At 61.3% G+C, this 57,671-nt stretch carries 50 protein-coding genes and 1 riboswitch (2 of these 51 cut by a window edge); of the genes, 22 read left to right on the forward strand and 28 right to left on the reverse strand.

From position 1 onward, the window contains the following. From SPHS8_RS09575 to SPHS8_RS09585, 3 genes are all read right to left on the reverse strand, one after another. On the reverse strand, positions 1-237 hold the 5' portion of the coding sequence (locus tag SPHS8_RS09575; protein ID WP_236575060.1) for a DUF2924 domain-containing protein. 195 nt of this gene lie to the left of the window's left edge; 237 of the gene's 432 nt are visible here — the first part of the coding sequence; the start codon lies at positions 235-237; its stop codon lies beyond the left edge, outside the window. Continuing rightward, positions 237-473: a DUF3489 domain-containing protein gene (locus tag SPHS8_RS09580; RefSeq protein WP_236575061.1), complete on the reverse strand. Its 237-nt coding sequence runs from the start codon at positions 471-473 to the stop codon at positions 237-239. Before SPHS8_RS09580 ends, SPHS8_RS09575 begins: the two co-directional genes overlap by 1 nt. A 324-nt stretch (positions 474-797) precedes the next feature. After that, complete coding sequence (locus SPHS8_RS09585; RefSeq protein WP_236575093.1) at positions 798-2,294, reverse strand: dCTP deaminase domain-containing protein; 1,497 nt, start codon at positions 2,292-2,294, stop codon at positions 798-800. On the opposite strand from SPHS8_RS09585, the gene SPHS8_RS09590 reads away from it, so the two are divergent. The 4 genes from SPHS8_RS09590 to SPHS8_RS09605 all read left to right on the forward strand — a co-directional run bounded on the left by SPHS8_RS09590 (position 2,258) and on the right by SPHS8_RS09605 (position 6,415). Continuing rightward, positions 2,258-2,617: a DUF1937 family protein gene (locus tag SPHS8_RS09590; RefSeq protein WP_236575062.1), complete on the forward strand. Its 360-nt coding sequence runs from the start codon at positions 2,258-2,260 to the stop codon at positions 2,615-2,617. The genes SPHS8_RS09585 and SPHS8_RS09590 overlap by 37 nt on opposite strands. Before the next feature lie 95 nt (positions 2,618-2,712). Beyond that, positions 2,713-3,861, forward strand: a complete 1,149-nt coding sequence (locus SPHS8_RS09595) for a hypothetical protein (protein WP_201515285.1) — start codon at positions 2,713-2,715, stop codon at positions 3,859-3,861. A 128-nt stretch (positions 3,862-3,989) separates the two neighbouring features. Continuing rightward, positions 3,990-5,168, forward strand: a complete 1,179-nt coding sequence (locus SPHS8_RS09600) for an HD domain-containing protein (protein WP_268933203.1) — start codon at positions 3,990-3,992, stop codon at positions 5,166-5,168. Next, a complete protein-coding gene (locus tag SPHS8_RS09605) occupies positions 5,165-6,415 on the forward strand; it encodes a DNA methyltransferase (protein WP_201515287.1) in 1,251 nt (416 codons plus the stop codon). The genes SPHS8_RS09600 and SPHS8_RS09605 overlap by 4 nt, the downstream gene beginning before the upstream one ends. A gap of 170 nt (positions 6,416-6,585) precedes the next feature. Here SPHS8_RS09605 and SPHS8_RS09610 read toward each other — a convergent pair whose 3' ends face one another. Further along, on the reverse strand, positions 6,586-7,023 hold the full coding sequence (locus SPHS8_RS09610; protein ID WP_201515288.1) for a very short patch repair endonuclease: 438 nt from the start codon (positions 7,021-7,023) through the stop codon (positions 6,586-6,588). Positions 7,024-7,088: 65 nt separating this feature from the next. Here SPHS8_RS09610 and SPHS8_RS09615 point away from each other — a divergent pair, with 65 nt between their 5' ends. After that, positions 7,089-8,603 carry a DNA cytosine methyltransferase gene (locus SPHS8_RS09615; RefSeq protein ID WP_201515289.1) on the forward strand — a complete coding sequence of 505 codons (1,515 nt, stop codon included), beginning with the start codon at positions 7,089-7,091 and terminating at the stop codon, positions 8,601-8,603. 16 nt (positions 8,604-8,619) lie between these two features. Here SPHS8_RS09615 and SPHS8_RS09620 read toward each other — a convergent pair whose 3' ends face one another. The 4 genes from SPHS8_RS09620 to SPHS8_RS09635 are packed head-to-tail and all read right to left on the reverse strand — an operon-like array spanning position 8,620 to position 15,889. Next, on the reverse strand, positions 8,620-10,680 hold the full coding sequence (locus SPHS8_RS09620) for an AIPR family protein (protein WP_201515290.1): 2,061 nt from the start codon (positions 10,678-10,680) through the stop codon (positions 8,620-8,622). Positions 10,681-10,685: 5 nt separating this feature from the next. Next, positions 10,686-11,651: a PD-(D/E)XK motif protein gene (locus tag SPHS8_RS09625; RefSeq protein ID WP_201515291.1), complete on the reverse strand. Its 966-nt coding sequence runs from the start codon at positions 11,649-11,651 to the stop codon at positions 10,686-10,688. After that, positions 11,638-14,391 (reverse strand): Z1 domain-containing protein, encoded by a 2,754-nt coding sequence (locus SPHS8_RS09630; RefSeq protein WP_201515292.1) that lies wholly within the window; start codon positions 14,389-14,391, stop codon positions 11,638-11,640. Before SPHS8_RS09630 ends, SPHS8_RS09625 begins: the two co-directional genes overlap by 14 nt. After that, entirely contained in the window at positions 14,384-15,889 is a 1,506-nt protein-coding gene (locus SPHS8_RS09635) for an ATP-binding protein (protein WP_201515293.1), read from the reverse strand. Before SPHS8_RS09635 ends, SPHS8_RS09630 begins: the two co-directional genes overlap by 8 nt. Positions 15,890-16,438: 549 nt before the next feature. Here SPHS8_RS09635 and SPHS8_RS09640 point away from each other — a divergent pair. From SPHS8_RS09640 to SPHS8_RS09655, 4 genes are all read left to right on the forward strand, one after another. Next, positions 16,439-17,713, forward strand: coding sequence for a DUF6946 family protein (locus SPHS8_RS09640; protein WP_201515294.1), 1,275 nt, complete (start codon positions 16,439-16,441; stop codon positions 17,711-17,713). Positions 17,714-17,990: 277 nt separating this feature from the next. Next, complete coding sequence (locus SPHS8_RS09645; RefSeq protein ID WP_236575063.1) at positions 17,991-19,952, forward strand: hypothetical protein; 1,962 nt, start codon at positions 17,991-17,993, stop codon at positions 19,950-19,952. A 414-nt stretch (positions 19,953-20,366) separates the two neighbouring features. After that, positions 20,367-20,936: a hypothetical protein gene (locus tag SPHS8_RS09650; RefSeq protein ID WP_201515295.1), complete on the forward strand. Its 570-nt coding sequence runs from the start codon at positions 20,367-20,369 to the stop codon at positions 20,934-20,936. Between the two features lie 116 nt (positions 20,937-21,052). Continuing rightward, positions 21,053-21,466: a hypothetical protein gene (locus tag SPHS8_RS09655; protein ID WP_201531035.1), complete on the forward strand. Its 414-nt coding sequence runs from the start codon at positions 21,053-21,055 to the stop codon at positions 21,464-21,466. A gap of 44 nt (positions 21,467-21,510) precedes the next feature. Here the strand turns inward: SPHS8_RS09655 and SPHS8_RS09660 are convergent, their stop codons facing one another. The 3 genes from SPHS8_RS09660 to SPHS8_RS09670 all read right to left on the reverse strand — a co-directional run bounded on the left by SPHS8_RS09660 (position 21,511) and on the right by SPHS8_RS09670 (position 23,859). Beyond that, positions 21,511-22,074, reverse strand: coding sequence for a DUF5681 domain-containing protein (locus SPHS8_RS09660; RefSeq protein ID WP_201515297.1), 564 nt, complete (start codon positions 22,072-22,074; stop codon positions 21,511-21,513). Then, positions 22,058-23,407, reverse strand: a complete 1,350-nt coding sequence (locus SPHS8_RS09665; protein WP_201515298.1) for a DNA modification methylase — start codon at positions 23,405-23,407, stop codon at positions 22,058-22,060. Before SPHS8_RS09665 ends, SPHS8_RS09660 begins: the two co-directional genes overlap by 17 nt. A gap of 68 nt (positions 23,408-23,475) precedes the next feature. Next, positions 23,476-23,859, reverse strand: a complete 384-nt coding sequence (locus SPHS8_RS09670; RefSeq protein WP_201515299.1) for a hypothetical protein — start codon at positions 23,857-23,859, stop codon at positions 23,476-23,478. Positions 23,860-24,032: 173 nt separating this feature from the next. Between SPHS8_RS09670 and SPHS8_RS09675 the strand changes: the two genes are divergently transcribed. Next, a complete protein-coding gene (locus SPHS8_RS09675; protein WP_201515300.1) occupies positions 24,033-25,385 on the forward strand; it encodes an FAD/NAD(P)-binding protein in 1,353 nt (450 codons plus the stop codon). 244 nt (positions 25,386-25,629) lie between these two features. Continuing rightward, positions 25,630-27,957, forward strand: a complete 2,328-nt coding sequence (locus SPHS8_RS09680) for a TonB-dependent receptor (protein WP_236575064.1) — start codon at positions 25,630-25,632, stop codon at positions 27,955-27,957. A gap of 92 nt (positions 27,958-28,049) precedes the next feature. Here the strand turns inward: SPHS8_RS09680 and SPHS8_RS09685 are convergent, their stop codons facing one another. The 7 genes from SPHS8_RS09685 to SPHS8_RS09715 are packed head-to-tail and all read right to left on the reverse strand — an operon-like array spanning position 28,050 to position 34,264. Next, positions 28,050-29,207, reverse strand: coding sequence for an LLM class flavin-dependent oxidoreductase (locus SPHS8_RS09685; protein ID WP_201515302.1), 1,158 nt, complete (start codon positions 29,205-29,207; stop codon positions 28,050-28,052). 13 nt (positions 29,208-29,220) lie between these two features. Beyond that, positions 29,221-30,174, reverse strand: coding sequence for an LLM class flavin-dependent oxidoreductase (locus SPHS8_RS09690; protein WP_201515303.1), 954 nt, complete (start codon positions 30,172-30,174; stop codon positions 29,221-29,223). Continuing rightward, positions 30,171-30,779 carry a nitroreductase family protein gene (locus tag SPHS8_RS09695; protein ID WP_201515304.1) on the reverse strand — a complete coding sequence of 203 codons (609 nt, stop codon included), beginning with the start codon at positions 30,777-30,779 and terminating at the stop codon, positions 30,171-30,173. Before SPHS8_RS09695 ends, SPHS8_RS09690 begins: the two co-directional genes overlap by 4 nt. Then, positions 30,779-31,633, reverse strand: coding sequence for an ABC transporter ATP-binding protein (locus SPHS8_RS09700; protein WP_201515305.1), 855 nt, complete (start codon positions 31,631-31,633; stop codon positions 30,779-30,781). Before SPHS8_RS09700 ends, SPHS8_RS09695 begins: the two co-directional genes overlap by 1 nt. Positions 31,634-31,647: 14 nt before the next feature. Beyond that, positions 31,648-32,412: an ABC transporter permease gene (locus SPHS8_RS09705; RefSeq protein WP_236575065.1), complete on the reverse strand. Its 765-nt coding sequence runs from the start codon at positions 32,410-32,412 to the stop codon at positions 31,648-31,650. Beyond that, positions 32,409-33,203, reverse strand: coding sequence for an ABC transporter permease (locus SPHS8_RS09710; protein ID WP_201515306.1), 795 nt, complete (start codon positions 33,201-33,203; stop codon positions 32,409-32,411). The genes SPHS8_RS09705 and SPHS8_RS09710 overlap by 4 nt, the downstream gene beginning before the upstream one ends. Further along, positions 33,203-34,264 (reverse strand): ABC transporter substrate-binding protein, encoded by a 1,062-nt coding sequence (locus SPHS8_RS09715; protein WP_236575066.1) that lies wholly within the window; start codon positions 34,262-34,264, stop codon positions 33,203-33,205. Before SPHS8_RS09715 ends, SPHS8_RS09710 begins: the two co-directional genes overlap by 1 nt. A gap of 329 nt (positions 34,265-34,593) precedes the next feature. Between SPHS8_RS09715 and SPHS8_RS09720 the strand changes: the two genes are divergently transcribed. The 8 genes from SPHS8_RS09720 to SPHS8_RS09755 all read left to right on the forward strand — a co-directional run bounded on the left by SPHS8_RS09720 (position 34,594) and on the right by SPHS8_RS09755 (position 45,132). Next, complete coding sequence (locus tag SPHS8_RS09720) at positions 34,594-35,646, forward strand: ABC transporter substrate-binding protein (protein WP_201515307.1); 1,053 nt, start codon at positions 34,594-34,596, stop codon at positions 35,644-35,646. Between the two features lie 98 nt (positions 35,647-35,744). Beyond that, entirely contained in the window at positions 35,745-36,851 is a 1,107-nt protein-coding gene (locus SPHS8_RS09725; RefSeq protein ID WP_201515308.1) for a sigma-54 interaction domain-containing protein, read from the forward strand. A 247-nt stretch (positions 36,852-37,098) separates the two neighbouring features. After that, entirely contained in the window at positions 37,099-38,223 is a 1,125-nt protein-coding gene (locus SPHS8_RS09730; RefSeq protein ID WP_201515309.1) for an ABC transporter substrate-binding protein, read from the forward strand. Positions 38,224-38,234: 11 nt separating this feature from the next. Continuing rightward, entirely contained in the window at positions 38,235-38,978 is a 744-nt protein-coding gene (locus tag SPHS8_RS09735) for a class II aldolase/adducin family protein (RefSeq protein WP_201515310.1), read from the forward strand. A 55-nt stretch (positions 38,979-39,033) separates the two neighbouring features. Then, the gene (locus tag SPHS8_RS09740) at positions 39,034-40,395 is read left to right on the forward strand and encodes an LLM class flavin-dependent oxidoreductase (RefSeq protein ID WP_201515311.1); all 1,362 of its coding nucleotides are present in this window, start codon (positions 39,034-39,036) and stop codon (positions 40,393-40,395) included. Positions 40,396-40,407: 12 nt separating this feature from the next. After that, positions 40,408-41,466, forward strand: coding sequence for an ABC transporter substrate-binding protein (locus SPHS8_RS09745; RefSeq protein ID WP_201515312.1), 1,059 nt, complete (start codon positions 40,408-40,410; stop codon positions 41,464-41,466). A 26-nt stretch (positions 41,467-41,492) separates the two neighbouring features. Beyond that, positions 41,493-43,259: an ABC transporter ATP-binding protein gene (locus tag SPHS8_RS09750; protein WP_236575067.1), complete on the forward strand. Its 1,767-nt coding sequence runs from the start codon at positions 41,493-41,495 to the stop codon at positions 43,257-43,259. Positions 43,260-43,263: 4 nt separating this feature from the next. Continuing rightward, positions 43,264-45,132 carry an ABC transporter ATP-binding protein gene (locus SPHS8_RS09755; protein ID WP_201515314.1) on the forward strand — a complete coding sequence of 623 codons (1,869 nt, stop codon included), beginning with the start codon at positions 43,264-43,266 and terminating at the stop codon, positions 45,130-45,132. Positions 45,133-45,614: 482 nt separating this feature from the next. Here SPHS8_RS09755 and SPHS8_RS09760 read toward each other — a convergent pair whose 3' ends face one another. The 5 genes from SPHS8_RS09760 to SPHS8_RS09780 all read right to left on the reverse strand — a co-directional run bounded on the left by SPHS8_RS09760 (position 45,615) and on the right by SPHS8_RS09780 (position 50,542). Continuing rightward, complete coding sequence (locus SPHS8_RS09760; RefSeq protein WP_201515315.1) at positions 45,615-46,682, reverse strand: nucleotidyltransferase family protein; 1,068 nt, start codon at positions 46,680-46,682, stop codon at positions 45,615-45,617. Beyond that, entirely contained in the window at positions 46,669-47,742 is a 1,074-nt protein-coding gene (locus SPHS8_RS09765; protein ID WP_201531033.1) for a hypothetical protein, read from the reverse strand. The genes SPHS8_RS09760 and SPHS8_RS09765 overlap by 14 nt, the downstream gene beginning before the upstream one ends. An 86-nt stretch (positions 47,743-47,828) precedes the next feature. After that, a complete protein-coding gene (locus SPHS8_RS09770) occupies positions 47,829-48,131 on the reverse strand; it encodes a hypothetical protein (RefSeq protein WP_201515317.1) in 303 nt (100 codons plus the stop codon). Positions 48,132-48,275: 144 nt separating this feature from the next. Next, a complete protein-coding gene (thiC, locus tag SPHS8_RS09775; protein ID WP_201515318.1) occupies positions 48,276-50,123 on the reverse strand; it encodes a phosphomethylpyrimidine synthase ThiC in 1,848 nt (615 codons plus the stop codon). An 11-nt stretch (positions 50,124-50,134) separates the two neighbouring features. Continuing rightward, complete coding sequence (locus tag SPHS8_RS09780) at positions 50,135-50,542, reverse strand: DUF2065 family protein (protein ID WP_201515319.1); 408 nt, start codon at positions 50,540-50,542, stop codon at positions 50,135-50,137. A gap of 52 nt (positions 50,543-50,594) precedes the next feature. Continuing rightward, positions 50,595-50,705: riboswitch (TPP riboswitch) on the reverse strand. 79 nt (positions 50,706-50,784) lie between these two features. Between SPHS8_RS09780 and SPHS8_RS09785 the strand changes: the two genes are divergently transcribed. Beyond that, complete coding sequence (locus SPHS8_RS09785; protein ID WP_201515320.1) at positions 50,785-51,081, forward strand: hypothetical protein; 297 nt, start codon at positions 50,785-50,787, stop codon at positions 51,079-51,081. Positions 51,082-51,241: 160 nt separating this feature from the next. Here SPHS8_RS09785 and SPHS8_RS09790 read toward each other — a convergent pair whose 3' ends face one another. Both SPHS8_RS09790 and SPHS8_RS09795 read right to left on the reverse strand, forming a co-directional pair. After that, positions 51,242-52,612 (reverse strand): cytochrome P450, encoded by a 1,371-nt coding sequence (locus SPHS8_RS09790; protein ID WP_201515321.1) that lies wholly within the window; start codon positions 52,610-52,612, stop codon positions 51,242-51,244. Beyond that, a complete protein-coding gene (locus SPHS8_RS09795; RefSeq protein ID WP_201515322.1) occupies positions 52,609-53,736 on the reverse strand; it encodes a hypothetical protein in 1,128 nt (375 codons plus the stop codon). Before SPHS8_RS09795 ends, SPHS8_RS09790 begins: the two co-directional genes overlap by 4 nt. Before the next feature lie 21 nt (positions 53,737-53,757). Here SPHS8_RS09795 and SPHS8_RS09800 point away from each other — a divergent pair, with 21 nt between their 5' ends. After that, positions 53,758-54,051: a hypothetical protein gene (locus SPHS8_RS09800; protein WP_097090671.1), complete on the forward strand. Its 294-nt coding sequence runs from the start codon at positions 53,758-53,760 to the stop codon at positions 54,049-54,051. A 5-nt stretch (positions 54,052-54,056) separates the two neighbouring features. Further along, positions 54,057-54,884 carry a 3-deoxy-8-phosphooctulonate synthase gene (gene kdsA, locus SPHS8_RS09805; RefSeq protein WP_201515507.1) on the forward strand — a complete coding sequence of 276 codons (828 nt, stop codon included), beginning with the start codon at positions 54,057-54,059 and terminating at the stop codon, positions 54,882-54,884. A 98-nt stretch (positions 54,885-54,982) separates the two neighbouring features. Here kdsA and SPHS8_RS09810 read toward each other — a convergent pair whose 3' ends face one another. The 3 genes from SPHS8_RS09810 to SPHS8_RS09820 form a co-directional block, all read right to left on the reverse strand. Next, on the reverse strand, positions 54,983-56,248 hold the full coding sequence (locus SPHS8_RS09810; RefSeq protein ID WP_201515323.1) for a glutamate-5-semialdehyde dehydrogenase: 1,266 nt from the start codon (positions 56,246-56,248) through the stop codon (positions 54,983-54,985). A 208-nt stretch (positions 56,249-56,456) separates the two neighbouring features. Further along, positions 56,457-57,083 (reverse strand): class I SAM-dependent methyltransferase, encoded by a 627-nt coding sequence (locus SPHS8_RS09815; protein ID WP_201515324.1) that lies wholly within the window; start codon positions 57,081-57,083, stop codon positions 56,457-56,459. A gap of 148 nt (positions 57,084-57,231) precedes the next feature. After that, a protein-coding gene (locus SPHS8_RS09820) for a CDC48 family AAA ATPase (RefSeq protein ID WP_201515325.1) crosses the window boundary here: on the reverse strand, positions 57,232-57,671 show its 3' portion. Its footprint extends 1,855 nt past the window's final position; only the last 440 of its 2,295 coding nucleotides appear in the window; the start codon falls outside the window, past its right edge; the stop codon is at positions 57,232-57,234.

The following is a 57,671-nucleotide window of genomic DNA, read 5'->3' on the forward strand; positions in this document are numbered from 1 at the left end:
GGGCTTCGTTGTCCTATCCTCGTTGGGCGTTGCCGCAATCTGTCGTAGCAGCGACTTGGTCGATCGTTTGACCGCGCCCAGCCGTTGTGCCTGCAACTTGTAGCCGATACCCAAGCGTAGAAGGTCAGCTGACATGTTGGGAGCGGGCGCGCCGTAGTAACGCGCCCACTCCACTTTAAGACCCTCAAGTGGTAGCTCGGCAAGCCGTTCAAGAGTTATGCGGGGCCTACGGGCCATCAGACGGCTTCCACGCGGTACACGCGTCCCGCACCTTCCCTTTTCTCGCTGATAATGACATGCCCCTTCTTCCTGAGGCCAGTCAGAGCTGCGCGGGTCGTGTGAGCAAGCCACCCGGTTGCCTCCACGATCTGTTCAATCGTCGCGCCATCTGCCCGTGACAGCAGTTCGAGGACTAGGCTAATCTTGCTGACGTGCTGCTTGGGGGCGGGTTTGATTTCGATGGTATCGGGCATCGGGTTGTCTCCTGACGTGGAGCGGCCCTCCGCCGCTTCCACCACCCGAAGCCCTGCCAATTGCATCGGTCAGGGCTTTAGCCGCACAGCGGCTGCGATTTCAGTGACAACACCAATGCTTGGTGTGTCACAGAAGTCGAGGGGAATGTCGGGTTTGTTGGAAATTACGATCGGGCAGCTTTCAGTTGGAAAATGCCGAAACCTGCCGGTCAGATCGACGGATCGATCCAACGCCGTTGCCTGCACCTATCGGCCGCTCAGGTCATGGCCAGTCGCCGACAGCAAACAACTCTGAGATTGGAAAAGCGAGGCGCTCCTCTCAAATCATTTCGCGGCCGAGCCGGCCGGATGTTCCTGCTGGCCACGAATCCTCGGTTGCATCAGAGATTTGAAATCGGACCGCTCTTTGGCGGCGACTGCAAGCATACTGGAAGCCTTCTTTTGAGCCTCTTCCATCGCTAGGCGTTCTGCACGCAGCTTATCAATTTCTATCCATGCAATTGGAATAGTGAGCGCTGGGGCAGCAACTGCCAGCGTAAGAAAGGCAGCAGTTATTGCCCAAAAATTAAATTGGATATTTTTAACTTTCTGATCGACTTTACCAATTTTTCTGTCGATTAAACCAACTATTTCGCCACCACTGCCGGTGGCGGCGCTATCCGTCAAAAACTGATCCATCTTTTGTTTTAATTGATATTTTTGCTTGTAGCCTTCAGTCACGCTCGTAGCAGTTGTAAAATCGATCGTAGCAAAGTGCTTTCCAAGGGTCAGAAGCTTGGGCTGACCACTTCCATTATATAGCATACAAAAAAGAGCGCCTTTATAGCCAGGATCGACCTGAGGGCCATTTGATAATATTACGCCCTCAAAGAAAAAGCTAACTTTAAGATCAAATCTTCCAATAACGCATGGCGGCAGATTTGCATATTCGAGCGCGCTCACAATGGCGTAGGAATACGGCGGAATTTCAAACCGAGGGTTGCTGGAACTCAACTCGATTAAATTACCTTGGCAAAGAACTTCAGTTCCCACCCTAAGATCGTAACTCGCGCTTTGAATTTTGGAAGTGTCGGCTCCAGTCAGAAGGACACCAGCCCTCATCAGCGGCATTAGGTAATCCTTGGTAACAACTCCTCCGCGACCATTGATCAGTTTAACCAGGCTTTCCATCGCCGCCGCCACGACAAACTCGTTTCCAGATAAAACAACGTCGCATTCGGAGACAATTTTGAGAACTTCATCAAACTCATTTTGGTTCATCACGCGCTTCGGGTCATTGTTGACCCGTGCATGCTGTTCGTTCAAATCGGCAATGGTGTTCAGGCCGATGGTCATCGTTTCTGTGCCCAGAGAACCGCGGACGCTCTCGAAGACATTCAAATGGATCGGATCGAAAACGGTTACGCATGTTTGTGAAACGGCCTTGTTGACCTCCGTTTTTCGCATTCCATAAAACGGATTGTTTCCGATTTTCCATGCGTATCTGGAATCGATCCACCGTGTTACGAAATCGTATTCGTCTTCGCCGGGAAATCGCGGCGCCCGCGTCGTTGTCGGCTTGAGCGCTGTGATGCCGGCATTATCCAGCGTTTTGGCTAGCGTGGTCTTTCCGGCACCGCGAGCACCAACAAGAACGATAAGCATTGTGCCCCCCCTCATGGAACCGGGCTTCCCTATCATCGTCCACGCAATCGTGCGACAGAAGATATCTTCACCGCGCTCTGCCGCATGCCGGCGTTGCGCGCGATCGATGGAGCGCTCATCTTTTCGGCCCCCGGATTGTGATGCCAAATGTGATTTATCTGTCCGCGCCTTATTCAACGCCCGATCCCGTCGAGCGGAGGCGCAGGGTCTTCCAATGTCAGATGGTGTTGGCGGATTTCATCGCCGATGGACGACTTACTATATGCCCGATTGCCATGAATCACGAAGCAATCGAACTGCTAAACCAGCGCGACCTAGATGCGGGTGGAAGCTATTGGCGTTCGATAGAGGAAAAGTTGGCTGAGGCGTGCGATGAGTTGGTCGTACTCAGGTTACCGAACTGGGAGACCAGCAATGGGGTCCGCCGTGAGATTGCCCTGTTCGAGGCTATGGGCAAGCCGGTGTCATTTGTAGATCCGCGCCCAATTGACGGGGAGTGAATTTTCAAAAATGGACGCCGCAGCAGTGTAGGCTGGAAAGTGGGGGCAGTGGCGCGATGGCGGTTGAGTTCGATATAGTTGTTGTGGGGGGTGGGATGGCCGGCCTCATGGCCGCCGCACGAGCTGAGGCTGGGGGATTGTCGGCAGTACTCATAGACGGTGGCGTTCCCGGTACTCCTGGAGAGCTCGGTGGATTTGCACCATTTTCCGGTGCGAAATTTTCGCTCTTCCCAGCTGGCACTGGTCTGTCCGCGATTGTGGGGGGCAATGAATGCCTGATCGATCGCTACCGGCAACTTTGCGCGGAGTTTGTCGGCTTGGGCTTTCCGGAGTTCAGTCTGACTGATGTTGAAATTGCGGGTCACGAGGTAGCTTTCGAACGCGACCTAGCATATCGAAACTATCATTCCGTTTTGTTATCGCCCCGTCGAATGGACGATTTGCTTAAGGCTTTGGCCACGCGACTTTTGGAAACCCAAATCCTGAGGGAAACCGTTACTCGTTTGGCGATCGATGAGGGGGACGGCTTCAAGGTGTCCCTATCGGGCGGTCGGGAAATTTGGGGCCGCCGCCTGATCGTTGCGGCCGGCCGGCTTGGCGCTGAACTGCTGGAAAAAGCGGGAATTCCTCAGACCGCCGGCAAAGGTATCGACGTTGGAATTCGCTTGGGCTTTGATTCATGCAGGCCGTTGGCGGGCCTACGACAACTTGGACCTGACGCGAAGTTCATGGCGCACGGGGTGCGCACCTTTTGCTTAAATTCGCCGGGGCGGATTTTTCACTATCCTGGCCTAGGGTTCAGTCTGCCGGGAGGGATTGTCGCAGAGTCCGACGGCACGGAGTCCAACGTCGGGATACTCCTGCGTCTGGAGGACAGAGATCGGGAACTGCAGCGCCTGCGCAGTCTAGCCCAGTCATTTCAGCACCCGCCTTTCCGTTTGAAGGGCAATGGGCTCGATCTTGGTTGGACGGAGGATGCCCGCCAAATTTTGGGGCAGACGGTGATCGATCAAATTGAGGCATTCGTAAAAAGCCTGAGTGCATCGGGGTTGGTGGCTCTTCCAACCCGCTACGCAGTGCACTATCCCCTCTTCGATTGGCATTGGCCGGTGTTTTCACAGCCCGGTCGACTCGCAACGGGGATTCCCGGTGTTTTCGCCGCTGGCGACACATCAGGTCATGCCCGGGGATTGCTACAGGCGGCGTTGATGGGGGCGCTTGCCGTTGAGGAGGCGTTGAACTGACCAAGCAGAGATTCCTTGATCCACTTTATGGCCCAATTTCGATCGACGATCGGACGTGGGCGCTCATTTTCTCGCCCGAGTTTCAGCGACTGCGTTACGTCCGCCTTTGCAATATCAATTCACTTTTCCTGACAGGCGCCTCCGAGCCGAAGCGGTTCGAGCATTGCGTGGGCGTCTACCACCTCGCGAATCTTTGGGCCGCATCTCGGTCGCTTTCGACGCGTCAGGTTGAGGTCGTTCGGGCTGCAGCGCTTTTGCACGACATCCAAACCGGGCCGTTCGGGCACTCGTTTCAATATGTGATGGAGGACAATCCGTTTGAGCAAAGGTTCGAGCACACGAATCTCGCAAGTGGCGTGCGCACCCGATTTCTTCAGCGCTCTGCTTGGGCGGCCAGTTTCTCAGGCCGCCGCTTCATAACCAGCGATCTTCTAGGAGATTTGGCGTCGGATGTTTTCACGGCAATTGAAGGAAGGGGGGCGTTGGGGCCAATCATCTCAGGTACGCTCGATCTAGATAACCTAGACAATGTTGTGCGGCTCGCCTTCCACATGGGTTTGTGCGGTGACTCAGATCGGGATTTGCCACGCTCCCTTGCGCCTATGCTCGAGCCGACCGACGACGGGCTTGCCGCGCCTCGAGCCGCCCTCCCACTTTTTGAACGCTGGTTCGAAATTCGTCGAGAACTCTACGAATATCTGCTGCTTGATCGAGGAGAGTTTGCTGCAAAGGCGATGCTCACCCTCGCCGTCGAGCGTGCAGTTGCGGCACAACTTCTCGGCCCCGATGATTGGCGGCTCACGGACGAAGAGCTGCTCGAAAACCTTCATGATCGAAGCGTCGGCGAGCATCAAGTCATCGGGCAGTTGATCAAAAGATTAAAAGTCGGCGACCTGTTCGAATGCATTGCCGTTTGGCAGTCTCCGACCGTCAGCGATTACTCGCAACTTTCAGAAGCTCTGGCCAAGCGCGAACTTGAACATGTGATTGAAGAGCGCTTGACCGGAGCAGGATTGCATAAGCTACGTGTTTGTGTGCATTACATTCTTGACAAGAAAAAGACCTGCAGGTCAATTGCGTTTCGCGTCTTGAAAACTGAGGAAGATGTAATCGTCGGCCATGACAGCTCTAATTTATTGGTGGGGGTGTTCGTCGAAAACGCCCGCGCCACTGGGTTGACGCCATCGGAGCGCCTGCGGGCTTGTGAAGTGATAAAGGTGGTCTTGGAAGGGAAGGGGCTTGCTAACATTAGCTTGGCGCCCGACCCGCTCAGCGTCCCATCAGACGATACCAGGTTGCTGGTATGAAAGGCGCAGTTCTTCGCACTCTTCAAGCCATCGATTGGGACTTCGCTTCACCGAGGGTAGGGTATGTTGCGCCGCCTCACTGGTATCCCGGAACGTTCGTGCCCGCGTTGAGCGATTCACTTATCGAAGCGCTCACTCCCCCCGGAGGTATTGTGTTCGATCCATATGGCGGTATCGGCACGACTGGTTGGTCGGCGATGCGCATGGGACGCTCATGTCACATAGCAGATGTCAATCCGGTGGCATTGCTCGTGGCTTATGTGACGAATTCGCTGCTGGCATTGAGGCGAGCGGATAAAGATCGCGCTATTGCCACACTTGGAACGCTTGGTCGCGCGATCGGGCGCAATGATGACTTATTTAGCGATAGCGAAGAAGCCATCAATGGCCAGTATATTGAGACGTTGGTGGAAACTTTGTGCTCGCCAACTCCGAAAGCGTTGCTTGATAAATTGGTGGTTGGCCCTCCGCAATGGAATTTACTCAAGGATTGGATTGCTTCTGAAACACTTACAGATCTTTCACTTCTTATTGACAATATAAATAACTCCGACAGCGCGTATATTCGATTGCTGGGCCTCTGTATGATATCCGCGACGGCGCGAGGCGCCAGTTCGCAACATGCCAGCTGGGGACATATCGCGGACAATGTGCGACCTAAAGAAATGCTTCCGCAAAATATTCACTCTGCAACAACGCGATGGCTGAAGCGGACACGAGCGTTTCTACTGCTGCCAATGGCTGATGGATTTGGACACGAATTATCTATCACTAAACCGAATATTCATATTCGAGATTGGTCAAAATCTCATGAAATGGGTCCGGGAGATGCCGACCTTCTTTTGACTTCACCCCCGTATGCAGATGCGATAGACTACACGCTAGCTCAGCGCCTTTCGCTCTATATTCTAGGCTATGATGATGCCGCGATTCAAGGATTGGTTTCAAGCGAAATAGGAGCGCGTCGCAAGCGATTTAAAAATGTTAGCAGGACGGACTGGTCAAGGCAGTTATGCGAAGCTTTAACAAACCAAATCACTTGGTTAAAGCCGGATGGTACCATATGCTTGGTCCTTCCGCATAAGGATACAGGTCGACGAGTAGGTGAGGATGATTTGAAGTCAGCAATGGACAAACTAGGTTGGCACCTATTTTTCGAACAGGACAGATCCATCCATCAATCACATACAAGACAATCGTGGACTTCGATAAAACAGGAAACAATCCTAGCTTTCGCGGCTGCTTGAACGCTTTGGATCACAAGTATTTGCGAGGCACGATTTTCAGTGTGCGAACTAAATTGCCCCTTAGCCTTTCCTGCAATTCTTAGCCGTAATTTTTAATCTTGTTTACTTTATTGGATAACATTTATGGCACGATAAATATCACCAATGCTGTGGGCCATTTTTTAAATACGCTAAAGCTCCAGCCGGTCATGGCTTTGGCTTTGCAACCAGCGAGACAGTTGTCCCGCGACCTCATCGATCGATCGCCTCAGAGCACACTCCCATACAACTGCAATTCGCCAACCGGCGGCCAGAAGCCTTCCTTCATTGCTGCGATCCCGCGCCATGTTGGTCGCGAACTTTTCTGTCCAGAATTCCGGCCGGGTCGCGGGCGAAGTGGCATAGCGACATCCCTCATGCCGGTGCCAGAAACATCCGTGGACTAACACGACGGCCTTGTAGCGAGGAAAGACCAGATCAGGCCGCCCCGGCAACGACCGGACATGCAACCGATATCTGAAACCGCGAGCATGCATGGCACGCCTGAGGCTGACTTCCGGACCGGTATTCTTCCCCCGGATGCCTGCCATCATCCTGGAGCGTGTAGCCGCATCGACAATGTCAACCATTCCTTTTCCTCTGGCTAGTTCGGTCCGCCCTGGTATGAGGACGACGCATGGGGGATTTCGGATAGATGAGCCGCAGCTTCAAGACTGTAGACCTGTTCGCGGGGCCCGGCGGCCTAGCCGAAGGGTTTTCGTCCCTGCGCAACGCAGAAGGCAAACGGATCTTCGATATTGCGCTTTCGGTCGAGAAGGAGCCGTCTGCCTTCGCAACGTTGCGGCTGCGAGCCTTTACCCGCCAGTTCACGGCACTGCCGGATTGCTACTACCGGTATCTGGCTGGGGAGATCACCCGACAGGCGCTGGCCGATCGCTATCCGGAGGAATGGAAGACTGCGGAAAACGAAACTGCCATGCTCGAACTGGGGACCGAAGATGCCCAGCAGACACTGGATCCCCGCCTCGATCGCATCAGGAAAGAGGCCGATGGTGACACGATCGTCATAGGCGGGCCTCCCTGTCAGGCATATTCGCTGGTCGGGCGAGCCCGGAACCGGGGTATCAAGGATTACGATCCCGCGGCAGACCATCGCCATTTCCTGTATCGCGAATACATCCGCATCCTGGGTCGCCTTCAGCCGATCGCTTTCGTCATGGAAAACGTGAAAGGCATGCTGTCCTCCAAGGTGAAGGGTGAAAGCATTTTCGAGCGGGTTCTGAACGACCTGAGGGCAGCAGGCGGAACACCCGACAGCTATACTCTCCTTCCTCTCGTGGAGGGGGCCAAGGGCAGACATGCCGGTCGCGTGATCCGGAGCGAGGACTTCGGCATCCCCCAGTGCAGGCATCGCGTGATCCTCCTGGGCATCCGGAGCGACGTGCTTGCCAGTATCCCCGCTTTCACGTTCGGTCGCACACTGGAACCGGGAAGCCGAACCACGGTCGCAAGCGTCCTGACCGGCATGCCGGCATTGCGCAGCGGATTGAGCCGGAGTCCCGACACCCCCGACAACTGGCGCGCCGCGGCTGTATCCGCGTTCCGTACTGCCGCATCAGCATGCCGGAATGACGGCACTTGGCTCAACGACGTCGCCAAGACGCTTTCCGAACATGCCCGGCATCTCGAAGCTGCGGAAAACATGCTTCCGCGATCCAGCCAGCAGGTGACACCGATCAAGGACAACAGACTGGGCGCCTGGCTCGCGGATGAACGATTGCCAACTCTGCCCAATCACGAAAGCCGCGGACACATGGAGAGCGATCTGGCGCGTTATGCATTTGCAGCGACCTTCGCGGAAAAATTCGATCGCTCGCCCAAGGCGGAAGAATTTCCGGCTGCCTTGGCTCCCGACCACAGCAACTGGCAGAGCGGCCATTTCGCCGACCGTTTCCGCGTCCAGCACTGGAAAGCACCATCGACGACGGTGACCAGCCACATCTCCAAGGATGGTCATTACTTCATCCATCCCGATCCGGCGCAGTGCCGCAGCCTGACCGTCAGGGAAGCAGCCCGATTGCAGACATTTCCGGACAACTACTTCTTCGAGGGCAACCGAACACAGCAATATGTGCAGGTCGGCAATGCCGTCCCGCCGCTGCTCGCCCGACAGATCGCCCAGCTGGTGGCAGACATGTTGAGCAGCTGACGGAGCGAGGTACCCGTCAGTAAAATGCCTCCAGCCGGGTCACTATCTGGAGAGCGGCCCGGGACTGGCTTTCCGACGGAAGCTTGCCCGGGATCTGCGCACATACGCCCAGTATCGATTGCTCCTTGGGATTGAGCTTGCCGATCGATTTGCCGAACGCCAGAACGTTCGACCAGTATTCTCCGCCCTGCAGAACGACCTCGGCCTGGGCATTGATACTGTCACGTTCCACACGTTCGCGCCGCTGGTCCCTCTTGAAGTCGCGGGCCTCCGATGGGTCGATCAACGTGTCGTGAAATTCTCGTTCATATGTGAGCAAGCGTGCAGAAAGCTGGGACCAGCACGCCTGCTGCTTCGCCCATTCGCTCATGTTGCGGATACCCGTCGGGGGATTGGTAATCACCTCATTGGCCGCTTCGGCTGCGACCAGGCACGCCCTCTCCAGGGTCACCGGGACGCGCTGCATCCTCCAGACCTGATCAAGGTCGATGGTACGCTTTTTCGCCTCGGCATCGTGGACCACCTTGGCAAGGGCATAGGTCACGATGTTGGCGCGATAACCTCCCGCATACCAGGTCTGGGCCGGCACCACTCGTTCCAGGTTCCGGAAGATGATCGCCTTGGCAACAAGGCGCTTGTACCAGACCTCGTCAAACCGGTCTGCTCCTGCCTTGCCGTCGCTCCATTCTTCGCCGATCACCTTGGCCAGTTCGCCAAAATTCTTCTGCGCACCACGGCTCACGATATGCGGCTTGCAACGCCAGGAGTTCTCGAACTTCGCCAGATCCGTCTTCGTGAAGAACTGGGTGCGTGGAAACTCGGCATCAAAGCGCTTGCGCTCCGCAGGCGAACGCTTGGCCCGCTCATCTGCGAACTGGCCGCGCGCCCGCTCGTAGAACCATTTGGACTCGCGATAATGAACATCTCCAGCCGGAGCGAGAACGCGCCGGGAGAACTCCTGCATGTGCACATGAAACGGATGGTTCGCAAAGAAATCCGCAGCGTTCACCTTGTTCTGGCTGTTTGCAAATTCCGATATCCGGGGAACGATCTCCTCGGTCCGTTCAGGTGGGACTATGGTCAGCTTCATCTGGACAAACACGTCCTTGAGCTGATCGAGCTTTCTCGCGGCATGGATCGATGCCGTGGTCTGCCCTCCGTTCACAATCTGCAGATTTTCAGCCGACATCAGGAAAAGGCCTTCACCCATATCCGAAATCTCGACCGCGTCGGCCGTGGCCGTGAGGCCATTGTTGTAGGAGAAGAACATTTCCGGCTGGTCCCGGATCGTGTCACGAATCCCCCGGTTCACCTTGTTGCGGGCTTGGAGGAAGCTTCGCACGTTGGCCTCAAGCAAACGGGCCCCCCACTTGTCGTAGATTGCGGCGAGCTGGGTGCCGGGGATGACCGCGATGTAGCTTTCGAAAGGAGCGCCATCGAAGGAGGTCTTGAGAACGGGGATCGCGCCGTCGTAATCCGCGGCGAAATCGATAACCAGGTCTTCGCGGGTCTGCCCCGAAGAAACGAACCGCTGGATTCGCGACAGATCCCAGACATTCGAGGTGACAGGAATGCCCCCGATCTCCCCGATCGGTTGGGCGTCCGTTCTTGCCTTGTTGACCCGATTGGTCACGAGAAGCAGCTTGATCTTGCTGATCTTCTTCCAGGAACGGGCGATCAGATCGGCGAGAACGAACCCCTTGCTGGTTTCCTCGAGCCCTTCGCGAAAGGATTGCCTCACGGCGGCGACGATGAAGTTGGCGAGGCGCTTCAGGAGATTGTTGATCTCGTCCTTGCCTATCGACTTCGGCTCGTCGGAAAGCACGAAATCGCATACGACCATTGTCAGCACACCTTCCTCGTCGTCCTGATCCCAGCCATAGGCATCAACATGAAGCGGTTTCGTTCCGTCCTTCCCGTCAAAATAGCAGAGACCAAGTGACGAAACCTCGCCCGCCTCATCGAGAATATCGCCGATCTTCTCGAGAAACGCCTCGGCGGTGATCAGCCCCATGGCATCCGCATCACCCTGGACGTCGGCGATGAGCTCCCGGTGAAAGTCCCCAAGTTCCTCCATGCGATTCAATCCCCCCTGATCACGGCCTCGATCAGGCCAGTCTCGACCGCAAAGGGCTGGCATGCATCGAGCGCAATTGTGTAGCGGACGGAACCCACACCTGAAGGCAGGGGAACAGGAACCCGAGGAAAATTGTCCTCCACCTCGAAATCCTGCGTCCTTCCCACAATCCAGCCACGATCCGAATAGTCGTCGTCAGCATCGAAGCCTGCCGCCTCGATCGCGGCTTCCCACATCTCGAGAGCTACAAGATCTCCCTCCAGAAAGCGCGCGCCCACCCGAAGCACGTGGTCGGTCAGGGTCGTGCCTGACGGTCCGGATGCGACGTCTACATCGCAGACACGCAGGAACAGGCGCGCACCATCGACATCCGCCAGTTGGTCCTCCGAGGATATCTGCACGTGCGGACGCGCAGCACCTCTTCTCGCCTTGACCTCCACCAGGCACCTGCCAATCTCGAAATCCTTCGCGGATCCTTCCGGTCCCTTCCACGCCTCGATCGCAGCCCGGGGGCCGACGAGATCGCAGAGATGTGACAGAAAATGCAGCTCTCCGACTAGGCCGCGCTGTTCCTCGATCGAAAGACGTGACGAACGCCCGCTGCGCAGAAGATGATGCCACCGCAACGTCCTGCGGATCGATCGGGCCAGTGCGTCCCTCGCCGTGGAAGCCGCCTCCCCTGCCTTCACCACATCATGACAAAGCGTCGCGAACAGCTCGCACTGCTCTGGTTCCCGGAGGACAATGACAAGCGCCCGTGTACCCGGAATGTCCCGATACCGGAGATCCAGGCTGCGCATCTTCGGCAGCGGCATGATTTCCTCGGTACCGGCGGCCAGTCGAAGGATCAGGGCTGGCTCGCCGCGTTCGGATACCCACCAGAAGAAATCCCATCGCCCAGCGGAATCGACACGGCGTGCATCAACGCCCCCGGATACGAGTCCTTCCCACGGATGCTCAATCCTCGTCATCGCGGTCATCCTCGTCCGTATCATCCTCGCCGAAGAGCTCGCGCAGCTTGGTCGTGTTGAAGATATACTCCACCTTCTGGTCTGGTCGGGAAGATTTGGGGAAGCTGATGCTCCAGGCAACAACAGCTTCATCAGGCAGAGTTGCCTGCCCCTCTAGATCTATATTCTCCCTTTTTATTTCGAGATGAAAGAGCACAAGGAGCGGCCGTTCGCGCACTGCGCGATAAATCCAGTCGGGATAGTTGACTGATTCACCTTCGGCCTTCTTTTCGTCCCTGCGGTACTGACTCTCAGCCAGCCCGGCACTTTCCGGCTCAACACCGGTCTTCTCGACGCCGCGCGAGGCAACCCTGGACCTCTTGCCGCTGATGGCCAGAATGCCGCTCTTCAGTTCCGCCGGTCCGATCGATCGTTCGAGAGGCACGATATCCCGGTCACCCACCCTTCTGGAAAGCCGCTCTCCATTCTCGCGCCGGCTCGCCAGAAGAATGTCCCATTCGGTCAGTTCGTCTTCTGACCGGGAAGCGATATACTTCCTGATCGGCCCCGTATCGGAAAGCACGGAATCCCGGCAGTTGTCATATTCTCTCAGGAAATCGTCCACCAGCCGGACTGGCACCCGCCTGAGCAGCTTGCCGCCCGAAACGCTCTCTTCCGAGCTTGGGCCATGACCTGCTGCGGTCATGGCCTCGATGAACCGGAGCGCCGCCCTCCTGTTACGGTCAATCGAGCTAGGGTCTGCAGACAGCTTCGTCGTCTCGACAAAATTGTTCGAGAGTCCGATCATGACATGCTTTTCGCCCGACCCCATCTTGTTGCGTGCTGTCACCAGAAGGGCGCTGGGATGGCTGCGGACAGCAAGGCCGAACATTTCCGGAGTGGCCTTGGCGCGTTCCATCCGCTTGAGTTCAGCCTGCAATTCCTCCGTGGCCTCGGCTATGTGCGCGTACCAGCCAGCCGCCTCCTCCAGCATCCAGACGCGGCAGACATCCTCATAGTTCGAGCGGTAGCCGAACCAGCGGCCCATCTGCATGAGCGTGTCGTACATCATGGAGTTGCGCAGGAAGTAGGACACGGTGAGGCCTTCGAGGGTGAGGCCACGGGACAGGGAAAATCCTCCCACCGCAATCACAGTGAGACCGGTTTCACCCGCGTTGTCATAGTCGAGTGCTCCTGGCGACGCGCTGTTGACGGCAACCACGGACGCAGAAGCAAGAACGGGCAGGAGATTGGCTTGGATTTCCGGCCAAGTGGGGAAGGCGTCCGAATATTCCGTCTCCCAGCAATCCTTCAGCGCGGCAATTTCGGGATTGGACAGTGCACCTTCGCCCTTGGCGGCATCGACCCTGACAGCACTCTCGATGCGTTCGAGTATCTCGTGCAACCGGTTGCGCAACAGGTTCTGGACGCCCGTGAACCGCGAAGCGTTCACCAGCATCGAAGCATGCTGGCCCGCCTGCCCACGTAGATTGCGTATCGTGCGGGCAACGATGAAAGCGCGTAGCGCAGTCACCATGCTGTCCGGAAGTTCATCGACAGGATGGTTGATCCTGTGCTTCAGCGGCAGGACATCCTCGTTGTCGGTAATATAGCGCAGATATTCCGGTGATCCATCGTCAGGCATCCCGTCAATGAACACCTTGCGGGGGCCGAAATAGTTTGTCGGCGCATCAAGTCCGATGATGAAATGCCTCGGGAAGAGATCCTGCTTGCCAACCTCGTCCTCCGAATCCGGATCGATGAAGATGTTGGCAAAGGGCGTCGCCGTATATCCGACATAGCAGCTGCGGTTGAACAGGCCGAGCAGCTCGCGGATCTGGCCATTGATCCTGGAAACCTCGTCCTTGCCATACTTGATGTTGATGGAAGCGTTGTCCGCTTCGTCATCGATCAGCAGCATCGGCTGATCGACCATCTCCGATCCCCGGCTGACGCTGTGCTCCTTCAGCCAGTCGACCAGATTCCCCAGAGTGCGCGAATTCTTCTTGATGACGAGAACGACCGGCACGGCATAGGAGGAAATCTGGCTGGTATTGGTGGTAGCCGTCGCCTTGTTGAAATCCTTGATCGTGTTGGTGAGGCTGACCGGAACCCTGCGATCATCGAAATTGCCGACACCGATCGTCCGTGGTCTCGATTTGCCTTTCCCCTGCTCGAGGCGTCCCGTATCGCGTCCGATGAAGCCTTCGTCGATCCGCGCCTGGGTCTGATTGCGCAGATTGTTGTGGATGCCGGCGATGACGACAATCAGGCGATAGCCCGCATCGGCTGCCTTGCAAATCAGCCCGGTATAGTTCGCCGTCTTGCCGCTCTGGACATGGCCCACCACCATGCCCTTGCGCTCCCACGCCGAATTTTCTCCAGGGTTGCCCATCCTGTCGAGGACCCGGTCGGTAACCTCGTCCATGGCGATGATGACATCGCGTGGCATGCGCTTCGAGCGGAGAAGCTGCTCGTAGCGCTTCCAGTAATAGGGGTCGATCAGGCCTTTCGCTCTCGCATCATGGAGCCAGGGCTTGAATTCCTGATCCTCGACGATCGCGCCAAGACCCATGCTGATGCCGACCCGTTCCTCGAGCTCACGCGCCAGCATCTCGGCATCTTCGTCGGACACTCCGGAGAATGTCGGCAGGATACGCATGGTAGTGACCGCATCGCGGATGCTCTCGGGCGTGGGAGGCGTCTGCTTGGCAACCAGCTGGGACACCATGGTGTCCAGCAGCACGAGAGTCTCAGTCATCGTCCGTGGGGTCCTTCATCATTTCATCAAGCAGTTCTTCGGTCACGTTCCACGCGCTGCGGAAGGGCTCCAGCTGCCGTAGAACCGTATCCACCTGTTCGCGATCACAGCCTTGGGCGACCAGTCTCGGGACCATCGCTTCCAGCGTCTGGCGGATCGTGGCGGCGTCCACTTCATCTGCCCGGATTTCTTCCGCACTTCCGGCAAAGTCGGCATGAAGAGCCTCGATCGGCAGCGAGGCGCCGACCAGCGATATGCAGTTCGCAAAGCCCTGACGGAGCTCCGGCGGCAGACTTTCGGCAAAGCCGGCAAGGGCCGGGTGTTCGGGATCGGGGCGGAATACGATGACACCATCCTTCTGCATGCGCTGCCAGACAGGCATGCGATGCTCATCGACAAGGCGTTGTCCCCGACGCTGATAGGTGCGTTTCGAGGTCTGGGAAAATCGTTCGACGATATGACGCATCCGGTCCCTGACGGCAGGCGGGAGTTGCGCGGATGCCTTCTTGACGTCGATCTTCCACGAAGCATCCATGGTGTTGGGGATATCGACCCGTATGCGGCACAGCTTTGTCAGCTCGGTCTGGCGAGCCAGTCCCAGCCAGCTGCCGGTTATGATCAACCTGCGGCCCCTGTAGATGTAGAAGCCCTGGGACCGAAGGTGCCCCTCCGGTCCTCCCAGCTCGTCCCATTCCTGTTTCGCCATTGCCTTGTGGTGAGGCAGGGTGAAGCACTGGAATGTTACCATTCCACCCGCGAGCTGAAGCCGGTCTTCGGGGTCTTCCTGATGCCCCGGATGCTTTCGCGCGAAGGGATCGATCGGTTGCAGACGTCTGCCATTGAGCCATATCGAGACCGGCTTCGCTCCCTCTTCCATGAAACGATGGAAGACCAGACGAAGGTGCCGTTCGGCCTGGGCGATTGCCCTGTTCATGTGATCGGCCCGTCGTGCGGAGTCGCGGGTGATCCCGCCCGACAGTCGGTCGAGCTCCTGCCAGACAACCAGAGTGCCGCTTTCGCCCAGGCGATCCGACCATGGAACCACGGAAAGGTCACGATGGACGCTGATTGTCCATTCGTTTGTCCGCGCGACCTCATCCAGATCCCAGACAGCACACCAGGACTGACCATCACGCCGGGTGAGCACCGTCAATCGACGGCATTGGGAGAAACTGGCGCTCTTGAGCCCCAGCCCGAAGCGGCCGAGATCATTCTCGTCACGATCATCAAGGGGATTTCTGCTGCCCGGCCGCATCGCCTCCACAAGCTGCGCCTCGGTCATGCCGGAACCATTGTCGAGTATTCCGATCGCAGGCATCTCGCTTGTCGTGTCGGAAAGGATGTCGATGCGCCCCGCCCGTGCAGTGATCGAATTGTCGATGATGTCCGCAAGGGCAGTATCCAGCGAATAGCCGATATCCCTCATGCTCTCGATCAGGGCGGAGGCATGAGGTGTGGCATCGGCCTTCCTCGCTGCCGCAGCATCGGAGAGCTTCATGCCGTACTTTCCATCAATGAGAACCCCCTCAAACCAGCCACTTATCCATGGCGATGATCCGTTACCGAATCACTGATGCCATGCATGCCCGGCAGACCCTATCGCTGCAGGCTCACTGACGCTGGCCGCAAGTATCAGTCCGCCCCGCATGACACCCTTGGGACCTCCGCTCGTCCACTGCTCATTTCCAGAGCCACTTTGTCAGGAATCAGTCCCTTGGCCGGTTGGGCCAGAAGATGTGCAAGCCGCGCAATGCGGTCCAGCTTCGCCATGCGCGCAGCCAAAAGTGCCCCCTGAAGATGACTACCCCATGCGCCCCGTTTTCCCCTTTCATGACAGGCGGGAAACGAGTTGAAAAGGGCTCCCCAACCTACAACTGAGATCAAGTGCCCAATCGCCCATGGTTTCCACCCGTCCGGCTCGAAAGTTTCATGATCGGATATCTGTTGATGGAGGAGCGTAGCTCGACGTCCACGCTCGTAGCAGGTGCCGCGATTTCGTTTCGACCGAGCATTGACTTCCACGGAACAGCAGGGAACACTTTCCGCCATGCTGAACGGTCCCATCCTCCCCAGGGTTCACGTGCCGATCAAGCGGCCGGAAGATGTCATTCCACATCTTGGATCTCCGACACACTGGCAGCCAGGGCGGTCGGCCAAGTCGGTCGCGGATTCGTGGTTCGGCGCGAACGGCATACCTTCTTCGATTGCCTCGGTAATTTCGGGCGACCCGGTGCTTTCGGGGGCAACTCTCGTTGATGCCTTCCTTGAGCGATCGACCGATCTGGGGGATGGTGAACGCGCGACCCAGACCGATCTTATGGCGATTGTCCGGCTCCGCGACCGCCTTGCTGTTCTCGCCATCGAGGCAAAAGTCGACGAGACCTTCGGACCTACAGTGAAGGAATGGCTGGAAAAAGGCGAAACCGACCCGGCCACTCGTTGGCGCAGACTGGCCAACCTGTGCGGGATGCTGGGCCTCGACCCCGGCAAGGTCGATCACATCCGCTATCAGCTGATCCACAGGACAGCGGCTGCCCTTCTCGAGGCGCAGCGATATTGCGCGACCGAAGCTGCCATGATCGTCCAGAGCTTCTGTCCCAAACGCTCATGGTTCGAGGACTATCAGGCATTTGCCCATGCGATGGAGCTTGGTGAGGCAGCGTCAAACACTCTTACCCGTTCGCGCAATTGCGACGGAATCACACTGAGGTTGGGCTGGGTTTCAGAAGAGGTCGGGGGACCGTTCAAAAGGCTGGGGACACCAAGAACCGTGCCCGCGCTTACCGAACTGGGACGTGTTCAGCTGTCGAAATCCTTCTTCATGCGGGAGATGCTTCATTCCGAGGTCGCGATGATCCACGGGTTGAACAATGCTCCCGACGATCCTGAACTTGCCATCAGGGCGGGCAGCCGTCTCTGCGAGGAATTGCTCGAACCGCTGCAGGATCATTGGGGTCGTTTGGCTATCAGATCCGCCTATCGCTCCAGCGAGGTGAACGGCTTCTGTAACGCCATGCAGCGCCAGAAGAAGCAAGGCTACACCTGTGCTTCCAACGAGGCGAATTTCGCCAGCCATATCTGGGACCGGCTCGACGCCAATGGCCATATGGGCGCCACCGCCTGCGTGGTCGTTCCCGCCTTCTGGGCAAAGCATCAGAGTTCAGGTGACTGGCAGATCATCGCCCGGTGGATACACGAGAATCTGCCCTATTCGACGCTGCAGTTCTTTCCGACCTACTGGGCGTTCAACATTGGCTGGCACGAAAATCCCGAACGCAGGATTGCCAGCTTTGCCGACCCGAAGGGCATATTCATTCCCTGAGTAACGTTCACGGCCATCCGCTTTGGCACCGGACAATCACGGTTGTAGGGTGACGCCCGCCGTTTCCACCTCGCGGAGCCGGACCGACTCCTGCATAGCGACACCTTCGAGAAAGCGGTATTGGTCGTCGGGGTGCCGCCAGCTGCTGGAGCACCTCGCAGCCGAGCCGCTCCAAGCCGCCCGGGATGAGACCGGCCCATGTTGTCATCCGCTTACGCCTGTATGAGGCGCGCCCAGCTTGAGCTGGATCATGACAATAATCTGGAACTCTTCTAAAATGCCGACGACAATGCGCCGGACCAACGGCGACAAGCAACAGTGCACTTCATCAAAGCGCGGGCGCAAGGCGCTGCCGATAATTGAATATCCCACCCCGGCTTTCACAGAATGGGTTGATCCACCCACCTTTCGTGAAGCATTCGTTCTGCATCTGCGGCGCTTCTCAGAAAGCTATTATCAGCTTCACCGATGCATTATTCGCCCTGGGGACAAGCTGGATCGTGCAACGCTGCAATCCTGGACGGAGGGCCGCCGCACTCCCCAAAGCGCCACCAGCTTCGAAATTCTCGCGCGGATCGAGCAGCGCTACGGATTGCCTCCGGGCTATTTCAAGGCGAAGCTGCCCAATCCGGCGCGGGCGGCTTCTGGACTGATGGTGACGGGCATGTCCCGGGCCGAGCAGCGTCGGCTGGCCTGGCATCTGCCTGACGATTTCAATTCAAGGCCGCTGAAGGAACAGGCGAAGATCCTGGATTGGGTTCAGAACGTGGTGATTTCCGGTGCCACAGAATATCGCCGCTTCCAAGCGCAGGCCATGAAGCTGCGCTACGCCGTCCGCTTCCCCTCTCTGACGGGCAGGAAGATCAGGACGTCGCCGGAGCCTGAAGATTTGTCTGATCTCGATGATCAGGTCGACCATGTTGGGGTGGTGGATGCACCGCCCCGTCTTGTGGCGGAACTGAACGAGCTTGTTCGCTTCAAGACCGCCACGCTGACGGACATCGGTTTTCAGCGCATCGGCGTGTGGAACGAAGAAACCACTGCACAGAAGATCGAACATTTCGGCCTCATGTTTGGCGCCCTGGCGGCTTCACCCAGCGGGGAGGTGCAGGGTCATGGCGTTCCGCTCGGAAACATATCCTTCGCCATGCTCATATTTCCCCGGGTCTGGGACTGGTATGTCCAGTGGCGCGAGCGTCGGCGTGGCTTTTTCACCCGTTGGGAATGCGACATGCTGCGCAATGCCATGGCGCTCGTCCGCCAGGAAACAGGATGGCTGCGTCAGCATCCGGAGCTTGCTTCGCGCCTCGTGCCGATAGACGGTCTTGTATCGGTGGAGGATATCGAAGCTGCCCGTGCCGATTGGCCGGGGACATGCGATATTCTCCATGCACATGCAGGTGCCCGCGTGAAGGAAATCGACCGCGTGGCGCGGATCCACCGCGATCCCTTCGAGCCGATCCTGCCCATCCTCGAAGCTCCAAGTCCGGTCGCCGAGTATCTGAAGATCGCCGACGAGATACTGAAGTTGCGCCCGGATGGGCGGCGCTATCCGCGTGCGGCGGCGGAGACGGCCCGTTCCTACCTGCTCATTCGCCTGGGCCTTCACCTGGGCCTGCGGCAGAAAAACCTTCGGCAACTGCTGGTCTGTCCGCGCGGGAGTTTGCCGCGTACGGAACGCCAGCTTGAATCGCTGAAGCGGGGAGAGCTCCGCTGGAGCGAGCGCGATCAGGGATGGGAGGTTCTTGTTCCAGCGGTTGCGTTCAAGAACGCGCATTCATCATTCTTTGCCGGGAAGCCCTTCCGGCTTGTGCTGCCTGATCTGGGCGGTCTCTACGATCATATCGCCGCCTATATCGAGCGCCATCGTCTGGTCCTGCTGAACGGCGCGGATGACCCCGGCACCTTCTTCATCAAAACGGTCAAGAGGTCCAGCCGCGACGCATCATACAACCAGAACACTTTCTATGAGGCGTGGAGGCTCACGATCCAGCGCTACGGCGTCTTCAATCCCTACACGGAGCGACGGGCGATAAAGGGTCTGCTTCCGCATGGACCGCACAATGTGCGGGACGTTCTCGCCACCCACATCCTCAAGCATACCGGCTCCTATGAACAGGCAAGCTATGCCATTCAGGACACCCCGGAGATGGTAGCGAAACATTATGGGCGGTTCCTGCCGCAGGACAAAGCGGCGATGGCCGCCCGGATCCTCAACCAGGTCTGGGAAGCCGCTTGAGATCTCAAGAGGGGTGCGGCTTATTACCGCACCCTAATCCGTTCATGTGAAATATCCTGGAGGGAAGGGCGCCAATGGACGCGTGGTGCCGACTTTTGGGCGGCCTGCGCAGGCCCTTCTTCCTTCATTTTCCTGACATTCCACTTGCCTGACGTTCCAAGTCGAGCAATGTGGGCCTGCTTCCCGTGAAAGGCGGGAAGCGGGGCTTAGTAACCTCCTCTAGTCAGCTCGGTCACAGTTTTACTGGGGCCGGGTGGCATGCGCGCATGTCCAGCCGGCAACGGTAAAGGCGCATGCGCCTGTGACTAGCAGGTTACTAACATCCGGCTCTGGCCGTCGCCCCGAGAGGACATAGGTGCGACGACGAGGTGTAGAGCCAGGCCGTCGCCCACGGGGATGGAGGTGCGACGGGGGATGGACGCATTCGAAGAACTGGTAGCTGAGGTCCTGCGCGCTGACGGCTACTGGGTGCATCAGGGCTACAAGATCGATCTCGCCCCGGAGGACAAGCGCGCTCTGGGCAACCATTCCATGCCGCGCCCCGAAATCGACCTTGTCGCCTACAAGGCAGGAACAGGGGAACTACTGTCGCTGGAATGCAAGAGCTATTTCGACAGCGGGGGCGTCCATGCGCGCGACCTGCTTCCGGGCGGGCGGAATGCCCAACGCTACAAGATGTTCGTCAACGCGGACCTGCGCGAGATGGTGCTCCGGCGCCTTGCCGAACAGCTTGTGAAGAGCGGCACGGTCGCCGGCAATCCGACACCGAAGCTGGGCCTGATCTACGGCCATGCAACCGCTGCCAACACTAAGATCCTCGAAAGCCATTTCGAAGCGAATGGCTGGGGCCTTTATGGGCCTGAGTGGCTCCGCATCCAGCTCCAGCGGATGGCCCTCCGGTCCTACGACAACCAGATAGCCAGCGTGGTGGCAAAATTGCTGCTGCCGCGCAAGGAAACCATCATCCGGGAGGAAGCCGCATGAGAGCGCTCGTTGCCGCCACAGCGATCATCCTTGCCACCCCGGCAGCCGCCCAGACCGACGCACATGAACGCTGGAATGTAACAAGCGAGAGGACCCCTCTCACCGGATCGCGTTTCATGTCCGCAGGTATCGAATCGTCAAACCGACTCCTGAACATGCTGGGTTATCAGGCGCGGGCATCTTTGACTCTCCGCTGCAGCGAAGGCGCCCTTGCGGTCTATGTGAACTGGCCGCAGGTGGTCAGTCACGATGGCGAGAACTTTTTCGGGCAAACCAAGACGATGGTCATCTGGCGCATCGATGACCAGAAGCTCAAATCCAATCTCTGGGACATCGACACCACCGGTACTGCGGCCGGTGAATTCAAGAGCCGCAGCGCGCAGAAGCTGCTGGCCTCCTTCGCGGGAGCGAAAAAGCTGGTGGTCCGGATGGCTGGGCAGCAGGTACAGGACGCCGAGTTCGATCTTGGAGGCTTCGATGTCGTGGCACCCGAAATCGCCAGTGCGTGTGGGATGAAGCTGCAGGGTTGACGGAAGGGCGGTGCGGAAAATGGGATCGCACCGCCCTTCGAAATCTAATCTTCCTTCTTTGCTGAATGCGCGGCTTCCACCTGCTTGTGGAGTCCGGTCTTGCCGTACCTTGCAGAAAGGACCTTTCGATCCTTCTCGCCCCAGCGAGCCTTCAACTCAGGACCACAATGAGGGCATGACATGATCAGCGCCACTTCTTCTCGCCCATGGTGCTCAAGCTGTTTTCTATCGGCGGGGTCGATATCGTATGTCCTCTCGAAGACCGAGAATATCTTCTGCAAGGCAGCGTCTGCGCCGGCCTCTGTTTCGGCTCGCCTGTCGATCTCGGGCATGCCGCCATGCTTGTCTAGCAGTTCGAACAGCAGCTTAAGGTCACGAGGCTTCCCTGATCGGATGGTCTGATTGACGGTCTGCTGGATCGCCAGTTCGAACTTCGTCACATGCCTGCCATTCACCAGTACCAATTCGTCGCGCACCCTCGCCACGATCTCGGCTGAATTCTCCGTCTTGCGTCGACGCCCCTTGTTGCCCGAGACACCGGGAGGGAACTGGCTGTGCCTGGGCGGTTTGCCGTAGCCGACCTCATAATCATCAGTCTTCCGTGCCATGGCGAACCTCCTTGGCGAGATCGTTGAAGCTCCGACCGGACGCCGCTTCGGTCGCCTCCCTTCCTGTCCATTCCTGCCATCGGCGAACAGCCAGATCCACATAGAGGGGATCGAGATCCATGCCCCTGAAACGGCGGCCAGTGCGCTCCGCGGCAATCAATGTCGTCCCAGACCCCAGAAAGCAGTCGAACACGACCTCAGTGCTCAGGCTGCTGTCGATGATCGCTTCCGCAATCATCTCGACCGGCTTGGGGGTGGGGTGGTTGCCCAGCATGTCGCCCTCTCGCCCTTTCCGGCTCGAGGCGGCACAGGGCCACGACCACAGGTTCGATCGATCGCGACCGTGACGGCCAAGCTCGACATTGTTGCGATGGCGCGCACCGGGCATGGCGAACAGCAGAACCAGTTCGTGCTGCGAGCGGTAGAAGCTGCCCATGCCCGCTCGGTCCTTGGCCCAGACGCATAGGTTGATCAACTTTCCGAACACGGCCTCCGCCGCCTGCTGCAGCAGTCGCAGACTTCGCCAGTCTATGAAAAGATAGACAAGTGCCCCGGGGGCAAGGACCGTGGCCATCGCCCGGCAGAAGTTACCGAAGAAGTCCAGCAGCGCGTCATCGTCCATCTCTCCCGATGCCTGGACGAACTCCCGATGCCGGCCTTTCTTCGAGACAAAACCGTCTATCTTGCAGCCGAAAGGAGGGTCGCACAGGGCGACCGACACCGTGTCGCTACCCAGCAGCGCCTGGATTGCCTCGGAATCGGTTGCGTCGCCACAAAGCACCATATGGTCGCCGCACTTCCAGACCGTCCCCGGCCGAGATACCGGCAGCGGTTGAATGGCGGGGATCGTGTCTGCCTCTACCCCACCGGAAGCGGCGCCGATGATCCGGTCCAGTTCTGCCGGCGCAAAGCCGATCAGACCGGCGGAAAAATCCTCGACGAACTCCTCGAACTTGCGAAGCGCCGCCTCCATTGCCGCACCGTCCCAGCCGCCCAGCGTCTGAAGTTTGGTGATTGCGGTGCCCAGCATCAGTGATTCGGCACTGGAAAGGCCGGACTGCCTGATCACCCTGATCGTCTTGCGTCCCTGAAGGCGAGCCGCCTCGACGAATATCTCGCCAGACATCACGTGGTTTTCGTCATCGACCAGGACCGGGAGCACCCTGTCGCCATATCGCGCGACTATCGGCTTGGCGCGGTCCATATCCGCTTTACTGATTTTCCATGGATGGCCGGGGAATGCCCGGAGGTCATTCACCCGGATTTCAACCGCGGCGGAGAGATTGTCTCCCAGCCCCGGAATCTCGTTCAACTCTCCACAACGTAAACTCATATTGCCCTCCGTGATTCGATGGAGGACGCTTCATTGGAACGAGAAAAATGTACGGATAAAGCGAAAAGTCAGGGTGCGCGATTTTTCTTGGGCCGGCCTCGCTTCAGCGGGGTTTCCAAGCGAAATGCCAAGGGCGTCGGCAGGATATGCGGATGTGCCACTGGCGGCCCAACACCCAGATACTTAGGTGCCAGCAGTTCGTTGCGAATCTGGTGAAGTGCTACCCTGCGACGCTTCTTCGTCTGCGGCATGAGTGCGTTCACATCATCGTCCGGGACATATTCGCCCGAGGCCCGATCATATCTGTAGAAGGTCACCCCTGCTTCTGCCGCTGCCTGAAAAGTCCAGCCCTGATTGATCAGGTGGGTGGCGATAGCCAGCCGTTCAATCTTGAACGGGGCGGGCGGCCGCCCTTTTCCTCGTCTCTTGGTCCGTTTGTCATTGTCCTCCATCGCTCGCCTCCTTGCCCGTCGCGAGAGTTAAACCATGCCTTTCCGTGATTGGAAGCCCCCTCCCCTGCGGCTCCCATCGGATACGATTGCTGACAAACGGGCACAGCGCAGGGCAACCTCTAAGCGGAAAACACAGTTTGACTCGGCGGTTCAGCCTGCGCGAGTGATTTGCCATGCTGAAGGTTGATCACGCCGTCGTCATTGGTGGAGGGTTCAGCGGAACCCTGCTGGCGATCAACCTGCTGCGCCACGGGTCGCTCAGGGTCACGATCATCGAGAAGCGAGCGGATCGACTAGGGCGCGGCCTCGCCTATGGAGCGGCGCAGGAGGGACACATCCTCAACGTCCGGGCTGCGAACATGAGCGCGCTTCCCGACCAGCCAGGTCATTTCGTCGAGTGGCTGAAGAAGCAGGGGATGGGAGGCGAAGGCAGCTTCGCGATCAGGCGCGACTATGGCGCCTATCTGTGCGCCCTGCTGCAGGAGGTGAGCAGTCACGCGCAGGGAAGGCTCACCGCACTGACCGATGATGCCGTCGACCTGCTTCGGACCGAAGCCGGCGTTCGCGTGATGCTGCGGTCCGGCAGCCATGTGGATGCCGACGTCGCAGCGCTCGCCCCGGGCAATTTGCCGCCCCACGACATGGCTGCCTTCAGCGGGATAAACAGCAGCGCCTATGTCAACGACCCATGGGCGCAGGACGTGGCGGAGGGTTTGCAACCGGCCGACGAGATACTCCTGCTCGGGAGCGGACTTACTGCCGTAGACTGCGCGCTCAGTCTGGAGAATGCGGGTTTCCGAGGTCGCATAACGGCGCATTCCCGGCGGGGGCTGGCGCCTCATGATCATCGCGCGCCCTCGCCCTATCCCCCGCGCAACGAACGGCCAACGGGCAGCCTCTCCAGCTTCGTGCGACAGGTAAGGACTCGCAGCACAGAAATAGGCTGGCGCGGCGCGGTCGACGAACTGCGCCCCTTCATTCAAGACATGTGGCGGGCCGCAACCACGGACGAGCGGAGCCGATTCCTGCGCCACCTGCGCCCCTATTGGGACGTGCATCGCCATCGCATCGCGCCGCAGGTCGCAGAGCGACTTGGCCGCATGCGAGCGGATGGCCGGCTGCAGGTACGAGCCGGAACGATAGTGAAGGTGGTGCCCGAAGGAGCGTCGCTCGTCGTCTCACTGCGCGCTCGCGGGCAGACAAAGGTCGAAGCGCTACATGTCGCGCGGGCCATCAACTGCACGGGTCCGCTGGGAGATTTGCACCGGACGCGTGAACCGCTGCTGCAGCGCTTGGCGGAACGAGGCGATATCCGGCCCGATCCGCTTTCCATCGGCATCGATGTGGACCGCCAGTGCCGCGCCATCGCCAGCGACGGCACCGCGCAACCACGCCTGTTCGTTGTTGGTCCCATGACGCGCGGCGCGCATTGGGAGATCGTCGCGGTTCCCGACATCCGCGGGCAGGTCTGGGCGCTCGCGCGCGAGATCACCGGCGCGCACTGGGTCGAAGCGGAAGGGCTGTAGCCAGCATCCAAAAGCGAACAGTCGAACCTGTTGCTGACATAGCAGCAGCGTCTTCGCCGGGTGTGCAATTTCAACCAACGCATCGGCCGGACGTTGATAAAAGCACGTAAAAACAGTCATTTAAGAAAATGGCACAGCATTTGCGACGGATTCCCCCGTCCGATCCGCGCAACGCGGACTTGTTTCAACAAATGGGGGAACCTCCTTGTCCAGACCTGTCCACTCGTCCCGAACCCGTCGTATAGTGGGCGCCAGCGCCTTCGCCCTGTTGGCAGCAGGGCAGATACCGGCCGCTATCGCCAGCGAAACCACCGCGCCTGCGGACAGCGCCATACCGGCTGATGCTGCCGATGCCGATTCCGGCGCGGGTATCGTCGTGACCGCCCAGCGTCGGGAAGAGCGTCTGCAGGATGTGCCAGTTGCTGTCACCGCCTTTGACAAGGACCTCTTTTCGGTGGGCGGCCTCGGCCGATCTGCGAACGAAGTGCTGAACTATGTCCCCAATGCGTCTGCCGGCACGCAGCAGCATGGCCGCCCACGCTGGTGGATCCGTGGTGTCGGTGCGGGGCAGCAACAACTCGACCTCGCCAATCCGGTCGGCTTCTACCTCGACGATGTCTATATCAGCAACTCCAGCGCCACTGGCCTGCCGCTGTTCGACCTGGAGCGCGTGGAAGTGTTGCGCGGGCCTCAGGGCACGCTCTGGGGCAAGAACACGACCGGTGGCGCGATCAACGTCATTTCCAAGCGTCCGTCGCTCAATGGTCAGGACGACAGCTATGTGAAGCTGGAATATGGCAGTTACGACAACAAGATCGGCGAGGGCGGCCTAGGTACGACTTTGGTCGATGACAAGCTGGCGGCGCGCGTGTCGTTCCGCTTTGACGACCGCGGTGGACGCTTCGATAATCTCTACACCGGCGACAAGTCGAACGAGATCAAGGACAATGTGCTCCGGGGTCAGCTGCTCGCCAAGCCGACCGATAATCTGCAGGCGCTGCTGAGCGTTCATTATCGGGACTATGACACCAACGGCACCTATTGGACGACCGCCAGCTACCTGCCCAGCGGCGTGGTCCGCAACGGCTATGCGCCGTCAACCGACATCAACGACATCAGCACCAATGCGCCTGAATATAGCCGCAACAAGCAGTTCGGCGGGTCGCTGCATGTGGACTGGGACCTAGGTCCGGCGGCGCTGACGTGGATCGCTGGCTATGAACGGTTCAAGACGCGCGGCGCGGGCGACACCGACTATACGCCGCTGGAGATTTCGCGCAGCTTCACAGAGGCGCGGACAAGCCAATGGACGCAGGAATTGCGGTTGGCCTCCACCGGGGAGAGCCGGCTAAGCTGGATCGTGGGCGCCTTCTATTTCAACGAGAAGATCCGTTCCAACGCCTTCTCTGCGACGCTGCCGCAGAGTACCGTTCCAGCGCAGGCGGTCGTCCCGGCTCCCGCCGCCGCCTTCAGCAACACGGGGTACAACCACAAGGCTGAAAGCGGCGCGGTTTTCGGAAACACGACTTTCCGCTTCACCGACGCGCTCAAGCTGACATTGGGCGGCCGCTGGACGCGCGAGACGAAAACGCTGGACCTGGTTCGTCGTGCGTCGCAGGCGTCCACTGTACCAGGCGCAGTGACCAGCTGGAGTAACCACGCACAATGGTGGAACAGCTACACCGGCACCTATGGAGCGATCGCGCCCGTCGGCAGCAATTTCGTCGGCAATCTGAAGCGCACCTGGGATGCATTCACCTATGATGTGACCCCGTCCTGGAACATCGATCGCAACAATCTGGTCTATGCGAAATTCTCGCACGGCGTGAAGTCGGGCGGTTTCAATACTGCCGCGACATTGGCGGTGGCGCTGACAGCTGTCGAACCGGAAAAGCTCGACGCCTATGAGATCGGCTACAAGTCGAGCTGGTTCGACGGGCTACTCACCTTCAACGCTACCGCCTTCCATTATGACTACAAGAATGTGCAGGTGAATGTCGTTGGCCCGAACCCGGGCGCGGTGGGCGGCGCGACGGTCTCCTACCTGCAAAATGCGGCGAAGGCGAAGGTCGACGGCGCGGAATTCGAGCTTGGCCTGACGCCTGCGGAAGGGTTGAAGTTCAACGCCGCGCTGGGTCTGCTGGATACGGAATATACGAAGTTCATTGTCCAGAACAGCACAACGAGCCTTGCCGGCAACCGCTTCGTGCGGTCTCCCAAGGTCACCCTTAATGTCGGTGCTTCCTACAAGTTCGGCCTGGCCGATCTCGGGTCGCTCGAACTGGCGGCGGATGCGCGTTATCAGTCGCGCCAATTCTACTATGTGACGCCGCAGGACCCGGTGAATCGCTCCTATCTTCAGCAGAAGCCGTTCACTGTTACCAATCTGCGCGCCACATACACGACGCCGAACGAGAAGCTGAGCGTCACGGGCTTCATCAACAATCTGTTCGACGTTCGCTACCTCAACCACTCGCTGCCGGCGGCCAACGCGGCGCAGAACATCACCGGAGACACGGTGGCCTGGGCCGACCCGCGCACAGCGGGGATGGCTGCGCTGTTCCGTTTCTGAAGACGGAGGCCGGGCGATCCCCGGCCTCCTAACGTGAAAGGGGCCCGGGGAGGATTTCCCGACGCCCCTTTTTTTACCTGACGAAGGGTGGATTACTCTGCCGCCGCCAGCAATGCGGGTGCCTGACGGCCGAGCAGCGGCAGCACCTCTTCTCCAACACGATAGGCTTCTTCCAGATGCGGCGTGCCTGCGAGGATGAAGGCGTCGGTGCCGCGCGCGATCAGGTCGTCGAGCCGCGCCGCGCACTGCTCATAGCTGCCGACGATGCCGAGCGCCGGTCCGCCACGCAACAGGTTGAAGCCACCCCACAAGTTAGGCGCAGCGATCAACTCATCATAGCGTCGGGCTTCGGTGGGCCTGAGAGCCGCCTGTCGGGCCGCGCCCACCGAGTCCGTCGCCTGCCCGCGCCAGCGCTGGCGGGTCTCGTCACTCACGTTTTTGAAGCCCTTTTCGATATCGGCCCAAGCCTCCTCTTCGGTAGCGCGGGCCACCAGATCGACGCGCACCGCGCATTTCTGCTCGCCGCCAAGCGCTGCTGTGCGCTCCTTCACTCGCGCAAATTTGTCGCCCAGTTGGTCGAACGGTTCGAGCCAGGAGAGATAGTAATCGGCATGCTTTGCCGCCGTCTGGAGTGCGGCATCGGAGGAGCCGGAGAACCAGATTTCGGGGAACTCCTCGCCTTGAAGGACCGGCGCCAACCCGCCGTCGCGCAGCTGGTAGAAGTTCCCGTCATAGGAGAAGTCGGATGATTCCCAGACGCCCTTGAAGATGTCGAGAAATTCGCTGGTACGACCGTAGCGGTCATCATGAGCGAAGCTGTCGCCCCACCAGAGCTGGGCCGGGCCGCCACCTCCGGTAATGATGTTGAACAGCAGCCGCCCGCCCGTCGCCCGCTGCAGGCTCGCAGCCATGCGCGCTGTATGAAACGGATTGCCGAACCCCGGTTGGAAGGCGATCATGAAGCGGAAGCTCTTCGTCTCGCGCGCAAGGAGGGAGGAAATGACCCACGGATCATCGGTGTTCGGAAAAGACGGGATCAGCCCGCCTTGAAAGCCGACGCTCTCCGCCGCCTGCGCGATCGCCGCGAGATGATCGATATAGGTGAAGCCGTCGGGCTCACCCGCACGATCGAGGCCGGGCGCGATATTACCGGACTTGAGCGGCGACCAGTCACCCCGTTCATAGCCGCTAGTCTGGATGCTGTTGTGGCAGCCATGGGTTGGCAGGCGCCAGTAGAAGTCGATGGACATGGGGTGGTCTCCTTCAGGCGGCCGCGCGCGCTGCGCCTGTCAGCGCGCGCAGGCGGGGCAGAAGATGCTGGCCGATGCGATAGGCTTCCTCCAGCGAAGGCCCGGCTTCCAGCACCAGTTCGCTGATACCGGTATGAACGATCGCGGCGAGTTGTTCGGCCGCCTCGTCATAGCTGGCGACGAGCGTACCAGGCGTGAGATCGCGGCCTTCTGCATCGCGCTCGGCACTCACCTTGTCCTCACGGACCAGCAGCGGCTGGATAATGCCTGCGCCGATCCGGCCACCCGCCAGCGCCTGAAGCCGCGCGACGCCATGGGCAAGCGCGTCAGCGGGAGCGGGTTGGAAGAGATGGACGTCTGCATGACGCGCCGAAAGCGCCAGCGCCTGCTCGCCCTCTCCTTGCAGGAATATGCGCGGGAAAGGCACGCGGTTGAGCGGAGCGTCGAAGCCGCCATTCGCCACCTCGAAATATGTGCCCTTGTAACTGAAGGGGCGCTGTTCATGCACGCCGCGGGCGACGGTCAGAAATTCATCGAGCCGCTGCTCCAGATCAGCTTCGCCCACAAAGTCGGCCTCCGCCTCGCGGGCTGCCGATTTGGCGTCGGGCGCGATCGCCCAGCCGAGCCGACCGGGGGTGGAACGCTGGAAGGTCGTCGCCTGCTTGGCCGCATAGACCGCCGATCCCACCGAAGCGGGAAATTCCGGTACGACGGTCAGACGCGGAACCGCGCGAGCCACGATGGCGGCGATGATGCGGCTTTCGTCGGCCTCAATGCGGTGGCGCACGAACAAACCATCAAAGCTGGTCTGCGCAGCAGCCTGAGCGACCTGGAGATAATAGTCGAAGCGGTTCTGGTGGCTCACGCGACGGTCGCGGGCGAGCGCAGGCAAAGGCTGCCAGTTGCGCGGTTCCGAGCGCTGCGGGTCGGCGGCAGGATCGAGCCGCCAATAGATGTTCAGTGTCACGCGGCGTCCCTTTCCTCTGCGAACGCCGGGCTGTCGAGCGTTCCGGCGAAGACGGTTTCGTCGAGCGGGCGGCGGCCATTGGGCGCTTCGCTCCCATGAAATTCGGGGTCCAGCCCTTCAAGTTCCCCCTTGCGGCCAAGTGCGATGATGGCCTCGATCGAAAAATCCTGGGGGATGCTTAGGCGCTCACGCGCGGCCTCGCGATCGAAGCCCCCGATACCGTGCGTGTGCCAGCCCAGGAGCAGCGCCTGATGCGCGAAGTTCGCCCAGGCGGCGCCTGCGTCGAAACTGTGTGAACTGTTCGGAACCCGCTCGCCGCGCCGTTCCAGTTCGCGCGCGGACAGGATCAGGACCAGCGCGGATGCCTTCGACGCCCAGAGGCGGTTGCGCGGCATCAGCAGGCCAAGATAGGTTTCCCACCATGCGTCGCCCTGTCGCGTAAACAGGAAACGCCACGGCTGCGCGTTTATGCCCGAAGGCGCCCATCGCGCCGCTTCAAAGGCGGTGCGCAGCACGGTGTCCGGCACAGCTTCGCCGGTGAAGCTGCGCGGCGACCAGCGGTTGGTGAAAAGGGGGTCGATCGGGTGATCTGCAATACGGCTCATCAGCGGGCCTCTCTGCTGGGCAGGTGGACAAGATTATCGGCGGTTTGGGCCGCATCCGCGCCGGATGTGAGTTCAGCTAAGATCTCATCCTTCAGCCGGTGCAGCAGCGGCGCGCGGCGATCACGCGGATGGGGCAGGTCAACCTCTACAATACGGCGGATGCGGCCGGGATTGGGCGACATCACGATGACCCGGTCGCCCAGATACAGCGCCTCCTCCACATCATGCGTCACCATCACCATGGTCGAGCGCTGCGCCATCCAGATGCGTTGCAGTTCGTTCTGCACATGAACGCGGGTCAGCGCGTCGAGCGCGCCCAGCGGCTCGTCCAGCAGCAGCAACTTGGGCTCGGTCACCAGTGCGCGAGCGATGGCGGCGCGCTGCGCCATGCCGCCCGAGAGTTGATGCGGATAGGCTTTCTCGAAGCCCTTGAGGTTCACCAGGGCGATATGATCGGCGACGATCTGCGCCCGGCGCGACTTGGGCGTTTCGGTGTTGAGCAGCGCCAGTTCGACATTCTGCTCCAGCGTCATCCACGGGAAAAGCCGGTGGTCCTGGAACACAATGCCGCGATCGAGACTGGTGGTGGCGATGCGGTCGCCGTCGAGCCGCAACTCGCCGCTATAGTCGGTGTCGAGTCCGGCGATCAGGCGCAGCAGCGTGGACTTCCCGCAACCCGATGCGCCAACGATGCTGACGAATTCGCCGGGACGGACGTCGAGATTGATGTTGTCGAGGATCTTGCGCGCTTGGCCGCCGATGTCGAAGCTCTTATCGAGGCCGCTGACAGTCAGCGCGCCTCGGCTGGAGGCGGCGGGGGCACGCTCTTCGCGGGCATGGGGATGGGGGCTCATGCCGTTTCTCCGGATCATGACTGGGATGGTTGCCAACGCAGCAGAGACTGGCGCAGGCGGCGGAATAATTGGTTGATAAGGAAGCCCAGAACGGCGGTGACGCTGATCACCACGAGCATGATGTCGAGCCGCTGTTGCACCTGCGCAGTCTGCATTGCCACGCCGAGGCCGGAGCCTGCGCCGGTGAGCAGTTCTGATCCGATGGTGGAAATCCAGGCAAAGGCGAGCGCCTGCGTGATGCCGGTCAGCACCAGCGGCATGGCGGCGGGCAGCAGGATGAAGCGGATGCGCTGTAGCGTGGTAAAGCGGTAGATGCCGCCCACTTCCAGATAGCGTCGCTCGACCTGTGCCACGCCCGCATGGCTGTTCAGCATCGACGGGAAGAAGGCGGACATGGCCACGACGATCAGCTCCGTCCCCTCGCCCACTCCAAACCACAGGCCGATGAGCGGCAGCCAGCCGATCATCGGCACCTGCCGCAGCGCGTGGAGCAGCGGTCCCAGCAGCCGATCGACCGGCTTCCAGATGCCCATGGCGATACCAGCGGCTACGCCCGGAGGAGCGCCAATGGCTAGGCCGGTGAACGCGCGTTGAAGCGTCGCCAGCGTGTCGCGCGCGAGATCGCCGTTGCGCATCAGTTCGGCGAGGGCGGCTGCAATGGCGGCTGGCGGCGTGGAAGTCGCGTTGCCGGCGCTCGCTTGCCACAGCAGAATGAGGAACAGCGGAGCTACAAGACCGATGGTGAGCCGGACCGGCCAACGGGAAAGTTGGGCGCTCATGCGGTCCTCCAGCGGCTGGCCCGACTTTCGACCCAGCGCGCGCCGCGATCGAGCAGAAAGCCGATAAGGCCGCTGACCACGACGCCGGCCAGCACTACATCAATCTGGAATAGCTGCCGCCCCATCTCCATCATCTGGCCAATCCCGCTGTCGGCGGCGAGCAGTTCGGCCGCGACGAGCACGACCCAGGCGCGGGTGAGCGAAATACGCAGCCCTGTCAGAACGGCCGGCACGGTCGCGGGAAGCAGGATGCACCCGATCAGCTGATGCAGCTTCAAGCGATAGACTTTGGCAACGTCGAACCAGTTGCGCGGCACGCCCTTGATGCCGTCGAATGTTGCGAGCGCCATCGGAAAGAAGGCGGCGATCGCCACGACCGCGATCTTGAAAGGCTCGTCAATGCCGAGGAACATGACCATCAGCGGCACGAAGGCGATGACGGGCACCTGCCATATGGTGTGGAAGAGGGGCGAGAGCACAGCCTCGATCAGTCGCGACAAGGCAAGCGCCGCGCCGAATGCCATGCCCGCGCTCGCCCCGATCGCGAAGCCGACGAGCAGCCGGTAGAGGCTGTCGCCCACATGCCGCTGCAACTCACCCGACGCAGCCATGTCGATCAGCGCCTTGGCAACGCCGCTGGGCGGCACCAGCACCTGCGGCGGAAAGAGGACGCTGGCGCAGGCAAGCTGCCATAGGGCGAGCAGCAGCGCCGGGGCAATAAAGGCCGCCAGAGACACATGCTTCAGGCGAAATCCAGTGGGCGGGGTCGTGGCGAGAGGAAGGCTGGCCATCAGCTTCGCGCCTCATGCGCCCAGAACTGTTCCAGCTTCAGGTCCTTCAGCGCCTTGTCGACGAAGCGTTCGTCGATCAGCGCGTCGGCATCGACCTTGTTGCGGATCAGGCCGCGCTGCAACGCATAGTCGGCAACGGAGCGATAATGGGTGCGCACTGCAGGATTGAACACGGGCGAGAAGCGCTCACGCCATGGGATGCCGCTATTGGCGTAATCCTTGGCTACGATCCGCTCGGGCAGGGCGCCGCGCGCGGCGTTGTGGATGACTTCGGCCTTGTTCGCCTCATCCGACGACCAGGCGGCGGCGCGGACGAAGGCGTCCACCACCAGCTGCGTCAGTTCAGGATGCGCATCGACGAAATCCGCGCGGCCGAACAGTTCGGCACGCATCTTCCAGTCGGCCGGCGCATCCCTCGTCGACCAGATCACCCGGCCGATGCCCTTCTGTTCGACCAGCAACCCGTCGGACAGCAGGACGGCGGCATCCACGCTGCCGGACTCCAGCGCGGCTGGGGTGGCCGAGGGATTGATGTTGACGATCTTGAAGTCGCTGAGCTTCAGGCCGCTGCTGTCGACCAGCTTGGAGAAGGGCAGCTCCCACGGGCGCCCGCGATGCAGCGCGATCCGCTTGCCCCTGAGGTCCGAGATGCTTTTGGCCACCAGCCCCTTACGCACGACGATGTAGACGTCCTGCCCTTGGCCGACCGGCGCGACAACCTTCAACGGCACGCCGCCCGCGACCGCTATGGCAGCGGGAAAGTCGCCATAGGAGGCGAAGTCGATCCGCTTGCCCGAAAAACCTTCGTTGATGAGCGGTCCGCCAACGGCCGTCGAGACGGGGGTGAAGACAAGGTTCACCCCCTTCTTCGCCAGCTGATCCTTGAGCCAGCCTTGCTCGATTACCACGCCATTGAGGCCGTTGAACACCTGCTTGCCCTGATAGGGGTAAGCGATCGACGCAATGGTCAGGGTCTTGACCGCCTCGCCGCCTGTTGCTCCGCCCGATCCTCCACACCCGGTCAGCAGGGCGCCGCCCAGCGTGGCCAGGAGCAGCGCCAAGGCATGACGGCATCTGGAAAGGAAAGACGCGCTATATTGATAGGCCACTCTGCAAGGCTCCATGCTGCGAACCGGGTTTGACGAAAGGCCATGCATGTCGTGTGCCAAGCGGTCATTCGCGCGGTTCTGCGTGACTTCGGCGAAGCCATGGGCATCCTGCTGCTGATTTCGCCGCAGGAGCGGCCAGCCCACTGCGCGAAATGAAGCGGTCGTGGCCGTTCACGACTCGGTTCCGCCTGCCTGTGAACGGCTCTTCCATCTGGCACGCCCCTTGCGATGCCATTTGCCCTATGGTCAAATCGGGGCAATCCCCGCGTGGAGAAACGAGGATGTCGAACAGCGTCGCGCATAAGGACGGACCAGCCGGTCTGGACAGCATATGGGTGACCCGCTGCCCCGTACCCGCTGCGTCCGGCGTGGCCTGTGCCAAGGGCTGGATGACAGAGGCCTTTGGCCGGGACGGCATTACCGTCAAGCGCGTGCTGGAATTGGGCTTGAACCTGGTCGCCAGCGATCCCGAAAACCAGGCTCGCCACCTGTTCCGCGAGGGCGGCAATATCCAGGCGCTGGCAGCGCGCGCGCTGGGAACCCCGACGCGCGTCATCGGCCTCACATGGATCGATGAGAGGCAGGCCATCATGGTTCGACCCGACGTCGGCGTGCTTGATCCGGCCGATCTCAAAGGGCTGCGCTTCGCCCTGCCGGGCTATGGCCGCACGCGTGGCGAGAGCATCGCGCGCGGCATGGCGTTGCACGGGATCAAGAGCGCGCTGGCGCTGGGGGGGCTGACCTTGGATGACATCCAGATGACCGAAATTCCCGCTCCTCCCGTAGAACAGGCGAGCGTGGAGGGTATGAGGCGCCTGTGGCTTGGTCTTGAATGGCTCGCATCAGGACGTGTCGACGCGGTTTATGTGAAGGGTGCCGCCGGCGCCGAGGCGGCCCAGCGGCTGGGGCTGGAGATCGGCATTGACCTTGACGCCTATCCCAGCCGCCTCGCGCGCGTGAACAACGGCACACCACGACCCATCGTCGTCCACCAGCACATGATCGATCACCATCCCCAGCTGGTCGAGCGGTTCCTGGAACAGAGCCTGCGCGCGGCCGATTGGGCAGCCGCACATCCCGTTGAACTCAATGCGATCATCGCGCAGGAAACATTGTCCGGCATCGATGGCGTGGAAGCCGCTTATCGCAACAATTTCCATCGCGCACTCCATCCGGACCTGTCCGATGAGAGGGTAGAAATGTTGAAGATACAGGCGCGATTCCTGTGGCTGCATGGCTTTCTGGAACAACCGGTCGATGTTGAAGAATGGATCTGTTCAGAGCCGCTCACGGCCGTGCTGGAGCGCCGCGCGGAACGAGCTTGCTCGCTCTGAACATCCCGCTGATAGCTCAGCTAGTCGGCTGACTTTATTTTCTACTAAATTGGAAGACAATTGGCTGCTATCCATGCCACGCCGCAGATGGAGGAAGCATGAGGAACAGTTCGCACAGTCGGGTCGATGATCGCGCCGAGGTCGGCTTGGTTTCCGCCACTAATGGCGACGGTCGGCCCTTGCTCGCCTATGATTGCGACAAGCATCATGCCGTGGGGCCTCGTGCCCGCGCGCTGATCTTCAACGACCCGCGTTCGCGCGCGCTGCTGCCGCTGATCGAACGGATTGCGCCGAGCGACGCCAACGTACTGATCATGGGTGAAACGGGGACGGGCAAGGAACTGGTCGCGCGGTATGTCCACAGCCTCAGCAACCGGGCGCATACGCCTTTCGTCGCGGTCAATTGCGGAGCTTTTTCCGAATCGCTGATCGAAGGCGAGCTGTTCGGCTATGAAAAGGGCGCCTTCACGGGCGCCAATGTTGCACGCCCCGGCTGGTTCGAAGCGGCCAACGGCGGGACGCTGTTCCTGGACGAACTGGGTGACCTCTCGCTGCCGCTGCAAGTGAAGCTGCTGCGGGTGCTACAGGAGCGGGAAGTCGTTCGGCTCGGTTCGCGTAAGGCGGTGCCCCTGAACGTTCGCGTCATCGCGGCCACCAATGTCGAACTGCAACAGGCGGTCAATGAAGGGCGCTTTCGGTCCGATCTGTTCTATCGGCTTCAGGTCGTGTCGATACCGCTGCTGCCCTTGCGCGAACGGCGTGCCGACATCCTGCCGCTCGCCCGCCACTTCCTTGAGATATACGGCACGCGCGCTGGCGCCAACCGCCTGGAGTTGAGCGCCGCAGCGGAGGAAGCCCTGTTTCAGCATAGTTGGCCAGGCAATATCCGTGAACTGGAAAACGCCATTCACCGTGGCACGCTGATCTGCGAGGAAGGTCGCATCCAGCCTGCCGATCTCGGGCTCGGGGAAGTGGCGGGAACTGCGGAGTCGAGCGGTGATGGTAGTTCGCTGGAGGAAGCGGTGCGTCCGTTCATTGGACGGCTGCTGAAGGGCGAGCATGACCAGTTGCTCGACAGGCTGGTGGCCTTCACGGTGACCGAAGCATTCCGTCAGTGCGGTGAGAACCAGATCAAGACGGCCGAGGTGCTGGGCATCACGCGCAATGTGGTCCGGACCCATCTGAAGAATCTCGATCTGATCTGAAGGCGGACCTTCTCGTCATTCCGGTCAGGGCCGGGACGATACCACTCACGCTGCCGCTTTCTCGCTTTCTCGCTTTCTCGCTCTCTCGCTCTCTCGCTTTCGCATTGGCCCCCGCTGAAAATGCAACAGCGCCGCTGCTCAATAAGCCGCAGCCGCGCCACTCACTGACGACCCGGTTGTCCAGATTTCCGCCGTTTTCTGGGTTGGCACAGCTCTTGCTAACTCCTCTGAACAATCAATCGGAGACATGCGAGCCGTGCCAACCCAGCCCAACAGTACCGCCATAAAGGCCAGCCAGCCCGACGAAATCTGGTTCACCCGCTGCCCCGTACCAACCGCTACGGGCATCGCTTACAAGCTGGGCTGGCTGACCGAGAGTTTCGAGGCGGACGGCATCGCGCTCAAGACCTTGCAGGAGTCCCGATCGGAGCTAGGCCGCCACCATTATGACCATCGCCTGCCGACGCTGATCCGTGAGGGCGGCAACATGCTGGCGATCGCCGCGCGCGCGCAAGGCGAACCGACCAAGCTCATCGGCCTGACCTGGATCGAGGAAAGCCAGCTGATCCTCGCTCGCCCGGACTCCAGCATCCGTAGCGCCGCCGACCTCAAGGGCAAGCGGCTAGCCCTGCCCGGCTGGAGCCACAACGATATTCCTAGCCATGTGCGCGGCACCAGCATCGCACGTGGCATGTCCCTCGCCGGCTACAAGGGGGTTCTGGCTTCGGCCGGGCTCACGTTCGATGACGTGGACCTGATCGAAACGCCCGACCGGCTGCCCAACATAGGCGGCAGCGGGCGCGACTTGCTGCCGCGTGGGGAAGGCCGGCGCAGCGGCGTCGGGCGGCTCTGGCCGATCGAGGCGCTGGTGGAGGGCACAGTCGATGCTATCTACGTCAAGGGCGCGGCCGCGCTGGACCAAGCGCGCGAGAACGGGCTGGTGGTCGCCATCGACCTCGACGCGCTGCCCGACCCGCGCTTCCGCGTGAACAATGGCACGCCCCGCCCGATCACCGTGCATCAGAGCCTGATCGACGATCATTTCGACCTGCTGGTACGCTTCCTTGCTGTCACGCTACGCGCGGCGGACTGGGTGGCCGAGCAGCCCGATCGCCTGCGGGATATCCTGGCCTATGAAACGGATGGCAGCGCTGCGGCGGTCGACCAAGCCTATGCCAAGTTGCACGAAGGGCTTCATCCGACCCTCGACGAGGAGCGGCTAGTCCTGCTCGAGCAGCAGAAGAGATTCCTGTTCACCCACGGCTTCCTCGACGCGGATTTCGCGCTGTCCGACTGGATCGATCCTCGCCCGCTCGAAGCCGCCCGCGCCCTCAACGAACAGCGTCCAGCACCGGTCGCCATTCCCGCCTGAAAGGAAACATCATGTCTGACGTCAACGGACTTTCGAAAGCTACGATCGACTTCGTGCTGCAAACGGAGAGGGACGCGTGCCGCGCCTTCCGCGTCCTGCGCGAAACCCGCACCATTTCTGCCAGCGGCACGCTGTTCTTTGCCGTCCGCGTGCCTGATGAAGAGAAGATCATCACGCTGAACTATGCCGGGCTGTGGGAAGACGATCCGGATCAGGCCGTCACCAGCGTGATCGGCTTCGACGGGACGCTCTATTGGGGCAACGCCCCGGGCGGCGCGGCCCGTTACCTCAAGATCTTCAAGAAATATCCTGATTTCCAGGCGATCAGCCACGTTCACACGCCGCATCTGGGCGCCTATTCGCAGGCCCATTCGGAGCTGCCGCTGCTCTATGTGCCCAACCGGCGGTTCCGCTTCACCGCGCAGCTGCCGGTCTATGTCAACCGCCGCCAGCCCGAGCCGGACTTTATCCTCGATTCGATCGAGCAGGACCGGGAAGTGCCCGGCATCGTGGAAGCCAATGGCGGCGCGACGATCTGGAGCTGGAAGGGGCTGCGCGACCTCACCAACAATATCGTGCTGCTGGAGGAAGGCGCACAGTTCCAGATCCTGGCGGCGGCGCTGGGCGGCTCCAAGCCTTTCGGCCCCGGCGTGCTGGAGCAGCAGTGGAAGATGGGCAAGCTGGTGCCGCCGGACGCGCGCGTCGACGACGACGGCACGATCCATCTGCCCGAGACGGCACAAGCCGCCGAATGATCACGACGGCCGGCGCTTCTTCGCGCCGGCCACCTCCTGCCCCGGAGCATCTCCCATGTCCCAGAAGAAGCGCCAGCTTGCGCTCGCCGTATTCCTTACCCGCCACGGCCATCATCCCGGCGCATGGCGCCAGCCGGGCACAGCCGAAACCGGCCAGCCTGATTTCCGCTATTGGGCCGATCTGGTCCGCACCGCCGAGCGCGGCAAACTGGACGCCGCATTCTTCGCCGACTTCGTGGGACAGAGCGGCGACAGCACCAAAGGCATCGCTCGCCGCCACGCCTTCCTCGATTTCGAACCACTGACTGCGACCGCCGCCTTGGCCAGCATCACCAGTCATATCGGCTTGGTCGCGACGGTGAACACCAATTTCGAGCAGCCCTATGCGCTGGCCCGGCGTTTCGCCTCGCTCGATCACATCAGTGGCGGGCGCATCGGCTGGAACATCGTGTCGTCGCTCGCGGACGGGGCAGCGAAAAGCTTTGGTATCGACCAGCCCGCCAGCCATGCGGAACGCTATGCCCGTGCCCACGACTTTGTGGAATTGGCCAAGGCTCTCTGGAACAGTTGGGAAGATGACGCCTTTGAGGGCGCGGATAAGGATAGCGGCATCTATCTCAATGCCGATGCCGTCCACCCGGTCCATTATCGCGGGCCTTATTATGGCATCGACACCGTGCTCGACATGCCCCGCCCGATCCAGGGCTATCCCGTATTCGCGCAGGCGGGCAATTCGGAAGTCGGCCGCGATTTCGCCGCCCGGCATGCCGAGATGATCTACGCCGCCGCGCAATTCATCGAGGATGCACAGGCCTTCTACAAGGATGTGAAGGCGCGTGTGGCCGCCTGTGGCCGCGACCCCGATACGCTCAAGGTCATGCCTGGCCTCTCCTTCACCATCGGCTCCAGCTTGCAGGAAGCGCAGGACAAGTTCGGCGCGCTGGAGGAGAAGGTCGATTTTTCCGGCGACCTCAATCTCATGGGCCAGGATGTCAGCGCCTATCCGCTCGACGGGCCGTTGCCCGATCTGCCGGAGCCGGAAAATGGCAAGGGTCGCTGGCGACAACTCACCGCACTCGCGCGTCGCGAGAATCTTACCATCCGCCAGCTCTTCCTGCGCTTCAACGCCGTGCGCGGGCATCGCGTGGTATTGGGCACACCGGCCGACATCGCCGATCAGATGCAGGATTGGTTCGAACGCGACGCGGCCGACGGCTTCAACCTCATCCCACCGCTGCTGCCAAGTTCGCTGGAGGACTTCGTCGATCTGGTGGTGCCGGAGCTGCAACGGCGCGGCCTGTTCCGCACCGAATATGAAGGCGCGACGCTGCGCGAGCATCTGAACCTGCCGCGTCCCGCCAATCCCAACGCCCGGACGGGTCAAGCCGAAGCCCCCATCCTCGAAGCCGCACAATAAAGGAAGAGACGCATGAGCCAGAAACTCGACACCCTTTGGTACACACGCTGTCCGGTGCCGACCGGCCTTGGCATCGCCATCCAGCAGGGTTGGCTGGAAGACGCCTTTCGGGCGCAGGGCACCAGCCTGTCTTCGTTGCTCGAATCCAGCGATTTCTCGAAACGAGAGTCCCACTTCTCCCACACCGTCCAGAACAGCGTCCGCCATGGCGGCAACATCCCGGCGATCAGCGCGCGAGCGCGAGGCCGCGACACCCGCGTAATCGGCCTGTCCTGGGCCGATGAGACCCAGTTGATCCTGGCCAGCCCGGAGTCCGGCATCAAGACGGTGGACGACCTCAAGGGCCGCCGCTTCGGCCTGCCCAACTGGAAGAATGTGGAGATCGACTTTTCCCGGGCTCAAGCCATTCGCGGCCTGGAAAATGCGCTGCGGCTCGAAGGTCTGGAAGTATCGGACGTCGAACTGGTGGATCAGGATATCGACACCCATTATAGCGACGGCCAGGCGCAGACCGTTGGCGGCACGCTCGCCTGGAATGGCCGCAGCACCAGCCGGGCGCGCGCGAACAATCTGGAACTCATCGCCCTGCTGCGCGGCGAGGTCGACGCGATCTTCCTCAAAGGCGCGAGCGGTGCGCAGATCGCGCATCAGTTCGGCCTGACGACGGTGATAGACACCGGAATACACCCCGATCCGCTGGTTCGCTCGAACAACGGCACGCCGCGCACGCTGGCTGTGGACGGCCATCTGATCGACAATCATTTCGACGCCGCGGTCACCATAGTTGAGCAGGTCCTGCGCGCCGAACATTGGGCTCAGTCCCACCCTTCGGAAGTGCGGCGTTATCTCGCGCGGGAAACCAACAGCAGCGAATATTGGGTGAGCATCGCCTATGGCCAAGATGCGCAGACGAAGCTGAAAACCGACCTTGCCGAACAGTCGGTCACCGCGATCCAGGACTTTACCAACTTCCTGCACCGCTGGAACTTCATTCCGCAGAGCTTTGACGTGCGCGACTGGGTCGACGCCCGCCCGCTCGAAGCGGCGCAGTCGCTCGCTTTGGCCAGCTGACCGCGACCATGGGGGATAGGGGGTTATTGCGCCGCAGCCCTTTGCTGCGCTGCCTCGCCGTTTATGGCGAGATGCCGGGGCGCTTCCTGTTGACCGCCGTCCTGCTGGCGGCGGTCAACATCGCGCTGGTCGGCCAGCAGGTGCTGGTCGGCCATGCCGTGCAGGAGGCGCAGCATGGCAAGCTGGTGATCGCCGGGTCAGGCGGGCTTGATTATAGCCGCGCCTGGCTCTGGGTCATGCTGCTGCTGGGGCTGTCGCTTGCCCGCGCAACGGTGCAATATGGCGCCGGCCTCCTTTCCCTCTCTATCGGCCAGCGGCTGCTGACCATCCTGCGGGGACGCATCCTGACGCAGATCCAGCGGCTCGACCTTGCCTATCACTGGCGCCATGGCGTCGGCGAGATGGTGACCCGAATGACGCGCGATGCCGACAAGGTGCGCGACGCGCTCATCAACTTCTGGCGGCAGATTTTCGAAACCGGCCTGATCGTCGTCATCTCACTCGGCCTGCTGTTCCTCTATTCGCCTTGGCTGGCGCTGGTTCCCGCGATCCTGTTGTCGATCGGCATCGCCCTGCTCTGGTCGGAAGCCGACACGCTGGTCGCGCTCGACCGGCGCATCGGCGATGCCTATGACGCGGTGACGCAGGATCTTTCCGAAGGCGTCAACGGCGTCCGGGTGATCAAGGCCTTCTCGCTGGGCGAAGCGCGCGCCGACCGCTTCCGCCATCATGTCGATCTCTTCCGCGCCGAAGCGCGCGCCGCGATCCGCCATGCTTCGCGCCGGGTGCCGCTGCCGCAAACGATTATAGCCCTGTCCCACGCCTGGGTGCTTGGCTTTGGCGCGTGGATGGTCGCGCACGGAACGCTTGGTCTGGGCGCCGTGGTAGCGGCAATGCTTGTGGTCAACACGCTTGTGCTGCGGATCGAGGGGATCGGTCGGCTCCTACAGGTGATCGCCGACGCGCGTGCGTCGGCTGCCCGCATCTGGGAGGTGCTGGATGCCCACCCGGTGATCCGCTCAGGCGCGCAGCCCCTGCCCACTGGTCCGCTCGGAATCCGCCTGCGCAACCTTTCCGCCTCCCCGTTGGGCCATGGCGCTACGGTGCTGCGCGATCTGAGCCTCTCGGTGCAGCCTGGCGAGATCGTCGCGCTGGTCGGTGCGACCGGATCGGGCAAGAGCATTCTTACAGCGCTCCTCCCCCGCTTGGTCGAAGTGGACAAGGGTGCGGTCGAGGTTGGGTCGGATCAAGCGGGCTGGCAGGATGTACGGGAAACCGACCTGCGCGAACTGCGCCGCCGCGTCCATGTGTTGCCTCAGGAAAGCTTCCTCTTTTCCGATACATTGGCCGCCAATCTACGACTGTGCGCGCCTCATGCAACGGAGGCGCAGCTGCGCGAGGCGCTGGACAATGCTGCCGCTGGAGAATTGCTCGAACGACTAAGCGAAGGGCTGGACACTCGCGTCGGCGATCGCGGCGCGACCCTTTCGGGCGGCCAGCGCCAGCGCGTCTGCCTCGCCCGAGCCTTGCTGGCTGACGCCGACATCCTTGTGCTGGATGACGCGACCAGCGCGCTCGACGCCCGCACCGAACGGCGCGCGATCGACAATATCCGCGCTCTGCGCAGCGGCCGAACTCGGCCGCTCACGATGTTGATCGTGGCGAGCCGCCTGTCGACCGCCCTGATTGCGGATCGGGTGGCTGTGCTAGGCGAAGGCCGGATCATTGCGCAGGGCTCGCCTGAACATCTGGCGAATAACAGCGCATCCTATCGCGCCTTGATGGGGCTCTAAGGCCATGAATGCATTCCGCGGCGACAGCGCCCTGTCCGATATCGAACTTGAAGAAAAATTCTCGCAGCGATCGCTCGACCAAAGCGTAACGTCCCGTCTCCTTCCGCTGATCGCGCCCGTCTGGAAGCCTATCGCGGCTGTGATCGGGATCGAACTGATCCAGGTCCTCGCCATTTTCGCGCGGCCGCTGCTGATCGGGCTGGTCATTGACCGGGGGCTGCGACAGGCAGGCGTCGCCGCGCCTTTGATCGCTTGGGCATGCGCCGGTCTCGCGGCAACATGGGGCTTGCGCTTCGTCCTCGGCGGACTGTCTCAATATTGGGCCGGCGTCGCCGCGATCCGCGTCCTGAATGATCTGCGCACACGCGTATTTTCCCATGTTCAGCGCCTCGGCGTCGGTTATTTCGATCGCACCAAGGCAGGCCGCATCATCGCTCGCGCCGATCGGGACGTCGATACGCTGGAGCCGCTGCTGATCCAGGGGCCGCCCGAATTTCTCTCGGCCGTGCTGCGCCTCTGCCTTTCGGGCCTCCTTCTCTGGCTCATCGCCCCGGTGCTTCTGGCCGGCCTTGCCGCAGTGGTGCCCATATTAATTCTTGCCACGATCCTGTTCAAACGCGTGGCGCAGCGCAGCTGGGCCAGGGTGGCGGAAAATCGCAGCCGCTTCACCGCTCATCTCGTCGAGACGGTAGCGGCCGTTCGCCTGATCAAGCAATCGGGGCGCGACCGGGAAAATCTCGCGAAATATCAGGGCCTGCTCGAAGACTTCAACTCCTCGCTGATCTACGGCTCGATCCGGTCCGGCTGGTTCGCGCCGTTCACCGGCTTGTTGACGACGGCCGGCCTGGCGATGACACTGGTTATCGGCGGTCGCGGGCTGGCTTTGGGCACCCTCACGCTGGGGGAGCTGACGCAAAGCCTGTTCTACGTGTTCCTTTTCCTTGCCCCGCTACAGGAGTTCAGCGACCTTTTCGAGCGCTTCGCCAATGGGACTGCCTGCGCCCAGCGCATCTTCCTGCTGCTGGATACCGAACCGGAAATTGCCGATGCCCCCGCAGCTCTCAATCCCCCGAGAGTCGAAGGTCATATCGAATTCCGGGATGTCACCTTCGGTTATCATGCGGACCGGCCCGTCATCCGTGGCCTGAACCTCACGATCCAACCCGGCGAGTCGCTGGCGATCGTGGGACCGACGGGGCATGGCAAGAGCACGCTCGTGCAGCTGCTCACCCGCTTCTATGATGTGGATGCTGGTGCAGTCTTTTTGGACGGACAGGACATCAGGAGGTTCGCTGAACGAAGCCTGCGCAGCCACATTGGTGTCGTGCTGCAGGACAATGTGCTGTTCGGCGGCACAGTGCTGGACAATCTCCGTCTCGCCAAGCCGGATGCGGCCGATGAAGATCTGATCGCAGCATCGAAACGCATCGGCGCCCATGAAGTGCTGAGCGCACTTCCGCACGCCTATGCAACGCAAGTGGGGGCGCTCGGAAACCAGCTGAGTCAAGGGCAGCGCCAGCTCGTTTGCCTCGTGCGCGCCTATCTGGCCGATCCTTCCGTTCTGGTACTGGACGAAGCCACATCCGCCATCGACGTGAGTACCGAACGCAGGATTCAGCAAGCCCTAAGAGTGCTGTGCGAAGGACGGACCGCCCTGGTCATCGCGCATCGGCTGGAAACAATCCGGTCGGCGCACAGGATTGCTGTCATCGAAAACGGTCAGGTGATCGAGACGGGTTCGCATCCAGCACTGATTGCGAAAGGCGGACATTATGCCGCGCTGCATGACAGCTATGAAAGGGCAGCGAGCGCGGATCAGGCTGCGACCACCGACCGGGGCAGGCTCACGGCTACGGCAGGCGCTACAGCGTGATCCATGGCACTTCAGAAGCGGCGAGCTTCCGAAGTCGAGATCCTCTTTGTTGAGCCAGTTGTATCGAGAGACATATGTCCGGGTCACGGTTCGAGACGGCCAGGAACATGCGATCTGTCGGAGTGAATATGGCACGGGTCGGCCGCCGTCGGCCCAGCGCGCTTTTCCTGATTGTCTCTCGGCAAGTTCAATGAAATGCGGGACGACACAATGCCTATATTTCGGCCGCCAGCTCCCTAAGATTGCGCACGATTTCCCTAAACCTCCGACAGGGATTTTGTGTTCATAAGCCCTTTAATTCAGGGTCTTCTGCGGGAGCGGAGGGCCGGGGCAGCCCCCTCTTCGGCCATAATTCCCTAAATTCCGGTTCTTTAGGGAATTCACGACACTGAGACCGGACCGCTCTGGACTGCGTCGCGCACCATCTTTCTCTCAAACAGCTGTACATGTGATACCGGCAGACGTTCGCGCGTTATGCGTTGCTAGATTTTGCCAAGCTCATTGCGAATGAACAGCCGCTGTAGGCTTTCGCGCCGAGGCAGTCCGGTTGCGCCCTTGGATAGCCCGTCCTTCCCGGCGCGCCGCGCGACATGGCGGGCGATCAGATAGCTGGGGTCCAGCAGGGAGAGGAAGGTGAGAGAAGGCGCGAGGCTGGGCCAGCGTAGCTGGATCAAGCGCCTGAGATATTGGAGCCGCGCGCGCACGCCGTGCGTCACGGTGCGTGGAACATCCATGTCCAGCAATTTCTTGGCGGTCAGCAACTGGGTGCGCATGGCGTTGCGTGCATAGCCCGAGCGGAAGAGCCGGTTGAGCTCATCCCAGTCCGCGCGGGTGAACTGGCTGGCGAAAAACTGGATGTCGAGCAGGTGACGCAGGTCGATCCGGCCGCGCAGATAGTCCCTGCCCTTCAGCTGGTCATGCAGCAGGAGGATGGCGGTGCAGGCGACGGGCGAAGGCAACGATATGATGCCGCCCTTCAGGTCCAGCAGGGCAGCATCCTTCGCAAGATCATCGAAGCGATAAAAGAGCGTGTTGATACTGCCATATTCCGAATGGAGATCTATGGTCGCCGCATCTTGCGGGCGGAAAAGAACGGCCGAGACGCCCGGTTCAAGATCGGTTGTTTCCAGATGATAGCCGATGCCGCGAAGCTGATCGATCATGGCATGAAAGCGGACTGCGGGAACCATGAGATCAATGTCGGCCAACATGCGCGCCGCACGCCGTTCAGGCGGCGCATGGGCGAGCCAGGCGGTCCCTTTCAACAAGAGGGGTGACACGCCAGCGGCGTTCATGACGACGGCCGCTTCGTCCAGCTGTGCCATGAGGCGATCGTTGCGATCGCCATTGCGCCTCTCCATCTCGCTGAAGAACAAGGTTACGTCCGCAGGGAGTTCGGGAAAGAGCCCCGCCTCCCAAAGGCGCGCCGAGACGGCGGGCGTGCACAAGGTCTTGTTCGCCAGGCCGATGATGCGGGGCCAGTCGGCATGCGCGGGCAATTGACCGCGCAGGCAGGCGAGAAGGCCATGAAGAGGATCAAGCCGGGCCACAAAATTCGCCGAGAAGGGCTGCGGCCTCGTCCAGATCATCATATTCCAGCATGCAGGTGCTAGCCGCGCCCACGGTGCGGATCATTATATCGATCGCGCTCCGGTCAGCTTCGCCGCTGGACGAGGCGGCTTCGGAAAGGAGATGTTTGACGAGCGCAGCGGGATGTTGCTGGATGAGCCGGGCTGGGGCGCCTTTGGTCCGCCGCAACTTGACGATCCAGCCGACCGGTAGCGGCTCCTGGCCGGTGGTTTGGGGCAGATCGAGATAGCGGACGCGCCGTCCGTCAGGCCGCCAGTGGATCAGCGGCTGAAGCCGCCCCGGATACCGCGCGGCCATCATCGGCCATGCGCCGGACTTGACTGTCGGCAGGAAGGGCAAGCCCCGCACCCGCCCATCGGGTCCGAGCATGCTGATGTCGTCGCCATAATAGGCAAAGCCATTGCCGATCAGCCAGGAGATTAGCGTGGTCTTGCCTGCCCCCGGAGGCCCGCTCAAGAGCAGCGCCTTTCCATCGCGGCTGACGCATCCCGCATGCAGGGCGAGCGTCCAACGGGGATCGTCGATGATGTCCTGCACCACCTGCGCCTTCACCAGCGTGGCGGCCTGATTGAGTTGCAGCAGTGCGGCAGGGCCGCCGTCGCGGCTGAACAGGCAGAGGCCTTCATTCTGCCAGAGGTCGTAGCTCGTCAGGGCCTCTTCAGGAGGCGGATCAGTTTCCACATGTGCGAACAGCGGGGATATCTGCCGCGCCAACGCCTCATCATGATAGCGCAACGCGAAAGTTAGGGCGCCCAGCGACATGCGTTGGGTGAGGATGGGTGGGCTTGCGGGCGGTCGGACGGTGGCGTGGACCAGCCCCGATTGGGACCAGTCCGCCAGCACCTTGTGCAGCATGACCGATGAGTGACTGACACCCCGGTCAGCCACTTCCTGAGCGAGTCGCGAAACGGATATGCCGTCTTCCAGGCGGCAGCCGATATAGCCCGCGATCTGGTTCAGTTCATAGATGGCTCGCCGGGACTGCGACACGATCAGCGGCTGATCGCCGATGAAGGTCATGGAAGTCCCGGGAGTAAGGCGCAGCATCAATTCCGCCCTTTGAGGGCGCTCCGCCCATTCGCCATTTGATCGCCGGACTAGCGTGCTCAGGGTTTCTTACCCTTGCCGCCGCTGCCACCCTTGTTCCCCGGATTGCCAGGACCAGTGCCGGGGCCGTCGTTGATCGGCGGGTTGCCCGGAGGCTGGGGATCATAGCCATTGCCGACGCCGTTATTGCCCTTCGGCCCGCCGCCACCACCGCCGCCCGATGCCGCGATCGCCGGAGATGACAGGGAGGTGGACAACATGATCGTCATCGCCGGAGGAACGGTCGCGGCGAAGCGCCCGCAGGTCTTCAGGAAATTGCGGCGGTCGTCGGCCGCAGCCAAAATGGTGGGTTCCTCTGCCAAGGGTAGCCTCCTCTTGTTCAGGATTGAGGCACGCTATCATCCCGGCCGAGTCCACCGCACTGCTATGGAGGGGTATATCAGAAGGTATAACCTTTCCGCCTCCCTCCATAGCTGGCACTAATCATCGACTTAGCTCAGCTGGAGCTATTCCGAAGCGGGCAGGTAAATCTCGCTCCCCTTGTTTTTGAATGTCTCGCTCATCTCGGCCATGCCCTTTTCGGCATCTTCGGCAGCGAGGAACTGGTCGCTCGGCTGATTCTGTTTGGCGGCGAAATCCCGCACCTCCTGCGTGATCTTCATCGAACAGAATTTGGGGCCGCACATGGAGCAGAAATGCGCCGTCTTAGCGCCCTCGGCAGGCAGCGTCTGGTCGTGATATTTTTCGGCCGTGTCGGGATCGAGCGACAGGTTGAACTGGTCCCGCCAGCGGAACTCGAAGCGGGCGCGGCTGAGCGCATCATCGCGGACCTTGGCCGCCGGGTGGCCCTTCGCGAGGTCGGCGGCATGTGCGGCGAGCTTGTAGGTGACGACCCCAACCTTGACGTCATCGCGGTCGGGCAGGCCCAGATGCTCCTTGGGCGTGACGTAGCAAAGCATCGCCGTGCCATACCAGCCGATCATGGCCGCACCGATGCCGCTGGTGATATGGTCATAGCCCGGCGCGATGTCGGTGGTGAGCGGCCCAAGCGTGTAGAAGGGCGCTTCGCCACAGGCCTCCAGCTGCTTGTCCATATTCTGCTTGATCTTGTGCATGGGCACATGGCCCGGCCCTTCGATCATCACCTGCACATCCTGCTCCCAGGCGCGCTTGGTGAGTTCGCCCAGCGTGTAGAGCTCGGCGAACTGCGCTTCGTCATTGGCGTCGGCGATCGATCCGGGACGCAGGCCGTCGCCCAGCGAATAGGCGATGTCATAGGCCTTCATGATCTCGGTGATCTCGTCGAAATGTTCGTAGAGGAAGCTTTCCTTGTGATGCGCAAGGCACCATTTCGCCATGATCGACCCGCCGCGGCTGACGATGCCGGTGACGCGCTTGGCGGTCATGGGGATATAGGGCAGGCGCACGCCCGCATGGATGGTGAAATAGTCCACCCCCTGCTCGGCCTGCTCGATGAGGGTGTCGCGGAAGATGTCCCAGGTCAGCTCTTCGGCAATACCGCCTACCTTCTCCAGCGCTTGATAGATCGGCACGGTGCCGATCGGGACCGGCGAGTTGCGCATGATCCATTCGCGGGTGTCGTGAATGTTGCGGCCAGTCGACAGATCCATGACCGTATCCGCGCCCCAGCGGATCGACCAGACCAGCTTGTCGACCTCGCTCGCCACATCGGAGGCGACGGCGCTGTTGCCGATGTTGGCGTTGATCTTCACCAGGAAATTGCGGCCGATCGCCATCGGCTCCGATTCCGGGTGGTTGATGTTGTTGGGGATGATGGCGCGGCCGCGCGCGACTTCCTCGCGGACGAACTCCGGCGTCACATAGTCGGGGATCGATGCACCCCAATCCTGACCATCTCGGACATATTCAGTGAGGCGGGCGCGGCCGAGATTCTCGCGTGTCGCGACATATTCCATCTCCGGCGTGATGATGCCGCGCCGGGCATAGTGCATCTGGGAGACGTTCATGCCCGGCTTGGCGCGCAAGGGGCGCTTCACGACATGGGGGAAAGGCTGGACGCCCCCTGACCGGTCGGGGCCCTTGAGGCCGTTATCTTCCGGCTGGATCGCGCGGGCGTCATATTCCTCGACATCGCCACGGCCGACGATCCAGTCGCGGCGCAGCGCTGGCAGGCCCGCCATGATGTCGATGCGCGCATCGGGATCGGTATAGGGACCGGACGTGTCATAGACGCGGACCGGGGGCTCGCCGCTGCCGGGCTCCAGATCGATTTCGCGCATGGCGACCTTGAGCGGGCCGACATGGATCTTGCGGCTGCCCCGGATAGGGCCCGTCGTTACGCGCATTTCAGTGCGGGCTGGAATGTCTGCCATGGTGGTTCCTTTCAGGCGATAACGGTGGCGCGGCCAGTGAGGCCAGCGAGGAAGAGGAAGAGGCCAAGGACGATGCTGACAGCAGCCCAGGCACGGGTGAAATTGAGCGACCAGCGGCCGATGCGGAGCAGCGGCGCGGGCACGGCGAGCAGCAGCGCGCCTTCGATCAGCGCGGCATAGCCGATCAGGCTGACGATGACGGCGAGTGGATCGGTCCAGATGCTGTGGATGAGGATGAGGGCCGCGCCGACCACGAAGACGGGGAAGCCGAGCGCCATGACGAGACCCGGCGAGCGGTCCAGATCGTCCATCACCGCTCGCCAGCGCGACGGCGCCATGAGGCCGCCAATGCCCATGACCATCATGTACAGGCCGATGGCTTCGGATAGGCGCAGGGTGAGGATGGAGATGGTGTCCATGGCAGCTCCGTCCTCCTCTTCTTCGCTGGGCGGAAGGAGGGTGCCGACATGCCGGTGACAAGCCGTCCCTCCCTACGCCGGTCTCATCCGGATCAGGTTCAACGGGTCGCAGCCACATCAGCCGCCTCTCAACCGCCTGTGAGCGGTCCCCCGGGGATGGAGAGTCGATAGCCGAAATGGTTCGATCACGCCAGCCCATTGCGCTGGACATGGGACGGGCTTTCCCGCTTTTATGGCAGGAGATGAAGCATCATGATCTGTCCACCAAGGAAGGCCGCAAGGCGCACCGGCATGAAATGCGCATGGTCGCGGTGCGGCCCAGGCGTTGGGGGCTGTGGCTGCTCACCGCCGGGTTCCTGCTGGTGCTGACGCCCTCCGCGCTGGATGTGCATAGCCTGTTCGGGCTGTGGCCGCCGATGCTGGGGGCGGTTTGCGTGATTGTCGGGGTGCCGCTGCTGGTGGCGAGCGTGGTGCTGAAGCGACGCTATGTGCGCGAGCGGGCGGCGGGGCAGGTTATGGTCGGGCGGATCAGGGGGTAGGTCGGCTGTCTTCTCCCCTCCCGCAGGCGGGAGGGGTTAAGGGTGGGCGCGAGCGGAGCGAGCTTCTTGGATCAGCCGCTGAAGACCCCGCAGACGTTGCGCTAACCCACCCCCTAGCCCCCTCCCGCCTGCGGGAGGGGGAACGTCGTGCCTCGCCCGTTTAGGGCATCGCCTCGAACATCAGCTTCATGCCTGTCCTGGGCCTGATCGTCAGGCGGCTGATCGGCTCCGGCTTGAATCCTTCCGGAACCGACAGTCGATAGCGGCGCAGGACGCTGGCGATGACGGTCATTACCTCCTGCTGGGCGAAGCCTGCGCCGACACAGACGCGGGGGCCGCGGCCGAAGGGGAACCAGGCTTGGCGAACCATTTCGGCATTGGCGGGATCGTCGAAACGGTCGGGATCGAAGCTGTGCGGGCAGCCCCAATTATCCTTGTTCCGCTGGGTGAGCCACGGTGCGACGACGAGCATCGCGCCCTCCTCCAACTGCTTGTCGCGCATCGGCATGGGGCAAGGCACCTCGCGCGGGAAGAAGGCGACGGGCGGATAGAGCCGCAGCGTTTCGCGGAAGATGTTGCGGACATGCCCCATGTCCTTGAGCATCGCGGCGGTGAGCGCTTCCTCCCCTGCCAGCGCCAAGACCTCGGCACGCGCCGCATTCTGGATATGGGCGCATTCGGCGAGCATGTAGAGCGCCCAGGTCATGGTGCTGGCCGATGTCTCATGCCCCGCGAGAAAGACGGTGGAGACCTGATCCATCACCTGTTGCAGGGTGAAGGGCTCGCCCGTTTCGGGGTGCTTCGCCTCGATCAGCGACTGGAGGATGTCCTTGTGCGGCGATTCTCCACGATCGTGGAAGCCCTGATAGCGGGCCTCCACGATCGGGCGGAACACGTCGTGGATAGCCTTAGCGGGTTTGAGCGATCGCTGCTCGAACCAGCGGGCGGGAAAGCCGTAAAGGCGCAGCATCGAGGCGCTGTGGGCGTAGCGCTGGAAACGGCCGAAGGCGTTGTGGATGATGTTGGATCGATGCTCATCCAGCGCCTCTGAAAAGAGCGTGCGGAAGATGATGTCGGCCGCGACATGGGTCATCATCGGGTCAATATCGACGGGCTTTGTGCGGTCGGCGGCATCGATGCGGGCGAGCAGATCGTCGGCAGCCGTAACCATCAGCGGCATCGACCGATGCAGCGCGGTATGCGCAAAGGCCGGGTTCACCATGGCGCGCTGGCTTTCCCAATCCTCGCCATTGGCGGAAAAGACGCTGTTGCCGATCAGCGGCCAAAGGTTGCGGACGAGTTCGCGATGCTTGGGAAAGGCAGTGCCGCCGCGCAGAACCTTGTCCACCAGCGGCAGTTCATTGGCGATATACATGATCTGGCCGGGCATGCGGATTTCGCCAAGCTTCATGGTGTAGCTTTTTTCGAACAGCACATGGATCCAGCTGTGCCAGCCGCGCAGGAAGCGTTTGACGAGGCCCCGGCGGGTACGCGGCGGTTGCGGATAAGGCGGAGTGAAAGGTTCGGTCACGCTATGGCCCTGAAGGCTGTGATGGCTTGGTCGATCGTGCGGCGGCCAGCGGTCAGGCTGACATAGTCGATGGGGGAAAGGCGGTCGCCGACGCGCAGATAGTCGAAATGCGCTTCATATTTGTTCGACCAGCCGCTGTGGTAATTTTCCGGGTCATAAAAGAGGTGGAAACGTGGCGAGAGCAGATCGACGCGGGCGGCGCAACGGTCCGATACCAGGCGGATGGGATGGACGTCATAATAGGCGGCGCCATCGGGAGGCGCGGAAAGATCGACGAGGCGGAATTGCCACTCGTCCAGTGCCTTGAGGTCGGCATGATACCAGCGGGCATCCTTGCGCAGGGCTACGACCGGCACGACCTGTCCCAAGGTGAGGGCCGTGAAGTGATCAGGCAGGGGCTTGCCTTCGCGCAGTTCAAGGATGCGGCGAAGGACGCTCATCGCGTAGATGGTGCCATTGCTGTGGGAAGCGAAGATGACTTCGTCCCAAGGGCCGTCCATTTCCTGCACGATGCGCGCGGCGAACTGGTCGAGGCGGGCGTTCATCTCTTCGCCTGGGCCACGCGCGGCGACGCTGTGATTATAATACATGAAGCGCAGCAGCCACGGCACGATTAGTTTGTTAAGCAATCGGCCGGAGAGCAGCACGCTGATCCCGATACCGACTAGAGCGGCTGCCCAAAACGGCATCAAGAAAGAGAGGAGCAGGGCGGGGATGAACGTCAGTGCGAGCGGTATGAGGATGGCAAGTAGGGGCGGATAAAGGATAGTGATGACCGGGCCGGGCCGCAGCTTTCGCATGCGCAGGAACTGCATGTGCCGGGCATGGGCGAAATAGGTCGCGATCGACCGCCAGGCGAGGAGCAGCGGATTGCGGATCCAAACCTTGCCGACCAGATCCTCCCAGCGGAGATATTCATAGTCGGTCTCGACCCCCGCGCTGTGGTTGGTGACGGTCCAGATCGCGGAGGAAGCGGGCCCTGGACGGCGCGCGCTTACCTCCACCTGCTCACCTGACAGCCGGGCATAGCGCTCCGCCTGCTCACGATAGAGTTGGTGATAAAAACGCACCCCGCGCGGATCGAAACCGCCAAGGTAGAAGACTTTACGCTTGAACTTTTGCACGGCCCTGTTCCACATCGGGCCATGACGACACCCGAACGCGATTACTGCTATTTCATAGATCACCGCAAATACAACCGAAACATCGGCTGCCGGAAACATGACAACGCCTATGGCATCAATGGCGGGGGCAGCGAGCGCGACCGGTGGCGAGCGGATTTCGCCTTTTACCGGCATATGCGCGGCAATGGCGATCCGATGGCGCTGCCTTCCCTGCTCGCCTGCCTGGCGTTTGGCTGGTTCTGCTGGAACTATCATCCCGGCAAGGGGCCGTGGCGGGGACAGCTCTTGCGCCGCTTCGTGAAAGCGCCGAAGTGAGCGGCATGACCAATCCCAAGCATGTTTCCGTGGGGCCGATCACGATCGGCAATAACCTGCCCCTTGTCCTGATTTCCGGCCCCTGCCAGATCGAGAGCCGCGATCATGCGATGATGATGGCGGAGAAGCTGGCCGAGGCCGCGCGCAAGGCGGGCGTGCCGTTCATCTTCAAATCCTCGTTCGACAAGGCGAACCGGACCTCGGTGGCAGGGCAGCGCGGCGTTGGGATCGACGCTGGTTTGGCGATCCTTGCCGAGGTGAAGGCGCAGCTCGGCTGTCCGGTGCTGACCGATGTGCATGAGGCAGGCCAGGTGGAAACCGCAGCGCAGGCGGTGGATATTCTGCAAATCCCGGCTTTCCTGTGCCGTCAGACGGACCTGCTGCTGGCGGCGGGAAAGACGGGCGCAGTGGTCAATGTGAAGAAGGGTCAGTTTCTCGCGCCCTGGGACATGGCTGCGGTGGCGCAGAAGGTCGCCTCCACCGGCAATGAGCGGATATTGCTCACCGAGCGTGGGGCGAGCTTCGGCTATAACACGCTCGTCAGCGACATGCGGGCTCTGCCGACGATGGGTGAGACCGGCTATCCGGTGGTGTTCGATGCCACCCACTCCGTGCAACAGCCGGGCGGGTTGGGATCGGCGTCAGGCGGGCAGCGGGAATTTGCGCCTGTACTGGCGCGCAGTGCGGTTGCGGCTGGCGTCGCCGCGATCTTTGCCGAGGCGCATGATGATCCGGATCGGGCGCCATCGGATGGGCCGGTCATGCTGCCGCTGGAGTGGATGGGGCCGCTGCTGGAGAAGCTCAGGGCGATCGATGAGGTGGTGAAGGGATAGGGGTCACGCGGAGGCGCTGAGACCCGGAGGGAATGGGCGTAGCCCTTTTTCATCCATTCTGCGCCCTCTGCGACTCCGCGTGAACCAAATCTACTGGCCTACGGCCGCGTCTGGCCCGTTCCGCGTACCAGCCATTTGTAAGTGGTGAGGCCTTCCAGCGCCACCGGGCCGCGGGCGTGGAGGCGGCCGGTTGAAATGCCGATCTCTGCGCCAAGGCCGAACTCGCCGCCATCGGCGAACTGGGTCGAGGCGTTCCACATGACGATCGCGCTGTCGACGGCGTTGAGGAAGCGCTCGGCCTTCTGGGCGTCTTCGGTGATGATCGCGTCGGTGTGATGGCTCGCATGCGCGGCGATATGGGCGAGCGCTTCGTCAAGCCCATCGACCAGCCGCACCGAAACGATGGCGTCGAGATATTCGGTATCCCAGTCCTCGTCCGATGCCGCAACGACACGTGCGTCCAGCGCCTGCACCGCAGCGTCGCCGCGCACTTCGCACTTGGCGTCGAGCAGCGCTTTCACGATGGCGGGCGCGGCTGCGAAGGCCTGGTCGATCAGAACCGTTTCGGTCGCGCCGCAAATGCCCGTCCGGCGCATCTTGGCGTTTACGATCAGCTTGACGGCCATGTCCGGATCGGCGGCGCCATCGACATAGCTGTGATTGATGCCATCAAGATGCGCCAGCACAGGCACGCGCGCCTCTTCCTGCACGCGCGCGACGAGGCTCTTGCCGCCCCGGGGCACGATAAGGTCGATGAAGTCCGACGCCTTGAGCAACGCGCCGACGGCGGCGCGATCAGTCGTCGGCACCAGCTGCACCGCGTCGGCGGGCAAACCCGCGGCGGCTATCCCTTCCGCCATGGCGGCGTGGATGGCGCGATTGCTTTCCTTCGCCTCGCTTCCCCCGCGCAGGATGACGGCATTGCCCGCGCGCAGGCACAGCGCAGCGGCGTCGGCGGTCACATTGGGACGGCTTTCATAGATGATGCCGATCACGCCCAGGGGCACGCGCACGCGCGACAGCTCCATGCCGTTGGGCCGGACCTGCTTGTCGATGATGCGCCCAAGCGGATTGTCGAGGATCGCAACCTGATCGACGCCAGCCGCAGTCGCTTCCACACGGGCTTCGTCCAGGCGCAGCCGGTCGAGCATGGCTGGCGAAAGACCATTGGCGGCGGCATTTTCCACGTCGCGCGCGTTGGCAGCAAGGATTTGCGGCGCCTGATCCCGAAGCGCCTGGGCGGCACGGCGCAGCGCATCTATCTTCTGCGCGTCGCTCGCGCTGGCCAGCGCCGTGGCGGCGGCACGGGCGCGTGCGCCCATCGCGGCGATGAGCATTTCGGGAGTCTGAGTGAGGTCATTCATCTGGTCGAGCCTTTCGCCCGCGCCCTTAGCATGAAAGCGTGATGCGGCGAAAGGCGCTGAGACTTGCAATGGATGGCCTGTTGAGCGCTGATCTTTTACCGGCGTCACCCAATCGTTCGGGCCGAGCTTGTCGAAGCCTCTTCCTAAAAGAAGTAAGGCCCTTCGACAGGCTCAGGGCGAACGCAGTGGTGGGGTGACTCCTGACGCCCTAAGCCGCCTGCGCCAAACTCACCGCCTTCATCGCGCGGAAAGTGCGGCAGGGCGGAATATTGCGCCATTCGATACGTTCGGCGATGTCGTTGAACTGCCCGGTAAGCAGCCGCCGGACGAAGGCGGAATATTGATACACAAGAAATTCGCCGCCCGGCCGCAGCGCCCGCTGCGTTTCCGCGCAGATCAGTTCGCCCACGCCATCCGGCAGGGTGGAGAAGGGAATGCCCGACAGGATGTAATCGGCCTGCTGATGCCCAGCTTCGCTGATGAAGCGGCGCACGTCCGCCGCCGATCCGTGCACCACCCGGAGCCGGGGATCATCGATCTGCGCTTCCAGCCAGGCGACGAAATCGAGGTTGAGGTCGATCGCCAGCAGCTTGGCGTCCGGGTGCATGCGCTCCAGGATCGGCCGGGTGAAGGTGCCGACGCCCGGCCCATATTCGACGAACAGCCGCGTGCGCTGCCAATCCACCTGATCGAGCATGCTGCTCACCAGCGCGGGAGAGGATGGGATCACCGATCCGATCATGCCGGGATGCTTCACGAACTGACGGAAGAACATGCTCCATTGGCCAAGGAATGAAGCCGGAACTGCTTTTGTCTTCAGGGGAATGGAGGCCATCAATACTCGCCTGTCTGCCTTCTGTCTGGGCCTTGCAAATAACGGCCCGCCTTGCAAGCCGCTTTGCGCTGGCGGGCTTGTGGCCCGGCCATGGATTAGCGAACGCGCGGAGTGCGGATGGGTTCAATCCGCAATCCGCTAGCCCTTGTTAAGAGGGACGATCGCGCGACCGGAGCATGCCCGGCGCAACGAAGCCGATCGGATCGACCCGCATGGCGCTTTGCTTCAGCTGGGATTGGATTTTTTCATATTCCTGTTCCATTTCGGGCGTCACCGATGCGCGGGTTTCTTCCAGCGCCTCGTTGAAATGCGCCTGCTCGACGCGCTCCACCGACAGCGACTGACGCAGCGCGATCAGGCCCGCGCGGCGCACCAAGTCTTCAAGGTCAGCGCCGGTGAACCGCTCGGTCCGTTCCGCCAGATCGTCGAGGTCGACATCGTCGGCCAGCGGCATCTTACCGGTGTGGATGGCAAGGATGCGCTTGCGCCCCGCCTCGTCCGGCACAGGCACATAGATAAGCTCGTCGAAGCGGCCCGGCCGAAGCAGCGCGGGGTCGATCAACGTCGGCCGGTTGGTCGCGCCGATGA

It is taken from the genome of Sphingobium sp. S6, assembly GCF_905120495.1.
Taxonomy (GTDB): domain Bacteria; phylum Pseudomonadota; class Alphaproteobacteria; order Sphingomonadales; family Sphingomonadaceae; genus Sphingobium; species Sphingobium agri.

Coding starts and splice junctions, on each gene's coding strand:
- SPHS8_RS09580 (WP_236575061.1), bottom strand. CDS start 473: ATGCCCGATACCATCGAAATCAAACCCGCCCCCAAGCAGCACGTCAGC.
- SPHS8_RS09590 (WP_236575062.1), top strand. CDS start 2,258: ATGCCAAATGTGATTTATCTGTCCGCGCCTTATTCAACGCCCGATCCC.
- SPHS8_RS09595 (WP_201515285.1), top strand. CDS start 2,713: ATGGCCGGCCTCATGGCCGCCGCACGAGCTGAGGCTGGGGGATTGTCG.
- SPHS8_RS09605 (WP_201515287.1), top strand. CDS start 5,165: ATGAAAGGCGCAGTTCTTCGCACTCTTCAAGCCATCGATTGGGACTTC.
- SPHS8_RS09610 (WP_201515288.1), bottom strand. CDS start 7,023: ATGGTTGACATTGTCGATGCGGCTACACGCTCCAGGATGATGGCAGGC.
- SPHS8_RS09615 (WP_201515289.1), top strand. CDS start 7,089: ATGAGCCGCAGCTTCAAGACTGTAGACCTGTTCGCGGGGCCCGGCGGC.
- SPHS8_RS09620 (WP_201515290.1), bottom strand. CDS start 10,680: ATGGAGGAACTTGGGGACTTTCACCGGGAGCTCATCGCCGACGTCCAG.
- SPHS8_RS09625 (WP_201515291.1), bottom strand. CDS start 11,651: ATGACGAGGATTGAGCATCCGTGGGAAGGACTCGTATCCGGGGGCGTT.
- SPHS8_RS09630 (WP_201515292.1), bottom strand. CDS start 14,391: ATGACTGAGACTCTCGTGCTGCTGGACACCATGGTGTCCCAGCTGGTT.
- SPHS8_RS09635 (WP_201515293.1), bottom strand. CDS start 15,889: ATGAAGCTCTCCGATGCTGCGGCAGCGAGGAAGGCCGATGCCACACCT.
- SPHS8_RS09640 (WP_201515294.1), top strand. CDS start 16,439: ATGCTGAACGGTCCCATCCTCCCCAGGGTTCACGTGCCGATCAAGCGG.
- SPHS8_RS09645 (WP_236575063.1), top strand. CDS start 17,991: ATGCCGACGACAATGCGCCGGACCAACGGCGACAAGCAACAGTGCACT.
- SPHS8_RS09650 (WP_201515295.1), top strand. CDS start 20,367: ATGGACGCATTCGAAGAACTGGTAGCTGAGGTCCTGCGCGCTGACGGC.
- SPHS8_RS09655 (WP_201531035.1), top strand. CDS start 21,053: ATGTCCGCAGGTATCGAATCGTCAAACCGACTCCTGAACATGCTGGGT.
- SPHS8_RS09660 (WP_201515297.1), bottom strand. CDS start 22,074: ATGGCACGGAAGACTGATGATTATGAGGTCGGCTACGGCAAACCGCCC.
- SPHS8_RS09665 (WP_201515298.1), bottom strand. CDS start 23,407: ATGAGTTTACGTTGTGGAGAGTTGAACGAGATTCCGGGGCTGGGAGAC.
- SPHS8_RS09670 (WP_201515299.1), bottom strand. CDS start 23,859: ATGGAGGACAATGACAAACGGACCAAGAGACGAGGAAAAGGGCGGCCG.
- SPHS8_RS09675 (WP_201515300.1), top strand. CDS start 24,033: ATGCTGAAGGTTGATCACGCCGTCGTCATTGGTGGAGGGTTCAGCGGA.
- SPHS8_RS09685 (WP_201515302.1), bottom strand. CDS start 29,207: ATGTCCATCGACTTCTACTGGCGCCTGCCAACCCATGGCTGCCACAAC.
- SPHS8_RS09695 (WP_201515304.1), bottom strand. CDS start 30,779: ATGAGCCGTATTGCAGATCACCCGATCGACCCCCTTTTCACCAACCGC.
- SPHS8_RS09700 (WP_201515305.1), bottom strand. CDS start 31,633: ATGAGCCCCCATCCCCATGCCCGCGAAGAGCGTGCCCCCGCCGCCTCC.
- SPHS8_RS09705 (WP_236575065.1), bottom strand. CDS start 32,412: ATGAGCGCCCAACTTTCCCGTTGGCCGGTCCGGCTCACCATCGGTCTT.
- SPHS8_RS09710 (WP_201515306.1), bottom strand. CDS start 33,203: ATGGCCAGCCTTCCTCTCGCCACGACCCCGCCCACTGGATTTCGCCTG.
- SPHS8_RS09720 (WP_201515307.1), top strand. CDS start 34,594: ATGTCGAACAGCGTCGCGCATAAGGACGGACCAGCCGGTCTGGACAGC.
- SPHS8_RS09725 (WP_201515308.1), top strand. CDS start 35,745: ATGAGGAACAGTTCGCACAGTCGGGTCGATGATCGCGCCGAGGTCGGC.
- SPHS8_RS09730 (WP_201515309.1), top strand. CDS start 37,099: ATGCGAGCCGTGCCAACCCAGCCCAACAGTACCGCCATAAAGGCCAGC.
- SPHS8_RS09735 (WP_201515310.1), top strand. CDS start 38,235: ATGTCTGACGTCAACGGACTTTCGAAAGCTACGATCGACTTCGTGCTG.
- SPHS8_RS09740 (WP_201515311.1), top strand. CDS start 39,034: ATGTCCCAGAAGAAGCGCCAGCTTGCGCTCGCCGTATTCCTTACCCGC.
- SPHS8_RS09745 (WP_201515312.1), top strand. CDS start 40,408: ATGAGCCAGAAACTCGACACCCTTTGGTACACACGCTGTCCGGTGCCG.
- SPHS8_RS09755 (WP_201515314.1), top strand. CDS start 43,264: ATGAATGCATTCCGCGGCGACAGCGCCCTGTCCGATATCGAACTTGAA.
- SPHS8_RS09765 (WP_201531033.1), bottom strand. CDS start 47,742: ATGACCTTCATCGGCGATCAGCCGCTGATCGTGTCGCAGTCCCGGCGA.
- thiC (WP_201515318.1), bottom strand. CDS start 50,123: ATGGCAGACATTCCAGCCCGCACTGAAATGCGCGTAACGACGGGCCCT.
- SPHS8_RS09780 (WP_201515319.1), bottom strand. CDS start 50,542: ATGGACACCATCTCCATCCTCACCCTGCGCCTATCCGAAGCCATCGGC.
- SPHS8_RS09785 (WP_201515320.1), top strand. CDS start 50,785: ATGAAGCATCATGATCTGTCCACCAAGGAAGGCCGCAAGGCGCACCGG.
- SPHS8_RS09800 (WP_097090671.1), top strand. CDS start 53,758: ATGACGACACCCGAACGCGATTACTGCTATTTCATAGATCACCGCAAA.
- kdsA (WP_201515507.1), top strand. CDS start 54,057: ATGACCAATCCCAAGCATGTTTCCGTGGGGCCGATCACGATCGGCAAT.
- SPHS8_RS09810 (WP_201515323.1), bottom strand. CDS start 56,248: ATGAATGACCTCACTCAGACTCCCGAAATGCTCATCGCCGCGATGGGC.
- SPHS8_RS09815 (WP_201515324.1), bottom strand. CDS start 57,083: ATGGCCTCCATTCCCCTGAAGACAAAAGCAGTTCCGGCTTCATTCCTT.